Genomic DNA, 43,744 nt, shown 5'->3' with positions numbered 1-43,744 from the left:
AAACAACCTATTTTCAAACCGCACTTCCCGTTCAGCGATGATGATTCATAGTGCTGATCCGTGGATGACCGTTTGGGTCAGTCCGTGGAAGTGAGGCGCATTATACGCAATTGAATGACTTTGCCAACCCTCGGTTAGCACGTATACGACATTTCACTATTATGCAGTCGTTATCGGGGCCTCTTTAAAGCGACTGAGCGCCCAAGCACTGCCAGCGTTGTACCATTATGCAGTAACGCACTGACTGCCGGACTCAGCCAGCCCATGGCAGCGGCCAGCATGATGCCACTATTAATATACTCAGCCAGTTTGATATTACTTTGAATGGTCGACATCGCCAGCTGAGCCAGTTGCCGGGTTTCAGCAACGCCATAAAGTTTATCTTTCAACAGTACGACATCCGCAGCCTGTCTTGCCAGTTCAGTACCTTCACACATGGCTATACCAACATCAGCCATCGTCAACGCCGGTGCGTCATTGACACCATCCCCCACAAACATCACTTTTCGACCAGATGCTTTTAACTGCTCGACAATGGCTGATTTGCTGTCTGGCGTTACCTCTGCATATACCTGGTTCAACTGTAATTCATCACCCAGTATCTGAGCTTTGGCGACACGATCACCGGTAATCATAATCAGCTCATGAATACCGAGGTTACGCAGCTCACTTAGTGTCGCAACCGCATCTTCCCGAAGATGATCCTTTAACCCGATCATGCCAATGAGTTTCTTGTCATGGGAAATAAAGATCAGATGCCGCCCCATTTCCTCATATTTGATTATTTCATCTTCATAGGAGGTAAAATCTACGGACTCATGTTCTTCAAGAAAGTGGCGGCTACCCATCATAAGACAGTAGTCGTTCATAGTACTTTTGAGACCATGAGCTATAACATACTCAACTTCACCATGTTCAATATGCGGTAGATCGTGATGACAGGCAGCGTTAACAATAGCCTTGGATAATGGGTGATTGCTGTGCTCCTCAACGGAAGCTGCAATAGCCAATAGATCACGGCCTGTGTTGTTATTGCACAGAGGAACAACGTCCGTAACTTCCATATCGCTGTAAGTCAGTGTTCCTGTTTTATCAAATACACAGGTATCCACGGTCACCAGCTTTTCAATAGCACTTCCCCCCTTCAACAAAATGCCATTTTGAGCCGCACGGTACATGATGGATTTGAACGTTACCGGCGTGCTGAGCCTGAGAGCACAGGAATAATCCACCAGGAATACCGAGGCAACCCGATTAATATCCTGAGTGAGGGCAAACACGGCGGCTCCCATGGCCAGGGTAATGTTCACCCGGCGATCAGCCATATCCTGGGTAACCTGCTGGATTTCGCTTTTTTCACTGAGTGATTCATAAATCAGCTGGGCAATCCGGGCTGTGGTCGCCTCACTCCCTACCTTCTCAACCCGGACTGAAACCGTGCCATCGTGGACAGTGGTACCAGCATAAACCAGCGCACCTTCTTCGCGGCGGACAGGCACATTCTCTCCGGTCAACGTCGATTGATTAATAAACGCAGCACCGGATATCACAATGCCATCAGCTGGTATTGCTGAGCCCGGCTGCAGCTCAATCAGGTCGCCAACCTGCAATGCGCCTGACTGAATCAACTCCCGGTGACCAGCACCATTGATCCGCCATACCTCACTTTCCTGCGGACGCATCAGATCTGCCAGCAGCTGATCACTGTTACGACTGGTTTTCTGCTCCATATATTCGCCAAGGCTGATCAGGCTCTGGGTCATCATGGCGGTTTTATAATCGCCCCGCCAGAAAGAGAGCCCAATAGCAATGGCATCAAGCACCTCAACGGAAACCCTGCGCTCTGCAAGGTCAGACAAACCTTCGATCATGGCCGGTGCAATCAGCGCAGCAGTGGGCAGGCTTCCCCATTTATTTGGAAGTAATGCGGCCACCAGCGTTCCAAGGATATTCAGGGCGATATCACCACGGGTAAACTCATGCTCACTTTCTTCCTGCTCAGCTTCATCCAGATCAAGCTGAGATAAGCGGGCACTGATTATCTTTGCATCCAGCAGCTGTGTATCGTAGTGAACGACGATTGAACAGGCCGCTTCATTAATACGGATATTATGCAGTCCCTGAATACTCAACAACGCTTGCCTGATCCATGCACCGGTATCCGGGTATTCCTGCAATACGGCGATTTTGAAGCGAATGCGTCCTGGCAAGTGATGCTTAACCTGCAAAACAGTCATTTGTCGCCTTTGTGGAGATTGCGGTAATACTCAAGTTCAGCCTGAGTATCTTCCAGACGCTCTTTCAACTCTTCAACTTCTCCACAAACAGCAGACCAGGCTTTTTCTCCCGTGGTCGCCATACCCTCTCTGAATTTTTTATTCGAGAGCAGATAGGCAACAGCAGCCCCAGCCGCCAGCCCCATAACAAAGTGGGTTTTACTGTTCTGCTGACGGTAAGCTGGTTCCCGGCTTACGTCACCTGACTGAGAGTGGCCGTAGGCGTTATAGCCATAGTAAGGGTTATGACGGGTCATGCTTTTTACTGTCCAACAATTGATCCATTAAATAGAGGCCAGCGGTGCCTGCGGCAACCAGAGTCAGCATTGACAGGACTGGGCGGCCTGCCATCTTTTCCGCCGCATAAGTTGTCACGCCACTGACTGCGCCCGCCTGCAGGGCGGCTTTGACCGCCCCCCTGGCCAGCTCATGGGTATCCACGTCGCCCGCCTTATAGGTATTCCAGCGACTGATCACCGATGCTCCGCCACCCACCATGGCACCGGCAATCATTGCCCGGCTGGCGGTGCTGAGTTTCTTGTTTGCATTGCTCATCAGGATCACTCCGGTTGAGCGGGTTTCTCGTTGGCAGAGGCTTCTACCTCAACGATTTCAATCACCGGTTCAACATCTGGCTGCTCTTTTGGCGATTGATGTTTTTTTACCGACGCCTGAAAGCCCTGTTTACCCGCCGCATAGGTATCACGGAAAATTTCACCACCGGTGGTTACATTTTCCCGGACGGAATCAACCGTGTGACTGGCTTTTTCCTTAACAGCAGAACCGCTACTTTTGACCATATTGCCAGCGCCAGTCACCAAATCGACCAGCTTTCCACGCACCTTGTCATTGGTCAGCAAAAGTGTGGCAGCAGCACCAACCAGAGCCCCCTGCCAGAAGCGCTTATCATTCATTATCTGACTTCCTCTGAGTTATTGTGTTCAGCTGACTCCGGTGTTCCAGCGCCTGCCCCTTTCAGCATACTGCCGGCACCCGCCAGCATTTCCAGCAATTTACCACGCACATTTTCATTACCCAGAAGCAATGCCGCAGCTGCGCCGATCATAGCCCCTTTCCAGAATTCCCGGTCATTAACACCCAGAGTGCCCAGTAATTCTTTAAACATCCCGGCGTCTTCTCCCAGGGCATTTTCCACCACGGCCTGAGCCTGCTCAGTCAGTGGATGAGCGGGTGGAGGCGCACTTTGCGGTGACCTATCGGGCTGATAGCCTGGCCAGTATGGCGGTGGAGGCATCATGGCCGGGTGATGGTAATGGCTATGGGGGTAACCCGGGTGTCCATAATAAGGGTGAGGTGGCGGATAAGGCATTTGTCCCATTGGTGCGGCGGCATAAGGGTCATAGCCTGCGTATCCGTAGGCCCCGCTGGGCAGCATTCCGCTGGGCGGCATATTGTCATAGTGCCTGAAGGCTGACTCTTCCGCTGCCTTCTTTGCATCGTTACTCATGGCGACTTCCATCCAGTTCCAGACATCTGGCTATCTGATAACAGGCCTGTGCAGCATCGGCTTCAGATTCACAAAACAATTCATCAAGCCATTGTGGGTTAATGATCTCTGCATCGTAATCAATCACTATGCTGTCAGTGGCACAGTTTAGTATGTAATTCTTGAAGGCGGGAATATCAGAAAGCACCGTTTCGATATCCGCTGCTTTAAAACCTGCCAGTTTTGTCAAGATACCCAGCTTGTACTTAAGACGAATTCGCCCGGGAAAATGATAACCGATTGACACCCATCGCCGTAGCATCAGGGCTTGTTTGATGTGCTTTTGCATGGGCCGGAATATACCACCAATACAGAGGAAACAGCGGTGCGGTGATTGTACGACGAAAAATATTTACTCTTTTTTTGATTTAAATCAACAGTGATGATAGTGTCACGAATGATAATAATTATCAGTAACACTAAAGTACTTATGAATACTTACATTCATCAAACAAATCAAAGAGTTAGGATTCGATCTGACTATATTCGCCAGAATCCTGAAAATGTCAGCAGGCTTATTACCAAACTTGGCAAGATCAACGCCATACAGCGTGTGACCCATAAACGACATGCAGGCTCAGTGGCCATTCAATTTGATAACAACGAACTGGACAGTAAAAGCCTGCTGGATATTCTGGACAGTAATGGCTGGCTGCAATCGGATGGACGCCCCTCTTTTATTGAAAATGCCGTTGTTTCCGGCACAAAGACCTTTGCCAGAGGTATGGCTGGCCTGGCCTTAACCCGTCTGGTGGGCCCCTCAGTCAGCCGGGTTATTATGAGCTTGTAGTCCCAAATTTTTTAGCGGCACATTTACAGATGCCGTTGGCTTTTGCCGGACATTGCTTACAGGGTGGGCTTTTCAGGGGAAGGTGCAGTATGGACTGTTCACGCCGGGATTTTTCCACTGTCGGCTGTAGAGAATCAGAAGAGACGCCGAATGAAGCAAATGGTGCATCGTTGCCTTCCTGAAACCAGGATATCAATGGATTGCATGGCGCAGCCAGTTCTCTGGCAGCGCTGACGACAGCATCCTGAACAATGGACTTTACCTCAGGTGAGAACACCTGAACCTTTTCTGCAACACCAACACTTTGTCTTTCAGCCAGTGCCTGCAGTTGCATCCATGATCTGGTTTGCAGTTTGGCTGACTTTTTACCGAGTTTTTTTAGTTTTTTTAATGCACTACTCGAACTCATGTTTCAGTCTCCCGATACAGCAGACCGAACACTACCACAATGCAAATAAAAATGAATCTTATTTACAATACATGAAAATATAGCTACCGCTTTCTGCCAAAAGAAAACACCCGGGTCCTCAGCAGCAGCAGGATCGCCAGTAAAGCGCCATAAATGACAGGTTCCGTATAGTCACTTTTAACCAGCCAGAGAAAATGAATAACCGCAAGAACAGCAGCAACGTAGACCAGTCGATGCAATTGAATCCACTGCTTACCCAGCCGCTTCATCATTTTTTTTGTTGAAGTCACACCCAGCGCAACCAGAATCGATAGTGAAAAAGCACCGACAATAATATAAGAACGCTTATAAAGGTCTTCTAACAGTGTCTGCCATTCCCAGGACAGCATAAAAGCCAGGTAAGCCAATAGATGCAAAACCGCATAGAACAAGGCGAATAACCCCAGTATCCGCCGGAACCGGATCAGTTTTCCTATACCCGTCAGCCGTCGTGCTGGTGAGATAGCCAGCGATAAGAGCAAAAATATTAATGCCCACTCTCCCAGCCCGTGGGTGAGAGCGCTGGCAGGGTCTGGCCCCAGATTGTTTTCCAGAGCCTTCATGATCAGATCGGCTAATGGAAAAAGGCTGAGAGGAAATACAGCAAGCTTGATGTTGGCAACCCGATCCATAGCCCTATCCTTTTTACAACTCAGTAAAAGCGTGTTAAATCCATGCCCTTGTATAAGTCAGCAACTTCTTCGCCATAGCCATTAAAAGGCTGAGTCTCAATCCGGTTAGGTGCCAGCAGTGTACTTGGCAACCGTCGTTCATGTTTCTGGCTCCAGCGAGGGTGATCAACCGCAGGGTTTACATTGGCATAGAACCCGTACTCCTGAGGTGCGGAGGTTTCCCAGGTGGTTTTCGGCTGCTGTTCGGTCAGACGAATTTTCACTATGGATTTGATGCTTTTGAAACCATACTTCCAGGGTACCACCAGCCGGAACGGCGCACCATTCTGATTGGGTAAGATATCGCCGTATAGCCCGGTCGCCATCAGGGTTAGCGGGTTCATGGCTTCATCGATTCTCAGCCCTTCAACATAAGGCCAGTCCAGAGAGCCAAAGGATGCCTTCTGCCCTGGCATCTGCTCAGGGTCATGCAGTGTGGTGAACTCGACAAAACGGGCTTTGGACGTCGGCTCAAACTGCTTAAGAATATTAGCCAGCGGGATACCAATCCAGGGGATAACCATGGACCAGGCTTCAACACATCGCAGCCGGTAGATGCGCTCTTCCATCGCATGAGGCTTGAGAATATCTTCCAGATGGTAGCGACCAGGCCTGGCAACCTCACCTTCCACCACCACTGACCATGGATCGGTTTTCAGAGAATGAGCATTCCTGACCGGATCACCTTTCCCTGTGCCAAACTCGTAAAAGTTATTGTAGGAAGTAACCACTTGATGTGGTGTCAATGCTTCAGTTGTCGTGTAAACGTCAGAGTTAAATGCAAGAACCTGCTTTTTTAGCCATTCGGGACCCGGCTGAGAAGGAATAACACCGTCTTGTGGTTGTTTACTGATGGCTTTGGCTTCGCCCTCCTGGGAGCACCCTGCCAACATCAACCCCAGCCCGGCCAGGGCAAAACGCCCGGACTGCTGCATAAAACGTCGTCGGTCATGATAGATATGCTCGGGTGTAATTTCACTACTGCCGATATCTGAGCGTTTTTTTATTTTCAGTAGCATGATATCTCCTTACCAAACACTGCTTATATTACGGTCATTCTGGCGAGGCGATCACATGAAAGGCCGCATTTCCACATAATGCCAATGGATATTGCCGAGCTCAAGCATCCATCTCTCGCAGGTATAAAAAAAGCCAGCAATGCCGGCTTTATCAAGAAGCTAAGAGAAACTAAACCGTTTGATCACTCTTGTTGTCACCAAGCCGCCAGATCGCGGTAATCGGGCCAGAGCAGGCATACGCCAGAAAGATCATCAGCAGTGTACGGGGCGGGTCCATAAACACCACGGCAAAGGCCAGAACCATCGCCAGCAGGAACACAAAGTGTACCCGACCTCTCAGATCAATCTTCTTGAAGCTCTGATAACGAATATTGCTGACCATAAGGACACCAGCCCCACCGGTAATCAGCGCACCAAGTATGGCAATGAAGGTGGACTCACCATCCAGGCCAAAGTCACTTAGTGCCCATACCATACCAATCACTACCGCTGCCGCCGCCGGACTGGCCAGGCCGGTAAAGTAGCGACTGTCAGTGACTTCAATCTGGGCATTAAACCGCGCCAGCCGAAGGGCTGCACAAGCCGCATAGACAAACGCAATCATCCAGCCAAACTTGCCAAGATCCTGCAGCGCCCAGCTGAAGACCACCATGGCCGGGGCAACACCAAAGGTGACCATATCCGCCAGGCTGTCATACTGCTCACCAAACTTGCTCATGGTGTTGGTCATCCTGGCGACACGACCATCCAGACCATCCAGAATCATGGCGACAAATACGGCAATACAGGCCAGGGAAAAATGCCCCGCCTGTGCAGCGATAACGGCGTAAAAACCACAAAACAGGTTGCCGGTGGTGAAAAGATTGGGTAACAGGTAGATCCCTTTGCGACGAATCGCCTGTCCTTCTTCAATCACTTCTTCTTCGTGCTCGTCTACAGGAAAAAAACCGTCGACGGCATCTTTATTACTCTCCGGCTTTTCCATTTTCTCAGTCATTAGTGCATCTGCTCATCATTACAGAATCATCGTGAGACTGTATCACGAATACGCTTTTTGAGGGACACCGTCAGATCAAACATTAGGTCAGTAACCACCCTCGCTGACATCGTTTACCAAGTGCCGACCAGAACCGCTCAGCGCCAGCGTGCAGACGAACATCATTTCGGTAAAGCTTGATTTCAATAGAGCCCCAATACTTCTCCCGCTGATCCAGACCGGCAAAGTCCACCAGCTGGCCACTGGCCAGCTCATCAACAATGGCATAACCCGGCAGCCAGGCAATGCCCCCACCTTTGAGAGCCATCACTTTGAGCAGGTTGGTCAGGGACGATTCCATCACCGGCTGGAAACGGGGCAGGTTGTCGATCTTTCTCAGCAGGCCGTTCACCTGACGCCCCATAAAGGCCCCGGGACTGTAACCCAGCAGCGGAATCGACCCGAGCTGACCACTCAGGCGAAAGAGTGGTTGTACGCCGTCGTCCATCTGGCGCAACAGATTGCGCGCCGTGGTATGAAACAGCCGACCTTCGGGGGTCAGTGCCAGGGGTGTTGTGGTGCGGTCGATGAGTTCCACCCCCAGGGCGTGCTCAAGGCTGCGAATGCGACGGCTGAAAGCGGGCTGAGTGACATTACGATGCTGCGCCGCACGGGAAAAATTCCGCAGCTCGGCCAAAGCCAGAAAATCTTCCAGCCATTTAGTTTCCAGATTCATCCTGTTTCAACTTGCTGAATGGTCGGCGGCAAGTCTGACACAAAACAGTGAGCAAGAAATACAGACAGAAGACAGCGACTTAGGGCCTGTTGACGTTTCGTTGCGTGCTCAGCGTATCAGGGCGCTCCTATGACGAGGCGCGGCATTGCAGGAAGGCTGGTTGCCTTTCAAAATGCCGCAACGAAGTCATAGGGGTGCCCTGATACGCCCGAAGGGTGGCTCAGAAAGGCGCCATCTGCTTTGTCAGACTTGCTTGACGTAGAATAACTACGCGCTGCACAAGTCTTTCGCGCATCTGACGCCTTTCTGAGCCACTGAGCACGCAACGAAACGTCAACAGGCCCTAATAAACGCTGCCTTTTTGCTCTGCGGGTTACGCCGCCTGTTTTTCGCCCAGGTAATGATTGTCGTGACCGGAGTAATACCAATCGACACAGGCTCTGGCTAACAGCTCGGTGGCGTCAATGCACCGCTCAGGTTGCTGTTGTGCGATGTTGGCCAGCCCAATGGGAATTTCTGTGCAACCGAGGATAACGGCTTCGGCACCACCAGCAAGCAGGCCATCAAACACCATTTGCATACCCCGTGAGCCTTGTTCCGGGCGACCGGCTTTAATGTCGTAAATCGCAGTCATTAGCTGTTGCTGGGCGAGATCGTCCGGCACTTGGTACTCTCCACCCAAAGCACCGATACGCTGTTTATAAATCTCCGCTGCCACGGTGGCGTTGGTTGCCATCAGGCCCACATTGGTGATGCCGCGCCGGACAAGCTCCTGACACACAACATCGATAATGCTGATCATTTTTACCGTGCTGTGCGCTTGCAGGGCACCAAACCAGTAATGCGCAGTATTGCAGGGAATCACGATGCACGTTGCACCAGCGTTTTCCAGCCGCTTTAAGCCCTGCAACAAGGATGGCAGAGGGTCTTTGCCGCCCTGCAAAATGCAGGCACTGCGATCAGGTATTTGCGGTACGTTATGTACCAGCATCGGCAAATGCTCCTGATCGCTGTTCGCCAGACTCAGGGCAATCACTTTCTGCATAAAATCCACGGTAGCCAGCGGCCCCATTCCCCCAAGGATACCCAGCATTGCTATGCTCCCAACCATAACGGGTTATTGAGCACAGTGTTTGCCAAACCACCATGGGTTGTGAAATGCTGAAAATGGCCGGTTTATGCCGAAAAAGCATTGTGATACAAAATCGGGCCATAGTTATATTAGTGAACAGGTTGACAGGTTATGCGCTATTTTCTGGCCATTATTTTACCGCCGCTGGCTGTACTACTCTGCGGTAAGCCATTTCAAGTGATCTTGAATATTATCCTTACCTTATGTGCCTGGTTGCCGGGTGTTATCCATGCGTTGTTTGTGGTGAATAGCCATTTGGCCGACAAACGCAACAAAGAACTGATCGACGCCATTGAGAAGAATCACCGATGAAAATTGCAACACTGAAGACAGCCATCCTGTTCGTAGCGACGCTCCTGCTGGCCGGTTGCCAGAGCACTTATTACAGCGCCATGGAAAAAGTAGGCATCCATAAGCGCGATATTATGGTGGATCGCATTGAAGATACCCAAACTGCACAGGAGCAGGCACAGGTGCAATTCCAAAGTGCACTGGAGCAGTTCCAGAGTGTTATCAACTTTGAGGGTGGCGACCTGGAAGCCGCCTACAATGACCTGAACTCAGAATACCAGGACAGCCTGGCCGCTGCAGAGCGAGTAAGAGACCGCATTGCCAGCGTTCAGAGTGTGTCTGATGCACTGTTTGACGAATGGGAAGACGAACTCACTCTCTACAAGAGCGATAGTCTGCGCAGAGCCAGTGCCCAGAAGCTGAAAGACACCCGACGTCAGTATCAGCGTATGATGGTCAGTCTGGAAAAATCTGAACAACGGATGCAGCCGGTGCTGGATGCCTTTCAGGATCAGGTGCTTTATCTAAAGCATAACCTGAATGCCCGGGCCATCAGCGCATTGAAAGGGGAGTTCAACACCATCAAGGCGGATATTGATCGCCTGATCAGTGATATGCAGGTTTCCATTGACCAGTCACGGCAGTTTATTCAAGCGCTCAAGCAGCCCTGATTTTCGGCTCTTTATCTTCAACGAAAAACAGGATATTTCTTGCGAAATATCCTGTTTTTTCAAGCGACAACTCTAACTACCCATTCTTAGTTTTTCTCTTTATCAACCAGCTTGTTCGCGGTGATCCAGGGCATCATTTCCCGCAGCTGGGCACCCACCTTCTCAATCGGGTGGGCCGCATTGTTGCGACGATAGGCGGTCATGGATGGATAATTCAGAGCACCTTCAGAGATAAACTTCTTGGCATACTCACCGTTCTGAATATCTTTCAGCGCTTCACGCATTGCCTTGCGGGACTCGTCGTTGATCACCCGTGGGCCGGTCACATACTCACCGTACTCCGCATTGTTGGAGATGGAGTAGTTCATATTGGCGATACCGCCTTCGTACATCAGGTCAACAATCAGCTTGAGTTCGTGGAGACACTCAAAGTAAGCCATTTCCGGTGCGTAGCCCGCTTCCGTCAGGGTTTCAAAACCGGCCTTGACCAGCTCAACAGCACCACCACAAAGCACGGCCTGTTCACCAAAAAGGTCGGTTTCCGTTTCATCTTTAAACGTCGTTTCGATGATACCGGTACGACCACCGCCGACACCTGACGCGTAGGAGAGCGCAACGTCTTTGGCCTGGCCGGAAGCGTCCTGGAAAATAGCAATCAGGTCTGGGATGCCGCCGCCTTTAACGAACTCTGAGCGCACAGTATGGCCCGGTGCCTTGGGGGCAATCATGATGACATCAAGATCAGCACGAGGTACTACCTGGTTGTAGTGGATGGCGAAACCATGGGCAAAAGCCAGGGTCGCTCCCTGCTTCAGGTTCGGTTCAATCACCTCCCGGTAAAGCTGGGACTGGAACTCGTCCGGTGTCAGAATCATAACCACATCAGCCTGAGCGACAGCCTGAGGTACTTCTGCCACCAGGAGACCCGCTGCTTCCGCCTTGGCCCAGGAAGAAGAGCCCTTACGCAGGCCAACCGTTACTTCAACACCAGAGTCTTTCAGGTTATTAGCGTGGGCATGACCCTGGGAGCCATAGCCAATGATAGAGACTTTTTTGCCACGGATAATGGAGAGGTCACAGTCTTTATCGTAATAAACTTTCATCGAATAACTCCTGAAAGAAAACACCAGTCCGGTGGATTTAGGCTTGTTATTTACACAGCGGCTTCCCACAGTCACCGCTCTCCCAACGTGGGGTACACCATAACCGATAGGTGATTCTGCGTATAGTTGCATTTAGTGATATATTTGCAACTTAAAATTGCAAAATATGAAATAACCCTGATTTCCCTATGGCTATAGACCTTCGCCCTCTGAAACAGTTCCTCGCACTGGCAGAATCCCTGCATTTCAACAGGGCCAGCCTTATTTGCCATGTCAGCCCGTCAACCCTGAGTCGCAACATCAAGCAGCTGGAAGATCAGCTGGGGGTGACACTGTTTGAAAGGAACAATCGAAGTGTCTCGCTCACACCAAAAGGCAAACGATTTCAGGCTTATGCCCGTGAAGCGCTCTCGCAATGGGACATAATTCATCATGAACTGGTGGCTGGTGCCGGGGAACTTCACGGTTCATTGAGCGTGTATTGCTCAGTCACCGCCAGTTATAGCTTTCTCTATGAGATTCTCAGCCAGTTTCGACCAAGATACCCGGGCATTGAAATCAAACTGCACACCGGTGATCCTGAGCCAGCGATTCAACGGGTATTAACCGAACAGGAAGACCTGGCCATTGCCGCCAGGCCTGACAACCTTCCTGCCGGACTGGCATTTCAGCAAATAGCCGTTTCACCGCTACGGTTTATTGCCCCTGTTGAATCCCGGCTGGCAGAAACCCTTAACGCCAAATCCCTGCTGGTTGATGACTTTGAAGGCATTCCCATGATTTTGCAGGAACAGGGAATAGCAAGGCAAAGACTGGATGCCTGGTTTCAGGCTAATGGCAGACACCCACAAATCTATGCCCAGGTGGCTGGCAATGAGGCCATTGTCAGTATGGTCAGCCTTGGTTTTGGTGTTGGTGTGGTTCCTGAGATTGTCTTGAATAACAGCCCGCTGGCTGGAAAGGTTCAGGTATTAACAGTCAGTCCGGAACTTAGGCCTTATCAAGTGGGGCTGTGTGTACTGGAAAAAAAGTTAAAGAATCCACTGATTGCCGCATTCTGGCAGCAGCTATCCGAGTAAACGGGCTTGCACGTCACTGAATGAGTTGTTTTTTATAAAGGTAGAACGGCTGTATTTGGAAAATCCAAAAACAGGGGATGTTGCTGTGCAAGGGTGACTGGATTCTGGTTGTAGACGGAAGAGTTCTTCCATGCAGACCGTCTACGTTTGATGAACATTACGAACAGGCTGAGTCTTTGCGTAAGGCGCACTGATTCCCTTGATGCTGTTCGTTAGGTGACGTGTTACTTGCTGGCAAGGTGGTTAACGATTTGAATGAGCAACTCTTCGGTTTTGTCGAAACGGCGATCAACCGCGTCGAAACGGCGATCAACCGCGTCCAAACGGCGATCAACCGCGTCCAAACGGCGATCAACCTCTTTGAACTTCTCACGTTGTTCATTGAGGATCAGGGATACAACTCCATGAGTCGCTTCAAGGATTTTGTTGTTTTCCTGGAACGCATAGTCGAGAGCGTTTACCTTGGCTTCCAGTGACATAGGTACTACCTGTTTTTATTGAATGAGCCATGAACATAGCAGACTTTGAGAGATGGCACAGAGACACCTGACAATGTACTTATACGAACTCGTTTCGCATCAGCAACATATCCATTTGTGAAGCCATATTTGATTGCTACTTCTATCCTTAATGATGCCGTTCCGATGCACCAGAGCCGGGTGAGGGATCCTCCAGTTTAATCGTTATATGCAGGGAGTCATTTTGCACAATTTCAGGATTGCTCAGATCATTCAGCGCCAGGAATTTAGAAAAACCCCATCCGCTATTTACCCGCTTTTGCGGTTTTTGGAAGCCTGGCTTCTCCTCAGAGGCAAACATTCCCCCTGCACGTTTGGCAGGGTCATTTTGATCAATCAGAGACACCGAGATCATCTTATTCATTGGCCAGCGAATCTGCTCATCGTATTGACCTTTCCACACAGCAATATAGACCCCGAGATAACCTCTTGCACTGGCTTGTTCATAAGAAGAAAGTTGTCCGGACACACAGTAGCGGTCTGTTGTATAGACTGCAGGACAATAATGACTCTGATCTTTCCTTGTTGCGGCATCTGCCAGCCATGACTGGACCCCATCTATTCGCCATAAAAAAACGTCAACACATCTACCTGTATTATCAGACGACTCCATGGGAGACAAACTTCCAGCCGTTACGTAAGATCGCTGCAGGTTAGTCAGGTATCTTTGCTCGGCGGCTAAACTCTCGACAGCTGATTGCCGGGCACTTCGGAAAACAAAACTATTGAACTGTCGCTCCATGTTACCAGTGCGTTCCTCCAATCGATCAAGCCGCGTTCGCAATCTGTCGATGTTCCGATTCGCATTGCCTAAGCAGAGAACGGCTCTCGTCAATAATGGCAGCAGGTTCTCTGCATCTCGTTTCAATACCTGAAGCGTTCCTTGATCCAGTGCTTCATATTTCTGAGTCAGAGATTGTATCCTCGCACTTTGTTTTTTCTCTGAATTCATGAGTTGTGCTTGCAGCTCTTTTAGCTGCTTACCCTGCATCATTAATTTGGTGCTGTCGGGAATTCCATCACATTCATCCAGGTGAGATTTGACCTCCCGGTAAGGGCCTTTCCAGGTGCAGGCCGATTCATGGCAAGGTTCAAATGTGGTAGCAGAAGGGCATGGTATCTCTGTGTGCCCGAAACTGCGGGTTTCGGCAATGTCATCCACGACATCGGAGCCGTCAAGTGGACATTTGGGCATTTGAGTCAGGGTTCCAGGGCTGGAGGTCAACTGACAATCCCGGCACAAAAGATGCCCTTCTCCCAGACACTGCGCTATTGATGTTATCAAATGGTTTTCACCGCTGCATTGTATTTTTTTCGAAGGAAGACCCATTGAAAAACAAACGTTTCGATGAGAAAAAGTGGCCGTTTGGGATTTTTTCGGAACATCGGCAGGATCACTGGTATTAGCAGTGGCAATTGAAGCCTGGGCTGAAATCGGTGTCATTATGATTTCCTCTTTAACTGCCCTGGAATGTTTGACGACTGTTTTCAATATCACCCGATGACTTACAGCATGGGCAGTCTAGATCTTATCTGAGGTAGATCAAGTGTCTATTCAACATCCTGGCATAGCCCGATGATTGAGCTCACATATCTATTTTCAATCCTTGCAGTGGAATAATTCTTAACCTCCTATAGTATAAATTCTCGTGGTACCTATTGGGACATTCAGTTATGCAGTTATAACTATTTCAAGTTTCAAGATTTCAAGATCTTCTTAATGCTATTCCGTTAAATAATTATCAACACAAAAGCAGTGAAATACTCGTATTAACGCTTTTTCAGCCAGTAACGGAAATTGCGTTGGAGATACATTTATGATTAGTAATAATTCTACATTTCAACCTCAATTCACCAATGAACGGCTAAAACAAGAAGAAATAATTTAACGAGAAAAAGGTACCCGGAATATTGCTGATGGCCATGCCAGCCTGGAAACCCACAATATAAAAAAATCTTTCAGAATGATATTTGTGTAAGTAGCTAACCAGGTAAATAAACCTGAAAACACCCTGGAAAAATGATTATCCTTTTCTACAGAGAAACTGAACTAATAGCTTATAGACCAATCTAACCACTCAGGCAGTTTTAAATCTGATTAATTAATTTGTCAATCATCTGTAACGTATTGAGGCTTTAGTATTTTAGTAATGAATAATGTCTATCACTGTAACCCGATACCAACTACTGCTGCCCCGTTGGTCTCTCAACCAGAAGATGTGGAAACTGAAAAATGCGCTATCTGCCTTGAAAACCCGGGTAACAGTGGTATTGTTGCGACGTTTCCCTGTACCCATATCTATCACAGTTGGTGCATTGATCAGTGGCTTACAGACTCAAAACATGCCGATTTCGGCTGTCCACTCTGTAAACGGAAAATTGCCCATTGTTTGTACTCTGAGAAGACGCCACTCCACGTGGCAGCTGCCAGAGGCCGGTCTGATTTTGTCGAGGGCTTGCTTGAACAGGGTGCAAACGCCACTGCCATCACCAAAGGCGGGATAACTGCCCTGCACTGCGCGGCTAGCAAAGGTGATGTAGCGACGATCAAGTGTCTTGTTAACCACGGTGCCGACATCAATGCCCTCACTCCCCCCAGGCACGGTGATACTCCCCTCCACCTTGCGATGTTAAATAGTCATGAAGCGGCCATAATTGCCCTTATTGACAGTGGCGCTGGCATTAATCACCTCGTCCCGGATGAAAGATGCCCACTTCACTTTGCAGCTGCAAAAGGTTTCCTTAATGTCATTAAGATTTTGCTTGACAAAGGCGCTGATATCACTGCCGGTAGCAGGACCCCCCTCCATTTTGCGGTAGAACATGGGCAACATGATTCCATTCGGCTATTGCTTGACAGGGGCGCTAATATTGATGCCCAAGCCTCATGGTTGCCAAAAGTGTTTAGGGTTGAAACGACAATACACCATTTTTTTAACATAGGAAGAATGAGGGAGAGAACCGATAAATCCACAGTAAGATACGGTGAAAGGGAATTCCACCGGAAACAGTACAAAAAAACACCACTTCACATTGCTATTGAGACCGGTCAGGTTGAGACCGTTGATCTTCTGCTGACCGCTGGCGCAGCCACCAATGTACTTATTGGCCGTGGCGAGACGCTATGGAGCTGGATAAACAGAGTAAACAAACTGACTACACCCATCATCAGGTCGTTAGCCAGTGCCCTGTGCCGCTCTGAGGCACCTTGTGACGATATGCGTGCCGGGTTGCTCAGTGAACTGATTAAAATCAATGACTGGAATTTATTCGACCAATTGCTAGCCAGAACTCCGGGGGCTGACATTAACACGCTTCATTATCCAGGCTCTTGTAAATCAGCCTTTCACGAGGTGATTATGGAGGGACAAAAAGACAAAATCCAGGCCATGATAACCCGGAGTGCTGACGTTAATACCCTTTACCATTCTGGATGGACGCCCCTGCACTGTGCAGTCTTCAGTCACCACGCACATGACGCCATTGAGGTACTGATTGCCTGTAAAGTTGACGTCAATGCCAAAAACAGCCGGGGACAAACACCTCTGCATCTTGCGGCTAAATCTGGTAAGTCAAAGGTTATTGATCAACTGATTGGCCATGGTGCTTTCGTCAATGCTACCACCAGCAGAGTGGATGTCACACCAGATGCGCTGGCAAAGGATGTTGGCATGATGACCCCCCTCCATTATGCGGCCATTGAAGGTCATTCAAATGCAGTTCAGCGCCTGATTGACCAAGGTGCCTCCACCAAAGACAGAGCCCAGAACGGAAAGACCGCCCTTGAACTTTCAGAAACTGTTCTAACGATAGCTCGAGAGAGCTTAGCGGTAGGCCGCACCCTTCATGCTATGTTCCCCTTTGGCAATCCGGGACCAGTCTTGAATAACAAAATAGCAGAAATCAAAACCTACTCAGGCATCGTCAATCTTCTGAAGGTTCAGACATCAGTAAATCTATCTGAGGACCTTTGATGTTGTTATTCAATCGGGGGCAAAATAATACCAATTCCACCTTCTAAATATGATAACGAGCAAGTCATTTTGGACCGCTGGGCAAGGCGGAATGACGAGTAATAGCAGGGCTATTGCGAGGAATTCCAACGAAGATCCAGCGGTTCAAAATGGCTGCGCAGTTCATATTTAGAAGGTGGAGTTGGTATAAGCAGCAGCAAGAGGAATAAAAGGCATGGCATCCTGACAACAACATGATGCTGGAAGTATTAGAAAGCAATCTTCCAAATAACTGAAATCCGGCTAAGCCAAAACTCCCCCATCAAGGGGCTTTGAATAATTTACCCCGAAGTCGGACTCCGGGGTAAAAGATTAACAGTCAGCGCTTAAAGAGATAACACTTTTTCCCCACGGGAAATACCGGTCACCCCACTTCGCACAACTTCCAGCACCTGTGCCTGACCAATGGCTTCAATAAAGGCATCCAGCTTTTCACCGGTTCCGGTCAGCTGGATGGTGTAGACAGAGCTGGTCACATCGACGATCTGACCACGGAAAATATCCGCTGTCCGTTTTACCTCAGCACGCAGTGGCCCACCGGCACGCACCTTGATCAGCATCATCTCCCGCTCAATATGAGCACCTTCGGTCAGGTCCACCAGTTTTACCACATCCACCAGCTTGTTCAGCTGTTTGGTAATCTGCTCAACGACCTGGGGATTGCCCTCCGTGGTCAGCGTCAGGCGGGACAGTGTCTTGTCCTCCGTTGGTGCAACATTCAATGTTTCAATGTTGTAATTACGCTGGGAGAAAAGCCCGACAATACGCGACAGTGCACCGGGTTCGTTCTCAACCAGGACAGAGATAATCCGTTTCATCAGGTCCTCTCCGTTTTGCTGAGCCACATATCGGCCATATTGCCGTCCTTGATCTGCATGGGGTAAACATGCTCACTGGTATCCACCTGGATATCCATAAAGACCAGTCGGTCTTTCAGCGAGAACGCTTCCTCCATGGCCGACGTCAGCCTGGCCGGATCGGTAATTCTCATGCCCACATGCCCGTAGGACTCCGCCAGTTTGACAAAGTCTGGCAGTGAATCCATGTAAGAATGGGAATAACGACTGTCATACTGCATATCTTGCCACTGTCGTACCATGCCCAGTGCCTGATTGTTCAGGTTGATGATTTTCACATTCAAATCATATTGCAGACAGGTAGAGAGCTCCTGAATATTCATCTGAATACTGCCCTCACCGGTGACACAGGCCACATGGCTGTCCGGGAATGACAGTTTTATTCCCATCGCGGCAGGCAGACCAAAGCCCATGGTTCCCAGGCCTCCGGAGTTAATCCAGCGGTTGGGCTTATCAAATGGATAATACTGGGCAGCAAACATCTGGTGCTGACCAACATCGGACGTGATGTAGGTGTCTTCACCCCGGGTTACTTCATACAGTGTTTCTATAACCTGCTGAGGCTTGAGAATAGTGCCGTCACCCTTGTCGTAAGGGAACAGGCCACCACGACCTTCACGCCATTCATTGATCTGACGCCACCAGCTATCGAGCGCTTCCTGACCAATACGGGTATCGGTCTCTTTTATCTGACGGATCATGGTGTCCAGTACCGCATCCACTGGCCCGACAATCGGCACATCCGCCGGTATATTCTTGGAGATACTGGCCGGATCAATATCAATATGAATGATCCTGGCATCCGGGCAGAACTTTGATGTGTTATTGGTCACCCGGTCATCAAAACGGACGCCCACTGCCAGAATCAGGTCCGCATTGTGCATCGCCTGGTTCGCGCAGTAACTGCCATGCATACCGAGCATACCGACAAACTGATGGTCCGAACCAGGGTAGGCACCCAGGCCCATCAGAGTATTCGTCACCGGTACATTCAATGTTTTCGCCAGCGCTGTGAGTTGTTCAGACGCCTTGCCCAAAATAACACCGCCACCGGCATAGATAATGGTTTTTTTAGCCTCTGCCAGCAGTTCAACCGCTTTGCGAATCTGGCCATTGTGACCTTTAACCGGTGGGTTATAGGAACGCAGCCGTACCTTTTGCGGGTAACTGTATTGGTACTTTTTGCCCGGGTCAGTAATATCCTTGGGGATATCAACCACAACAGGCCCCGGGCGACCGGTCTGTGCCAGATGGAAGGCTTTCTTGATGACCTCTGGAATATCTTCAGCCCGCTTGACCAGGAAGCTGTGTTTTACGATGGGTCTGGAAATACCCACCATATCCACTTCCTGAAACATATCACTGCCAATAAAGGCAGACGGCACCTGACCGGAAAGCACCACCATGGGGATCGAGTCCATGTAGGCAGTGGCAATACCGGTAATGGTATTCGTTGCCCCCGGACCAGAGGTTACCAGGGCCACACCCGGCTTGCCGGTTGCTCTTGCGTAACCGTCTGCCATATGGGTGGCAGCCTGTTCATGACGTACCAGGATATGGGTAATCGCCTTCTGCCGGAAAATAGCGTCATAGACGTGCAGCAGAGCCCCCCCCGGGTACCCGTATATATACTCGACTCCCTCATCTGCCAGTGATCGGACCACCATGTCCGCGCCGGATAATAGCTCCACTTGCTAACCCTCGGCTTTATTTGGAATGAATTTTTATATCGCCCCGAATTGCTGGCGCTATTAACATCTTCTGCCGCTGAATATCCCGACTCAATGCCAACAGTCCCTGAAACAGAGCGTGTTAGAAATTGGCGAACACGAAAAGGCATCTCTTAACGATCAGCCTTCACCAACAAGTGCAGCTCCGGGCTGCATGAGACTCACAATTCTGGCTTGCAGAAATGCTACATTCCTGTGCGGGTAGGAGCAGTGCACCAACAAATGATCTCAGCACAAGATCGAGAAGTCGGTACACTAAGGAACACTCTTATCTGAGCCGCAGATAAGCGGCATCAAATTGTCGCATAATTCCCAACGCAGCTTCTTGGGCGGCTTCAGGAGGTGCCATTTTTGACTTTCAGCAGCCATCCGTCAATACAAATACGGATTTTGCCTCGATGAACACGAATTTTTTTGTCACAGAAAGACGATAAATGACTAATGCAATAATGGAGAGTACGAGGTTATCGACGATTCCCGTCGTCGGGAGGAGCTCCTGTATCCATAGTCGTGCAGGTTTTTACCTTGTTTCTGAGTCACCAGGGTTTGACCGGTAAGGCTTTAGAAAATCGCTTAATATTGATAATTTTTCATCGTTGTCACTGCTGCTGCATTCTACGATTTCAGATAGCCTGCTGAGGGTATCGCAGTGATGCCTGGCAATCCTGTCAGATATATATTTCTGAACATTGACACTTAAGTCAGCTGGCTCAAAAGGTGACCCGTGTTGTTTGGATATCAGAACATACCTGTCATCCACCAGAGTCTGTGGAACGGTGGCACCGAAGAAACCCGAAGGATGCCAGCGGTTGCCATCCGAATACTCGAATATCATGTCATCAACATCGCGATCAAGGTCAGAACTGGACATCAAGTGGTTAAGTATCCACTCATTCACTTTTGGATTTGCAACAAAATAGATCTGCCTCTGGAGCTCGCAATCGTCGTCGCGCTTGTGACAAGTATCTGAGGAATCAACCATACTGCACATCTTCACAGCACTGGACAACTCTTCTTCAGAAAACCCATCCTGACGCATAAGGTTTTGTGCATATTCAGTGAATTGAACGCTTTTTACCCCATCAGCAGCGCTTCTGCTGGCATGGTAAACAATACACTTTGCATCGTCTGATAACTGCCGTTTAACTTGCTGGCTTATGTCATCGCTCAGTTTTATGTGTGCAGGTAATGAAGCCTCCCTGGGCCATAAAGTACTGGTTGTCGGAACCGTATCTCTGATGTGATTTTGCTCACGTAATTGAGACTGCACTGCTGCAACTGGCACTTGATAGACAGCTCTTGGTCCAACGGTAGCCGGGGAAACAGGGTGAGAATTACCGTCATTAGCAGGGAAACTGACGTCCGGTGTAAAAGGCCCAGTCAGATCAGCGAGATTCATAGACGTTAAACTCTCGGGGTTGCACGGGAATTACTGACTCAGACAGCCATTTTTGATGAACGTTCCTGCCCCGGGGAAAGAGAACTGCCGATACCTGTAGTGTAAAGGTGCATCACAACGATTTGTCCATGTACGTCACAGGCTGGCCAATCAAAACAGGCCAATATATCTGCTCACCCACTGCCAAATCCTGCCGATTTTAAACAGTTAATGTGTTGGCTCACGAACATTGGTCATGGAAAAGGCTACAGGGAAATGATGGCTCATCTTCAACGGTCAGGATTGATTCGCCGTAAAACCAGGTACCTCAAAGCAATCATGGCTGGCTGGAGAGCAGCAAGAGCAGGTTGGCAGGCAGCCCGGGAAAAGTACTCGCAGCATTATCCTGAGCATGGCAGATCGACCACCGCTCGCAAGGCATCAGGAGGGACATTTTCCCGGTATCTGAAACGTCGTGATGGCCAGTCACTTATCAGGCCTCTGAACTCAACGACGATGCCACATGAGCAATTCGAAAAGTATGAGAGGGAGCTACTGGCTGCCCTCAATGTAGAAGAGCAGCCTGAAACCCGAAATATTGCCATTTCCGGAGCCATTGGTGTCGGCAAAAGCGCGTTTATTCATGCATTCACCGAGCGTAATCCACAATTCAAGTACACCCGGATTTTTTTGCCACCGCTATCCGAAATCAATCCCCCCATTACTGGGGATAGCAATGAAAATGAGAAAGAATTATTAGAGCAACTTCTGTGCAGCATCACAGGCAAATTACCCGATGACATTAAGGCGCTGCAGCATAAACCCAAAGGCTGGAAAAAAGTCATTGGCGCGCTTCTGGCCTTATCGACCAGCTATTCCATTGCAACACTGGGCTATCTCAGCGGTAGTCTGGGCATTGATCAAAGTACAACGGTCAAAGCACTCCATCTGTATTTACCTGACCCGATGCTGGCCTTTGCCAAAAAGTATGCCCCATTATTAGCTGAACTCTCCTTATTCCTGGTGGGAACACTGGTCGTACTGTATCTATTTACGGGGTTACTGAAAACAGGCCAGAGAAAGAGGCGAACCCGGCTGGAGAACCGTGCAGACCGATCAGATGTCAGTCATTATCTCCATCAAATCAATCATGCCTTTAACCACGGCAGGTATGATGTGGTCATTGTTGAGAACCTGACAAGCCCTTCCCAGCAGACAGCATTGGAAACACTGTATTGTGTCAATGGCTACCTGAATGGCTCAGGCCATATTAAACAACCCGTCTATTTTATCTATCTCCTGGCGGACGAAATACTGACGGCTAGCGAACGTACCCGGTTTTTTGACCTGGTGGTTCCCATTATTCCCGCTCCCAATGCTGAACATACCGGCCCGGAACTGTATAAGCGGCTGAAAACCATCAATAGCCGTGGGATGGATAAAGCATTAATTTACAATGTTGCAAGCGCCATTGGCGACATGAAACTGATGACCAATATCGTTAATGAGTTTCATATTTACCTGGATCAGTTATCCACGGATTTTAAAGCGCCGAATAACAACAAGCTGTTTGCCATGGTCGTTATTAAGAATCTTTATCCCAAAGAGCATGCAGAATTAACCGATGGTATGGGGCTCTTTTGGACGGTGTTCCATGACAATAAACTACCTGGTAAAACGGTGGCCGAAACGCTACGGCAAGGCTTTATGGCGGATTCAGTGTTAAGAGCGCTGACTGAAGAACGCTTTGGCCCTTTACTTTACTTACTTATGAATGGGTATTTTGCTGAAGATTACCGGGACTATCTGTTTTATTTCTATCCAGATACTCCTTTCAATGGATATCCCATAGCTTCATGGCAACCGGCCACGCCCCTCCCACAATCCCTTGAGCATCAGGCGAGTAATTTCAGCCAGAAAAGCACTAACCAGAACAGCGGAGAGTATCTCAACGGCTACCTGCCCAATGACTTTCAAGTGGCCACACAGTGGCAAGTAAGCGAAGCTCTGGAAGTCTGGCAACATCGGGAGCTTGAGGCGAAAGAATACAGTTTACCAGACAGCAACGAAATCCACGATGCAACGTTGAACCAGCTACTCTCTGCATTCACTGACTTTTACCTTGAGCAACTGAACCTCACACATTTATCCCCAAGCCGGATTGAGATCATTATTCAGCACCCCAAGTGTCGGTTCTCATTGAAAAGCCTTGAGTGGCTGGCAAAAAGTGACAACCAGTTTAAGACAGACACCACCTATTACTACCTGCTACGTTTCTGGAACGAATATAAAGCCAATGCCGTGAGTACCGCTCAATTAACGGTTAATACCATTGTAAAATTATTATCCGGCAGCGAAATCAATATTGATGATAAGTTATGGCTCTGCAACCTGTTAAACCATGAAAATGAAATTGATAGCCGTATATTGGCTGCAATGCTTGCACCCATCACCTCACAGCCTGCCGAAAGCTTTACCATGAAAATCAGATTTGGCCGACTTGAAATGCTTATGGCAACCGCCAGAACACTACCGGAAAAGATTCGTTTACTGTCACAGCAGGTAAAATACCTATCCAGACAAGAGGTGTTAACACTGCTTTCACAGTTGGATATTGATGGTACCGGTCAACTTATGAAAGAAAATAACCACTTCTCACTATCCGGTACACAGGAGAATATTGAATTAATAAACGCGTTTAAGTGAGATTATCCTGTAGAGGCAGTTTTGGATAAAAAGATAAAAAATCTCGGGCATATATAAGATAGGGTATAAATAACCTGAAATTTAGATGAATTACCTTATCTTCCTGAATTTACATCAACAAGGAGAAACTACCGGTGAAAATATTGGTCTAAATAATGCTTTAATGACCTTTTAGAGGTAGCTATGGATTCTTCTGTTACTGGTTCAGTCCCCATCTTATATACACAACAAAGTCAATCAGTTGGTATTTCTTCTGCCGCAAGCTCAGAGCCAGAAGTTTCAAGATCACGGGAAACATTACTACCACCTCCTGATGCATTTAATTCAGAGCAGGTGCCAGATGACAAAAAAGCAGCTGACCGCACGATTCATCCACAACCGGAAGGGGAAGCCAGACCTCAACTGGCCGGTGCTGATAGTATGTCCTCCGTATTAGATTCATTTTCTAATATTGCAACAACATTACCAGCGGCAATATCAGCTCATGACCCGAATATCAGTGATTCTCAGCCAGAGGACAAACCACAAGCCCTGCAAACCTCACAGGCAGAACCTTCAACGGAAGCGTCAGAAATGGTTCCACAAGAGCATCAACCAGTCAGAGGCCGTACAGCTGCTATAGCCGACTTTTTTCGCAGCTGTTGTGGTATTCGGGATCGACATGCCAGTCATCCGCCACCAAGATCCGGCACCTGAATAACCAGCGCTTGCCTGCAGATTCCATCAGCCATTGACCTGCGACAGGCAGGTCAACTCATTAATCGATCAAACTGCTCAATAATCAGCAGCAGCTTTTCACTTTCCAGCCGTTCAAGGGGCAACGCCTCCTCTGCATAGGACTTGATATTTGAATCCTTTGGCAGAGTGCCGCCCCCATCCATGATAGCCCTGACGCGGGGAACAAATATCCACTGCAACCACTGGCTGAATGCCATGGTATCCATGCAAAAAGGTGTGGTGCTGTTCATGGCTTCAACCGACGGAGGCATGGGAAGCCAGACATCCTGCCTGCGCAGCTCTGACTCCATAGCGTCCAGCAAAACAATAACTTCTTCAGACATATCAGCTATTCAACGCACTTAACAAATGAGTGATTTTTCGTTCCAGCATAAAGCCCGGTCCCAGACTTAATGCCCTCTCAGCCAGTTGCCGGGACTGGGCAACATGCCCCTGATCCTGACGCAGCAGGGCCAGCTGGTAATAAACGTCCGGAGCCGTTGGGCCAATGCGCATCGCCCGTCCAAGTGCACTCTCGGCCTCATCAAACCTGCCAGCTTCCCGGGCATTCCAGGCCTGGTGCAATAATGTGCCCAGTGCATCCTGACGCTGTTCATAGGGTGATGATGCCACTCCAGGCTGTTCTTTCTGTATCAATACTGGCGTAGAGCAACCCGTCAGAACTGCGGCCAACAACAGCGCAACGAAAAGCCAGGGTGGAAAAGATACCACTTTGCCACACCACTCACAGATGGTGTCATACTTCATTCAAACCACCCTTTGATTTTGTCAAACAGAGAATCCTTCACATCAGCCTTGCAACCGGCATAGGCCTTTGGCTCAGAACCCTTGATATAGGGCAATGGTTTAGCGCCCTGACAATAGCGATGACTGCGACCATTTGCCGATGGATTTACCCAGACGCTGGTCACATTGCTGGCTCCCAGGGATTTTACCGATTGCATCGGCACATTCGACATAAAGTTACCCCAGATTTTCAAAGCACCACTGCTGCCAGTGAGTTTTGTCGGGCTGTTGTCGTCGTGGCCAATCCAGGTCACTGCCACCAGATCACCGGAGTAACCGGCAAACCAGCTATCCCGGAGATCATTGGTGGTGCCTGTTTTACCGCCCAGGGCAATACCCGGCTCAACATACTGATATACGCCGCGTCCCGTACCGTCAGCCATTACCATACCCAAAGCGGTACGCAGCAGTTCCATTGGCCCCGGCTGAAAAGCCCGCTCGACAGAAATACTGTACCGGCTGAGTGGCTTGCCCTGGCTGTCTACCACCGCATCGATCGCCCGCAACGGCATACGAAAGCCACCACTGGCGATGGTTTGGTACATCTTGGCAACCTCAATCGGTGCCATGGATGGAGAGCCAAGCAAGACCGAAGGATAAGGTGGTAACTCCTGCCCGATACCCAGCCTCTTAAGCGTATCCAGGACCGATGACAAACCAACCGCCATCCCGGTATTGGCTGCCGCCTGATTATAGGATTTCGCCAGCGCCAGATAGAGTGGCACCTGACCATGGGATTCACGGCTGTAATTCTGAGGTTCCCAGTAACCGCCACGACCATCACTGATTTTCACTGGTGTATCATGGACAGGCGTCGTTAATGTGTACTGACCGGGCCGTTCAAGCGCGGTTAGATAGATTGCCGGCTTCAACAGGGAGCCAACCGGTCTGCGTGCCTCAAGGGCACGGTTAAATCCGGCATACCCGGGGTTTCGATCGCCCACAACGGCAAGAAGATCCCCGGTCTGGGCAGAGCTAACCACCATGGCACCCTGAAGCTGATTGTCCTTACCCAGAGTCGTTAACGTGCTGGTAACACTGTTCTGGGCCTCCCGCTGAATCACCGGGTCCAGGTTGGTGAAAATTCTCAGCCCCTCAGAGGTCAGGTCCTTCTCATCATAATCCTTGCGCAGCTGCTCTTTCACCATATCGATATAGGCAGGAAAATCGTTGGTACTGACCAGTTCCCGACTGACAACGCCCAATGGCAACTTTTTAGAGCGTTCAACTTCGGCAACAGGCACGATGGATCGCTCAGCCAGGACATCCAGCACAAGGTTTCGTCTCGCCAGAGCGCGTTCAGGGTATCGCCTTGGATCGTACCAGGAGGGCCCTTTGACCATAGCCACCAGCAAGGCCGTGCGGGCCAGATTCAATTCCTTGAGAGGCTGGGCAAAGTAAAACTGGCTGGCCAGGCCAAAACCATGAATGGCCCGACGCCCGTGCTGCCCCAGGTAAACCTCATTTAAATAGGTTTCAAGAATCTCTTCTTTGCCGTAATGCAGCTCAAGCAGCAGTGCCATAATGGCTTCTTTACCTTTACGAACCAGAGTGCGCTCATTGGTCAGAAAGAAGTTTTTCACCAACTGCTGGGTAATGGTACTCCCCCCCTGAACAACCCCTCCGGCTTTCAGGTTGGCCACCATGGCCCGGGCAATGGAGGTGGGTGAGATCCCGACATGGTCGTAATAGTCCCGGTCTTCAATGGCCAGCAGGGCAGGAATCAGATACCGGGGAGTCTGGGCGGTCCGAATCAGCAGGCGGTCTTCATAACTGGCCGGATAAATACCACCAATGGGCTGTGGATCAAGCCTTAACAGTGGCAGGTTTTGACCATCCCGGTCCGCGAGGCGAATCACCTCATTACCTTGAAAGTCAACCTGCACATAGCGCGGTGGTTCAGCACCATCGGGAAAGTGAAACCCCCGGCTATAAATAACGAACTGACTGCCATTGCGGGCAAACGTACCTGGTCGTGCCACATCACGCACCGCCTGATAGCCCTGACGCCTGAGCTGGGACTGGAGATCACCGGGGGTTATCAGCTTGCCTTTATACAATTCAACAGGACGGGCAAATACCTTGGCTGGTATCGCCCACTTTTTCCCTTCAAACTGTTTAGTGACTACGGCATCCAGATAGACAGCGTAAGCACAAACCAGAACCACCAGCGTCAAGCCCAGCTTGAGCAGGATAGATTTCCACGGTACCGGATTGCCCTGCCTTTGCTTAGTGGATGACCGGGTCTTTTTGGCGGGCCTGCCTTTTTTAGTCGTCGATTTTTTTACCATGATGGCGATTATACGCTGGAGCCTGTTGTTGATCTTGTTCGGAAAACGAAAGTGATCGGGAAATGTCTATATTGTTTCCCTTCAGGAGGTATTTTGGTATCGAAAATGACGATTGATTAGCAAAGGCGCGACCCATGTCGCTTACCGTGGCTAAAAAATGGCTTTATCAGCCATCTGGTTGCCAGTACATGGCTTCAATTTGATGGGTTCCTTCTTTCAATGACTCCCAAGCTCCGTTCGTCCTGAGCGGAGATTGTACACATCACACTCATCGAAATGATGCACTGGAAAGTCCCAACAAGGCGTCAAAACACCATTGCGTCAGTAATAACTGATAACTCTATGGGAGGACTTCAAAAGTCTGGTCTATTCTTAAGGGAAAATGACTTCTGAGTTTTTAATAATCATGCTGTCTCTGGTACGGACGCTAGAGTTGAGTTAGGGATCCAGTACATGGCAACTGATCTGATCGAATTAAAAAACCTTGGCAAAACATCCGTACAATGGTTAAACGCTGTAGGCATCAGAACGCTCGAACAACTCCATGACGTAGGCTCTGTTGCAGCCTACTGCAAGGTTCGTGACCGTGGCTTTAAAGTTTCCAAGGTATTGCTTTACGCACTTGAAGGAGCCCTTATTGGTGCGCACTGGAATGACCTGGACCCGGATTACAAGGCCCGTCTGTTAGAGGCAGTAGAAGACAGTCCTCCACCACCCTGACACCTCCCTCGCAAAAGTTTGACGCTATTTACACCCGGCTGCAGACAGGACACTCCGGATCTGCCTGCAGCCCCATGGTCTGCCAATCCATGGTCATCGCGTCAAAAATCATCAAACGACCGTTCAATGTTTTGCCAAATCCGGCAATCAGTTTGATGGCTTCCAATGCCTGCATTGTGCCGATCATTCCGACCACTGGCCCCAGAATTCCCGATTCAGAACAGCTGAGGTTTTCATTGCTCTGCTCATCGTATAGACACCGGTAACAGGGAGCACCTGGCTGACGACGATCATAAACTGTCAGCTGGCCGTTAAGCCTGATGGCGGCACCACTGACCAGGGGAACAGAGGACCTGACACAGGCAGCATTGATGGCAAACCGACTGGTAAAGTTATCGGTACAATCCAGAACCACAGTCGCTTTTCTCACCTGCTCTGACAAGCCTTCACCTGCCAGACATCCATGGATGGTCTCAATCTGAATACTGTCATTGACTGCCGACAGCCGGGCCTGTGCAGCGGAGACTTTTGCAGCCCCCAGATCATCGGCACAATAGAGGGACTGCCGCTGAAGGTTGCTGGTATCCACCGTATCCGGGTCAACCAGCACCATGTGTCCCACGCCTGCTGCTGCCAGATACTGAGCTGCCGGACAGCCCAACCCACCCAGGCCAAGAATTAAAACGCTTGATGACAGCAACCGTTCCTGCCCTTCGATATCAACCTGGGGCAGCATAATTTGTCGGCTATAGCGGAGTAACTGCTCATCATTCATGGATGGTTGCTGTCCTTATAAAAAATAGCTTGAAAGATAGGCTGCCTGTAACCATCAGGAAATCCGGCACTTAAGTGAAGTATAAGGAGAGCATCAATCCGATAACACACCCACTGCTGTCTCTTGGCAGCAGGTGGTTGGTAACAGGTAATGACTTCAGATGCGGGGATCAGCTTGCCCGGAAGCAATCAGGACTCTGACTCAATAAACTCACCATAGGCTTCTGCATCCATCAGATCACCGAGTTCACCATCATCATCAAGTTTCATCTTGAAGAACCAGCCATCATTATAAGGATCACTGTTGACAGTTTCCGGAGCGTCTTCAAGAATGCCATTAACGTCAATCACTTCACCCGTCAATGGCACATAGATCTCTGAGGCAGCTTTTACAGACTCTACAGCGCCGGCCTCATCACCTGCAGCGAGCAAAGCACCCTGCTCAGGCAGTTCAACAAAAACCACGTCCCCCAGGGCTTCCTGGGCATGATCTGTAATACCAATAGTGACGGTACCATCTTCCTCCAACCTGACCCATTCATGGGAACGCAGATACCGTAACTCAGAAGGTATATTGCTCATCTATTTTTCCTCGGTTGACTCTCAGTAAAGCTAACGCTGTTTATTGGCTCATGACTGTCAAAGAGCTCAGGGCTGTCTAAGAGCTCATCGCTGACTGGCACGAGCATTCTAACTAGTTTAGTGGGAAGTTTACATAGCACCATCCCGGTTAACGACCTGAATAGAACATACCTCTGAATTTTTTGAGCTGACTACCCTGTATACAAAACTCAACAGCCTGTGCAACACTGAAAAGTTATAAGACATGGCTAAGAAGCCCGAAGTGTGCCGTGGGCCTGATGTTGCGCCAACATGGCACGGATTAATAGTAAATCAAGTGATAAGGTTCAGAGTCCAATGTCACTATCCAATGCCTGCCGATGTAATGAACAGTTGCTGTCTGATTTGATTCAGGTTATTGAAAGACTTCCTGCAAATACTTGTCAGAAAGCTGTCGCTCCTGACAGTGCTCAAACCATAGGCGCTCATGTACGTCATATCATTGAGTTTTATCAGTGTTTTTTATCCGGTCTGGATAGTAGATACATTAACTACGACAACAGGGACAGAGACCCGGAATGTGAGAGGAATGTCGCTTCTGCAGTAGGCGCTTTGCTGAGTATCAAGAAGCGGCTGGTGAAGTTGACAAAGAATGCATCGGGTGAGATCCATCTCACACTCAATGCCTGCATTGATACCAATGGAACTGTCGTTAAGACGGAAACATCGGTCATTCGTGAGCTGTTATTTTTGCAATGTCACACCACGCACCATTTGGCCATCATCAACTTGCTGCTGCAACTGTCAGGCCACCCCCCCCAAAAAAATTTCGGCGTTGCCACCTCAACACTGATTTATCAAAAACAGCAGGAAACATCCTCTAAAAACTAAACTATCTTTCTACTATACTTCACACAATCGCGCCAACACTCAGTTCATTTCTGGCCAATTCTTATCCGCAGCTGTAATAAAGCCAAGAATATCCACCAGCCATTTTTCCTGCACACTGTTGTCGTAATTCAAATACAGTTTGTCAGCAAAGGCGTTGAGGCTCAATGCCATCAGCAGGACCGTAGCTATCCTTAATAATGTATTCATGAAGCATCATCCTCTTCAGTTGTTGATTTTATTTTGTTCAGGGGCTGACCAGGTTTCCACTATTTCCATGCCTTAATAAATTCTACAGTAAATGACCCAAAAAAAGTGCCAGAAAAGCCAGCTAAGATGGGATAAAACCATCAATACTGACCAGTGCTGCCGAAATAATGGCAGCGTTTTCCAGAAGACAAATCGACAGTAACATCAAACCTGCCAATACCATTAGGTGCTTTGTGACGTCCAATATCAGATCAGCCGTCAACTATCCAAAATACTTTGAAGCTTCTATTTCCATCCACCATACTTTTTTCTTAGGTGGATTCCAAATTCCTACAAGTAGTTAACCAAATAGAGTTAAAAATTTTATTTGGTTAATTATTTACCCCTGAGGCAAGCATCAATGAACTCACTGCTGACAAGGATTGTTTTAGCAGCAACACTGTTGACACCAACATTCATTTCACAGGCTGAAGTAGATAATTACCGACTTTTATTACAACGCACAGATAGAGTCATTGTTCACTTTAAAGAAAAGCCTACCGAAGCCAGAGCATTAGCTTTTATTAAACAGGGCGTAACCCATGGTGGTTATGGGGTTGCTGCCGGAAAAAGGCAGGAAGTACTGCCAATAGGAGCCACCGTTAATCTTGACGATGCAAAGACGCTGGCAGCCGGATTAGAAGACGATCCCCAGGTAAAGTTTGCTGAGCCAGACCTGGTAATGCAGGCCATGAGAGTCCCCAACGACCCCCTTTATAATCAGCAATGGCACTACTTTGAAACCGGAGCGGGTATTAATCTCCCTGCTGCCTGGGAAATATCCATTGGCAGTACTGACAATGTGATCGGTGTTATTGATACCGGGATTACTGACCACCAGGAGATTAATGGCAGACTGGTAGCAGGTTATGATTTTGTTTCTGATCCCTGGATGGCGAATGATGGTGATGGCTGGGATAGTAACCCCCGGGATCCGGGAGACGCTCTGCAGCCAGGAGCCTGCGGCTCCTCATTCGGTGACCCGGTTCCGGCTAATGCCCGAAAGAGCAGCTGGCACGGTACTCATGTTACGGGCACGATTGCGGCGAAAACCAATGACAGCGTCGGTGTTTCAGGGGTTACCTGGCTCTCCGGGGTGCAAACGCTCAGGGCGCTTGGGCGATGTGGTGGTTATACCTCCGATATCGTATCAGCCATGCGTTGGGGAGCAGGCCTGAAAGTCTATGGACTCCCGATAAACCCCAATCCGGTCAACGTACTGAATCTAAGCCTTGGTGGTGAAGCGCTCTGGTGTCCGCAAACCTATCAGGACGCCATTGATGAAGTGGTTGCTGCGGGTGTCACGGTGGTGGTTGCAGCAGGCAATGAGCAACAAAATGTGGCGATGAGCACGCCGGCAAACTGCAAAAATGTCATAGTTGTTGGTGCTATCAATCGCACAGGAAACCTCAGCTGGTACTCAAATTATGGTACCGATATCGACATTATGGCTCCCGGTGGTGAGACTCTTTTCCAGGGCAATGGCATCCTGTCATTGTACAATTCCGGGCTGAACGGTCCGACAAACGGCTCCTACGCTGAGCTGCAGGGCACCAGCATGGCAGCACCACATATCGCAGGTTTAATTGACCTTAGTTACGCTGTCAATCCAACGCTGTCACCTTCTGAGCGCGAGCGCCTGTTGAAAGAAGCAGCCAGACCCTTTGCCTCAGATAGCGATTGCTCAACCTTCAGGTGCGGTGCCGGGATTGCCGATGCCGCAGCCTTCCTGAGAGCCATCCAGAAGGCTAAGTGAGAAATAGTCAGACGAGCCCTGAAATCAGGGCTAAATTTTTAATAAGAGCTAATAAGATAAACAGGTATTGCAACGCTTCAAAGATCAAGCAATGGAGCAGTCATACCCGGGATGAACAGAGAATGATTCAGCAGCACTTCTCTCTTCAATAAATCCAATGGAGTGGAACCTTGAAACCATCAAATCATGCGCTGCTGCTGGCTGGAATTTTTTCTTCTCTCATCGCTCCCATGAGTCTTCAGGCTGATTCCGATCCGGAAATAACCGATGATGGGCTGTTGGATCTCAGCCTGGAAGAGCTGATCGCACTGGATGTCCCCGACGTCACATCGGTATCCAAAAGAAAACAGCGCCTGATGGACTCCCCTGCCGCTGTGTTTGTTATCACCAATGAGGATATTCAGCGTTCAGGTGTGACATCCATTCCAGAGGCACTGAGAATGGTCCCTGGCATGCAGGTAGCCCGGTTGAATAGCAATACCTGGTCCATCAGTACCCGGGGTTTTAATTACATTTTTGCCAATAAATTGCTGGTACTGATCGATGGTCGCACCGTTTACTCGCCTCTGTTCTCCGGTGTTAACTGGGATGTCCAGGATACCATGCTGGAAGATATTGCCCGTATTGAGGTGATTCGCGGCCCGGGGGCGGCGCTGTGGGGTGCCAATGCTGTAAATGGTGTGATCAATATTATTACCAAACATGCGGCAGATACCCAGGGTGGTCTGCTGTCTACCGGGTTTGGTTCGGAAGAGAAAGCCTTTGGGGCCTATCGCTACGGTGGGGAATTAGGGGATTCTGGCTACTACCGGGCGTTTTTCAAAACCTTCAACCGCGATGGATTAGCGAACAAAGACGGTACCGATGCCAATGACGACTGGACATTAAAACGAACAGGATTTAAAGCGAATTGGCGAACATCAAACGGGGCTGAAGCGTCACTTCAGAGTGAACTTTATGACGGCACAACCCGCCCCGACTTAAAAATCTTCAATGAAACCACACTGAGCCCGGATCGCATTAACAATCAAAGCAGAGATCAAAAGGGTGGGCATCTGATCGGCAGCTATAAACAGTACCAGGCTGACGGCAGCCACTTTGCCCTCAAAGGCTACTATGACCGCTATGAAAATTATGATTACCGGTTCACGGAAAAGCGAGATACTGCCGACCTTGAGTTTCAGCACCAGATACTGCCCGGCAACGATCATGACATCATCTGGGGCCTGGGTTATCGACTGACCCAATATAACCTCAACAGCGCCACGAACAACATCACCATGGCACCTGCCAGGCGAACGGACCGGCTATACAGCGCATTTGTTCAGGATCACATTACTCTTTCACCGCAATGGGCTCTGACGCTTAGCTCCCGCTTTGAGCATAACGACTTTACCGGTTATGAGATTCAGCCCAATGCCAGTCTGACCTGGAAGATATCGGACCAGCAAACCCTGTGGATGAAAGCGGCCAGTGCGTTAAAGACACCATCAATCAGTGAAACATCGGTAACCTCCCGTGGCATTGCATTCCTGCGAGAAGAGGACGCTCCTGTACCGGGAACCGCTACTCCAGACTTATTAGCTATCAGTGGCAATGATCAACTGGATTCGGAAAAATTGTTTGCTTTGGAGGTGGGCTATAGAGAGCAGTTTAATAACCGGCTACTGTTTGATATCACTGCCTTTTTCAATCAGTACAGAGATCTTTTGGCCTACGTTGATCAACCCGGTTGCCTGGATAGAACCACTTTTGACAGTTCAGTCATGCTTTGCTCCTATGGCGACAATGGAAGCAAACCCGCCGTAGAATATTCAACCACATTTGCCAACGGGCTAACGGCTAACACTTATGGTCTGGAGGTAACAACAGACTGGCAGGCAACCCCCTGGTGGAAACTGCAATTTAACTACAGTTTTCTGGGTGTTGATGCATTCAGCAAGGATTCCGGTTCAGCTATAACCAACAGCTACCTTAGGGGAAATGAACACTTACTGGAAACCCTCAGTGCCAACAATACCGCCAATATCCGTTCTTACATGAACTTACCCCACCAGTGGTATCTGGATTTCTGGGTACGCTATATGGATAACCTCAGAGATGCAGAAGTTAGTGCCAACACGGCCCTGGACTTCAGGGTAGCCAAAAAATTCGGCAAAGACCTTGAACTGTCCCTGACCGGCAAGAACCTGTTCGACAAACAACGGCTGGAATTCGATGAAATATTCAGCGGGCTCGGCGAAACTGAGGTACAGGAATCCTGGTACCTGCAGTTACGCTGGCAACATTAATCGGATGGGGGAGATCACTTCATGCCGATCATAATCAACAAAACCTGCGCAATCATTGCAATAGCTCTGCTCTGCTGCTTAAACGTAACTCAATCAGCAGCCAGTGAAGTTACCAAAGCTGATAAGGTTAAGGCCGCCATTGTCTATAAACTGTCCAAGTTTGTTGCCTGGCCCGGAAAAAAGCAGACCCTGGCACTGTGCATTATTGGTAGCGGAGCCATTAACAGTGAACTGCAAAAAATCAATCATAAATTCAGCAGGGGGCGGCGTATATCAGTCACTCATAAAATACACAGCGCCCCATTGGAAAAGCTGTGCGACATTGTCTACATCCATAACTCAACGCCACATGTCGTATCCGAAATCTTACAGAAATTAAAAAATGAATCGGTACTGACCATCAGTGATAGCGAGAACTTCGCTTATCAAGGTGGCGTGATAGGACTGATCCGTACCGGCAGCCGGATCCAGTTTGCCATCAGTCAGAGTGCGACCAGAAACGCGAGCCTGACAATTAATGCCCAATTAATGAGGTTAGCCAAGGTTGTTAAATAGTCATTATGATCACATTTAAGAACCTGCCCATTAAAAAGAAGTTACGATACGCCATGCTGATAACGGCGTATTCCGTTCTGCTGGTGACCCTGAGTGTGCAAACCGTGAGTGAATATATGCACTCACGGTCTTTGCTGGTCAGTAAACTGGAAACCCTGGTTGAAGTGATTGGTGCCAATGCCCAGGCAGCTTTAATGTTTGAGGATACCATAGCAGCTGAACAACTATTGAACGGTTTCTCCAGCACCAATGAAATAGAAGCAGCCTACTTATTAAATCCGTCCGGTGAGCGCGTCGCCGACTATCATCGGGAAAAGAAGCAACCCTGGGCCTTTACCCTGCAGGAACTCAACCAGCCCGTTACCTTATTCAGCAAAGCCAAGCTGCATTTATATCGTCCTATCAATTTGGATGGTCAGTTTATTGGTGCCATTTATATCCAGTCAAACCTGAGTGAGCTCTACCTGCACCTCACTCATATCTTGTTTTTGGTCATGATTGCGGCATTAATTTCTATCGTACTGGCGGCAATGCTGAGTGCCAGGCTGCAAAAACTGCTGGCACGGCCCATTACAGAACTGGCTGATACCATCAGCGAAATCACCAAATACCAGCAGTATGATCGCCAGGTGCAAAAATACGACAACGATGAGATTGGGCAACTGTATGACTGCTTCAATAACATGCTCATGCAGATCAAAGAACGAGATGACCGACTGCAACAACATCGTGAAAACCTGGAAGCCACCGTTACCAGTAGAACCAATGAACTGAAAATGGCCAATCGGGGGCTGAAAGAAAATCTGACGGAGCTTAATGAAGCCAAAGAAGCCGCATTGGATGCGGTCAAAGCCAAAAGTTCTTTCCTGGCCAATATGAGCCATGAAATCCGTACGCCGATGAATGGTGTTCTTGGCATGCTGGACCTGATGAAAGACACCCCACTCACAAAAACACAAAATGATTTTTTGAATACCGCTTATTCCTCTGCTGATTCGCTACTTTCCATCATTAACGACATTCTCGACTTTTCAAAAATTGAAGCTGGCAAGATGACCATTGAGGCAGTGGATATTTCAGTCCGGGATGTTGTTGAAGATGTCTGCACATTACTGGCAGGCACCGCCCGAGAGAAGGGCCTGGAGCTTAGCTGCTATACCGATGTTGACCTGCCAGCCACACTGAAAGGAGACTCGGTAAGACTTAGGCAGGTGCTAACCAACCTGATTGGCAATGCCATAAAGTTCACCATCAAGGGAGAGGTCAGCGTTAAAGTAAACCTGATCAAACGGTCACAGGCGTCGGCACAAATTGAATTTTCTGTGGAGGATACCGGCATTGGTATTGCTGAACATATCCTGCCAACCCTGTTCAATGAGTTTACCCAGGCCGACGGCAGTACTACCCGGAAGTTTGGAGGCACCGGTCTGGGTTTGACGATCTCCCGACAGTTGGTTGAGCTAATGGGAGGCAACATCCGTGTTATCAGTGCTGAAGGTCTCGGCTCCACATTCACCTTCACTCTGGAGATGGCCATATCCCAAAACCAATGCAGGCAAAAGTCTCAGACACTTCATGCACTGGACGGTATAAAAGCCCTGGTCGTTGATGATAATCACACCAACCGGGAGATTCTTCGCCACTATCTAACAGCCTGGGGCCTGGATCACAACGAGGCATCAACCGCAAAAGACGCTCTGCAGCTATTGAGAAAAGCTCATAACAATAACCAGCCCTATGAGCTTGTCTTTCTGGATATGAATATGCCCGACATGGATGGGCTGGAATTGTCTAAAGTGATCGAAGACGATCCCGACTTACAGTCCATTCGCAGAATCATGCTTAGCTCGACCGGTTTTATCCCTCAAGAACAACAGCAAGCGGCCGGGCTGTCCGCTTGCCTGAGCAAACCATTCCGACAGTCCAGATTGCTGGATACCGCCATGCAGGTGATGCATTACGCCAGCCAACAACCGGATGGTCTGACAGACCAACATGAACCAGAAACGGCAGTATTCTCCGAAAGCATCCAGATACTTCTGGTAGAAGACAATATGGTCAACCAGAAAGTCGCTACCAGCATGCTGAAAAAAATTGGCTTGAGTCATATTCATATAGCAGAAGATGGTCGTGAAGCGGTCAACATGAGCCGACACCAAACCTACGACCTGGTGCTGATGGACTGCCAAATGCCGGAGATGAGCGGATATGAAGCCACAGGTCTGATCAGACAAAGAGAGCGTGAGCAACAGTTACCCAGAATACCGATCATCGCGATGACCGCCAATGCAATGGCTGAAGACCGGGAAAAGTGCCTGGCTGCCGGCATGGATGACTATCTGAGCAAACCGGTCAAAATTGACCACCTCAGGGAGAGGCTGGCGCACTGGCTGATTCACGACACACCGCCACAAACAGGAACACCGAAAGCTGCAGAAAAAAACCGGACGATTGCCAGCAAACCGGATCTATCAAAACAGCATCCATTGATTGATCAGTCCGTCTTCAATGCACTTCAGGAGTTGATGGAAGAAGAGTTCCCGGTACTGATTAACAGCTATCTGGAAGACGCCCCTAAATTAATGGCCGACATCAAATTCTCTTCCAAAGATGCAGACCGGGAGGTGCTGGTAAGAGCAGCCCATACCCTGAAATCAAGCAGTAACAATCTTGGTGCCACACAGCTGGCAATGATTGCCGCCGACATCGAGAAGGAAGGTAAAGCCAGCCAGCTGGCAGAGGCATCAGCGTTAATCGCTTCACTGGAATCAACGCTTGATGAAACCCTTCAATCTCTAATAATAAAAACAAAACAATCAAAAAATTGACTGATCAAAATGACCGATGATTCATCTGAATACGAATCTGTCTTTTTAAATATGTTGACTGATTATACCCCACATCAAACAACTACAATTACTGAATAAGTTCATGAACCGCATGTAAGCCGGACAACACCTTAGCGGAAGAGGTAAACTAATGAATTCTGACAAAAATATCCCCGTCATAGGATATGTAACCGATGCCACTTCGGCCATTGAAGTCACTGATTCAAATGGAAACGTTGTCACCAAAAAGGTTGGTGACCCCATTTTTCTTGATGAAGTCATTAATAATGAGTCCGGTTCAGAAGTTGTCGTCAAATTATTAAATGGTCAATCTCTAACGGTTCCGGTGGCGCAACAAGTAGTGATGGGGGCAGAGATCGTTAATAGTCTTGATCCAACGGCTGCCGGCGAAGAAGGCGATCAAGATAAAGAAAGCGAAGAAAGTGATCAAAGCGATGAAGCTGATGAAAGTGATCAAGTTAAAGAAAGCGAACAGGTTAATGACTCACCAACAGAGCAATCAGATAATTCAGATTCAACACAAAGCACTTCAGATCAATCAGATACAGGCATTACCCAATCACGGTTACCTACTACGGTCGTCATTGAGCAGGAAAACAGTCAAAATACAGACCGCCAATCAACGGAAGATCAATCAAAAGGTAACGAACTCAGTCAACTGGAGTTCAACTCAATTAGTCAGCTGAGCGACAATCAACCTTCTGCCCCTGAAAGCATTGCTCCAGTCATCGAAAGTCAAAACTTTAACGTTAATGAAAACGTCCCTGAAGACGGCTCTGCGGTCGTAGGTCAGGTTATTGCCAGCCAATCTGACAATATGACGTTTGCCATTATCGGAGGTAATGAAGACAACGCCTTTGCCATCAGGCCCACAACCGGTGAACTGCTCGTTACCGGCCCCCTGAATCATGAAATAAGAGATAGCTACAACTTAACCGTCGAAGTAACTAGCCAGAATGGTATCAGCAGAAATGCCTCCGTCAGTGTTTCAATTAATGATCTCAATGAAGTGCCTGAAGCTTATGACGATGTTGATGACAGCCATGAAAATCATGTACTGATCATCGATGTACTGGCAAATGATGTTGATGAGGATCTGGCTGATGGACCAGACAACTTCAACCTCCTCAGCGCTGAGATTGTCGATAACCTGGGCAATGTCATGGCTGGTCAGGGCTCTGTCAGCATTGTCGATAACCGGCTGCAGTTTACCCCAGGGGCAGATTTTGATTATCTGGCAACCGGTGAGTCAGCTGTCATCACCATTCACTACATCATGAGTGACGATGGTGGTATGACCTCAAATGCCATCACCACCATTACCGTCACCGGAGCCAACGACGGGCCAGTAGCCACCGCCGATATTGACACAACCGGGGAAAACAACAGCGTTTTCGTCGATGTCATTGCCAACGACAGTGACCTGGATGGCAACAATATGCTTAGTGTCAGTGCTGCCAGCATTGCCACCATGACCAACAACAGCAACAGCCAGGCCATTGTGCCCGGCACCGCCAGTGTCAGCTTCAGTGGCAACAACGTAATCTTTTCCCCTGGCAACGACTTTGATTATCTGGCCACCGGTGAAACCGCCACCGTCGTGGTGAACTATACCGTTACTGATGATGATGGTACGCCACTGACGGACAGCAGCACCCTGACCATCACGGTTACCGGCACCAACGATGCACCGGTAGCCACCGCAGATATCGGTGATACCGGGGAAAACAGCAGCGTTACTGTGGATGTGATCGCCAATGACAGTGACCTGGACACCAGCAATGGGCTCAGTGTCAATGCCGCCGGTATTGCCAGCATGACCAATGATGGCGACAGCCAGACCATTCTCCACAATACCGCCAGTGTCAGCTTCAGTGGCAATAATGTTACCTTCAATCCCGGCACCGACTTTGATTACCTGGCCAGTAGCGAAACGGCCACGGTGAAGGTGAACTACACCGTCACCGATGATGATGGAACACCACTGACGGATAACAGCACCCTGACCATCACAGTAACCGGCACTAATGATGCCCCGGTAGCCACCGCCGATACTGACGCAACTCAGGAAAACAACAGTATCAGCGTGGATGTTATTGCCAATGACTCTGACCCGGATGCCAACAACGGGTTCAGTCTCAGCGCAGCCAGCATTGCCACCGTAACCAACAACAGCGACAGTCAGGCTATTGCGCTGAGCACCGCCAGTCTCAGCGTCAGTGGCAATAACATCACCTTCAATCCCGGCAGTGACTTTGATTATCTGGCCACCGGCGAAACCGCTACCGTTCTGGTGAACTACACCGTTACCGATGATAACGGCACACCACTGACTGATAGCAGCACCCTGACCATCACCGTTACCGGCACCAACGATGCACCGGTGGCCACCGCAGATACCGATAACACCTGGGAAAAAAACGCCATCACCGTCGATGTAATCGCCAATGATAGTGACCCGGACACCAGCAATACGCTCAGTGTCAGTGCCGCCAGCATTGCCACCATGACCAATGATGGTGATCAACAGCCCGTCACTCTCAGCACGGCCAGTGTCAGTTTCAGCGGTAACAATGTTATCTTCGATCCCGGTACCGATTTCGAATATCTGGCCAATGGCGAAACGGCCACGGTAATACTCAACTACACAGTCACCGATGATGATGGCACGCCACTGACTGATAGCAGCACCCTGACCATCACCGTCACCGGCACCAACAGCATTGCTCCCACCATCACGGCGGTGACAGATGTGACCGGAGCCATAACCGAAATTGCCGATGATGCCAATGGTGAGAGCATCAATACACTGTCTGACAACGGCAGCTTTACCATTGCTGATGTGGATCTGACTGATGTCCAAACCGTCAGCGTCACTTCGGACACCACCGGATATCTCGGATCTTTCACCCCCACTGTCAGCAATAACACCACCGGCGATGGCACCGGCCAGGTAGACTGGACCTTCAGCGTGCCCGATGCGGATATTGATTACCTGGCAGCAGGCCAGGTGCTGACCCAGTCTTACACCGTCACCGTGGACGATGGCCGGGGTGGCACCGTGGATCAGCAGGTGACCGTCACGATCACCGGCACCAACGATGCACCCGTGGCTGTCGTCGATACCGGCACCACTCAGGAAGACAACAGTGTTACCGTCGATGTCCTTGCCAACGACAGTAATACCGATAGCAGTGATGTGCTCAGTGTGAGCGCTGCCAGCATTGCCACCATGACCAACAACAGCAACAGCCAGGCCATTGTGCCCGGCACCGCCAGTGTCAGCTTCAGTGGCAACAACGTAATCTTTTCCCCTGGCAACGACTTTGATTATCTGGCCACCGGTGAAACCGCCACCGTCGTAGTGAACTACACCGTTACCGATGATGATGGCACGCCACTGACGGATAGCAGCACCCTCACCATCACTGTCACCGGCACCAACGATGCACCGGTAGCCACCGCAGATACCAGTGATACCGCGGAAAACAGCAGCGTTACTGTGGATGTGATCGCCAATGACAGTGACCTGGACACCAGCAATGGGCTCAGTGTCAATGCCGTCGGTATTGCCAGCATGACCAATGATGGCGACAGCCAGACCATTCTCCACAATACCGCCAGTGTCAGCTTCAGCGGCAATAATGTTATCTTCAATCCCGGTACCGACTTTGATTACCTGGCCAGTGGCGAAACCGCCACGGTGAAGGTGAACTACACCATCACCGATGATGATGGAACACCACTGACGGATAACAGCATCCTGACCATCACGGTAACCGGCACTAATGATGCCCCGGTAGCCACCGCCGATACTGACGCAACTCAGGAAAACAACAGTATCAGCGTGGATGTTATTGCCAATGACTCTGACCCGGATGCCAGCAACGAGCTCAGTCTCAGCGCAGCCAGCATTGCCACCATGACCAACAACAGTGACAGTCACGCTGTTCCGCTGAGCACCGCCAGTCTCAACGTTAGTGGCAATAACATCACCTTCAATCCCGGCAGTGACTTTGATTATCTGGCCACCGGCGAAACCGCTACCGTTCTGGTGAACTACACCGTTACCGATGATAACGGCACACCACAGACTGATAGCAGCACCCTGACCATCACCGTTACCGGCACCAACGATGCACCGGTGGCCACCGCAGATACCGATAACACCTGGGAAAACAGCGACGTCACCGTCGATGTAATCGCCAATGATAGTGACCCGGACACCAGCAATACGCTCAGTGTCAGTGCCGCCAGCATTGCCACCATGACCAATGATGGTGATCAACAGCCCGTCACTCTCAACACGGCCAGTGTCAGCTTCAACGGCAACGATGTTACCTTCAATCCCGGTACCGATTTCGACTATCTGAACAAGGACGAAACGGCTACGGTGGTGCTCAACTACACAATCACCGATGATGATGGTACGCCACTGACTGATAACAGCACACTGACCATCACCGTCACCGGCACCGACAACAAGCTTCCCACCGTTACGGCTGCCACAGATGTGACCGGAGCCATCACCGAAATTACCGATGGAGCCAATGGTGAGAGCATTAATACACTGTCTGACAGCGGCAGCTTCACCATTGCTGATGGGGATCTGACCGATATCCAGACCGTCAGCGTCACTTCGGACACCACCGGATATCTCGGATCCTTTACCCCCACGGTCAGCAATAACACCACCGGCGATGGCACCGGCCAGGTGGACTGGACCTTCAGCGTGCCCGATGCGGATATTGATTACCTGGCAGCAGGCCAGGTGCTGACCCAGTCTTACACCGTCACCGTGGACGATGGCCGGGGTGGCACCGTGGATCAGCAGGTGACCGTCACGATCACTGGCACCAACGATGCACCCGTGGCCGTCGTTGATACCGGCACCACTCAGGAAGACAACAGTGTTACCGTCGATGTCCTTGCCAACGACAGTGATACCGATAGCAGTGATGTGCTCAGTGTGAGCGCTGCCAGCATTGCTGCCATGACCAACGACAGTGACAGCCAGGCTATTGTGCCTGGCACCGCCAGCGTCAGCTTCAGTGGCAATGACATCACCTTCAATCCCGGTACAGACTTTGATTATCTGGCCACCGGTGAAACCGCCACCGTCGTGGTGAACTACACCGTTTCAGATGATGATGGCACGCCACTGACGGATAGCAGCACCCTGACCATCACTGTCACCGGCAACAACGACGGACCAGTGCTGAACGCAGCGCTGGCAGACCAGAGTGCCGATCAGGACGACGCCTTCAGCTACCAGCTGCCAGCAGACAGCTTCACTGACCTGGATGGTGACACCCTGAGCTACAGCGCCACCCTGGCCGATGGCAGTGCCCTGCCCGCCTGGCTCAGCTTTGATGCCGCCAGCAC

Annotated in this window: 39 protein-coding genes; 15 read left to right on the top strand and 24 right to left on the bottom strand. The window is 49.5% G+C overall.

Features of this window, described 5'->3' with window-relative positions:
• Positions 1 to 170 precede the first annotated feature (170 nt).
• From ACO6UY_RS17815 to ACO6UY_RS17790, 6 genes are read right to left on the bottom strand one after another with little or no spacing between them, the layout of a single operon-like run.
• Positions 171 to 2,237 (bottom strand): heavy metal translocating P-type ATPase, encoded by a 2,067-nt coding sequence (locus ACO6UY_RS17815; RefSeq protein WP_422490793.1) that lies wholly within the window; start codon positions 2,235 to 2,237, stop codon positions 171 to 173.
• Complete coding sequence (locus ACO6UY_RS17810; RefSeq protein ID WP_422490791.1) at positions 2,234 to 2,533, bottom strand: hypothetical protein; 300 nt, start codon at positions 2,531 to 2,533, stop codon at positions 2,234 to 2,236. Before ACO6UY_RS17810 ends, ACO6UY_RS17815 begins: the two co-directional genes overlap by 4 nt.
• Positions 2,520 to 2,831: a hypothetical protein gene (locus ACO6UY_RS17805; RefSeq protein ID WP_101749122.1), complete on the bottom strand. Its 312-nt coding sequence runs from the start codon at positions 2,829 to 2,831 to the stop codon at positions 2,520 to 2,522. Before ACO6UY_RS17805 ends, ACO6UY_RS17810 begins: the two co-directional genes overlap by 14 nt.
• Positions 2,832 to 2,836: 5 nt before the next feature.
• On the bottom strand, positions 2,837 to 3,190 hold the full coding sequence (locus tag ACO6UY_RS17800; RefSeq protein WP_101749123.1) for a YtxH domain-containing protein: 354 nt from the start codon (positions 3,188 to 3,190) through the stop codon (positions 2,837 to 2,839).
• On the bottom strand, positions 3,190 to 3,744 hold the full coding sequence (locus ACO6UY_RS17795) for a hypothetical protein (protein ID WP_422490789.1): 555 nt from the start codon (positions 3,742 to 3,744) through the stop codon (positions 3,190 to 3,192). The genes ACO6UY_RS17800 and ACO6UY_RS17795 overlap by 1 nt, the downstream gene beginning before the upstream one ends.
• Entirely contained in the window at positions 3,737 to 4,072 is a 336-nt protein-coding gene (locus tag ACO6UY_RS17790; RefSeq protein WP_422450599.1) for a hypothetical protein, read from the bottom strand. The genes ACO6UY_RS17795 and ACO6UY_RS17790 overlap by 8 nt, the downstream gene beginning before the upstream one ends.
• A gap of 141 nt (positions 4,073 to 4,213) precedes the next feature.
• On the opposite strand from ACO6UY_RS17790, the gene ACO6UY_RS17785 reads away from it, so the two are divergent.
• Entirely contained in the window at positions 4,214 to 4,573 is a 360-nt protein-coding gene (locus ACO6UY_RS17785; RefSeq protein WP_422450598.1) for an HMA2 domain-containing protein, read from the top strand.
• Here ACO6UY_RS17785 and ACO6UY_RS17780 read toward each other — a convergent pair.
• The 6 genes from ACO6UY_RS17780 to ACO6UY_RS17755 all read right to left on the bottom strand — a co-directional run bounded on the left by ACO6UY_RS17780 (position 4,560) and on the right by ACO6UY_RS17755 (position 9,516).
• Positions 4,560 to 4,982 (bottom strand): hypothetical protein, encoded by a 423-nt coding sequence (locus ACO6UY_RS17780; protein WP_422450597.1) that lies wholly within the window; start codon positions 4,980 to 4,982, stop codon positions 4,560 to 4,562. The two genes, ACO6UY_RS17785 and ACO6UY_RS17780, sit on opposite strands and share 14 nt — an antisense overlap.
• Before the next feature lie 83 nt (positions 4,983 to 5,065).
• The gene (locus ACO6UY_RS17775) at positions 5,066 to 5,653 is read right to left on the bottom strand and encodes a sulfite oxidase heme-binding subunit YedZ (RefSeq protein WP_422450596.1); all 588 of its coding nucleotides are present in this window, start codon (positions 5,651 to 5,653) and stop codon (positions 5,066 to 5,068) included.
• 20 nt (positions 5,654 to 5,673) lie between these two features.
• Positions 5,674 to 6,711, bottom strand: a complete 1,038-nt coding sequence (msrP, locus tag ACO6UY_RS17770; protein ID WP_422450595.1) for a protein-methionine-sulfoxide reductase catalytic subunit MsrP — start codon at positions 6,709 to 6,711, stop codon at positions 5,674 to 5,676.
• 169 nt (positions 6,712 to 6,880) lie between these two features.
• Positions 6,881 to 7,708, bottom strand: a complete 828-nt coding sequence (gene pssA, locus ACO6UY_RS17765; protein ID WP_269676741.1) for a CDP-diacylglycerol--serine O-phosphatidyltransferase — start codon at positions 7,706 to 7,708, stop codon at positions 6,881 to 6,883.
• 82 nt (positions 7,709 to 7,790) lie between these two features.
• Positions 7,791 to 8,423: a LysR family transcriptional regulator gene (locus tag ACO6UY_RS17760; RefSeq protein WP_422490787.1), complete on the bottom strand. Its 633-nt coding sequence runs from the start codon at positions 8,421 to 8,423 to the stop codon at positions 7,791 to 7,793.
• 373 nt (positions 8,424 to 8,796) lie between these two features.
• Entirely contained in the window at positions 8,797 to 9,516 is a 720-nt protein-coding gene (locus ACO6UY_RS17755) for an aspartate/glutamate racemase family protein (RefSeq protein ID WP_422450593.1), read from the bottom strand.
• 150 nt (positions 9,517 to 9,666) lie between these two features.
• On the opposite strand from ACO6UY_RS17755, the gene ACO6UY_RS17750 reads away from it, so the two are divergent.
• A complete protein-coding gene (locus tag ACO6UY_RS17750) occupies positions 9,667 to 9,867 on the top strand; it encodes a YqaE/Pmp3 family membrane protein (protein WP_101749129.1) in 201 nt (66 codons plus the stop codon).
• Positions 9,864 to 10,517 (top strand): DUF2959 domain-containing protein, encoded by a 654-nt coding sequence (locus ACO6UY_RS17745; RefSeq protein ID WP_422450592.1) that lies wholly within the window; start codon positions 9,864 to 9,866, stop codon positions 10,515 to 10,517. The genes ACO6UY_RS17750 and ACO6UY_RS17745 overlap by 4 nt, the downstream gene beginning before the upstream one ends.
• Before the next feature lie 86 nt (positions 10,518 to 10,603).
• Here the strand turns inward: ACO6UY_RS17745 and ilvC are convergent, their stop codons facing one another.
• Complete coding sequence (gene ilvC / locus ACO6UY_RS17740) at positions 10,604 to 11,620, bottom strand: ketol-acid reductoisomerase (protein ID WP_101749131.1); 1,017 nt, start codon at positions 11,618 to 11,620, stop codon at positions 10,604 to 10,606.
• 194 nt (positions 11,621 to 11,814) lie between these two features.
• Between ilvC and ilvY the strand changes: the two genes are divergently transcribed.
• Positions 11,815 to 12,699: an HTH-type transcriptional activator IlvY gene (ilvY, locus tag ACO6UY_RS17735; RefSeq protein ID WP_422450704.1), complete on the top strand. Its 885-nt coding sequence runs from the start codon at positions 11,815 to 11,817 to the stop codon at positions 12,697 to 12,699.
• Positions 12,700 to 12,923: 224 nt separating this feature from the next.
• Here ilvY and ACO6UY_RS17730 read toward each other — a convergent pair whose 3' ends face one another.
• On the bottom strand, positions 12,924 to 13,178 hold the full coding sequence (locus ACO6UY_RS17730; RefSeq protein ID WP_422490786.1) for a hypothetical protein: 255 nt from the start codon (positions 13,176 to 13,178) through the stop codon (positions 12,924 to 12,926).
• A 148-nt stretch (positions 13,179 to 13,326) separates the two neighbouring features.
• Entirely contained in the window at positions 13,327 to 14,211 is an 885-nt protein-coding gene (locus ACO6UY_RS17725) for a hypothetical protein (protein WP_422450590.1), read from the bottom strand.
• Between the two features lie 87 nt (positions 14,212 to 14,298).
• Here ACO6UY_RS17725 and ACO6UY_RS17720 point away from each other — a divergent pair, with 87 nt between their 5' ends.
• Positions 14,299 to 14,493, top strand: coding sequence for a hypothetical protein (locus ACO6UY_RS17720; protein ID WP_422450589.1), 195 nt, complete (start codon positions 14,299 to 14,301; stop codon positions 14,491 to 14,493).
• Positions 14,494 to 15,367: 874 nt separating this feature from the next.
• Positions 15,368 to 17,191 carry an ankyrin repeat domain-containing protein gene (locus ACO6UY_RS17715; RefSeq protein WP_422450588.1) on the top strand — a complete coding sequence of 608 codons (1,824 nt, stop codon included), beginning with the start codon at positions 15,368 to 15,370 and terminating at the stop codon, positions 17,189 to 17,191.
• 365 nt (positions 17,192 to 17,556) lie between these two features.
• On the opposite strand, the gene ilvN is transcribed toward ACO6UY_RS17715, so the two are convergent.
• From ilvN to ACO6UY_RS17700, 3 genes are all read right to left on the bottom strand, one after another.
• Positions 17,557 to 18,048 carry an acetolactate synthase small subunit gene (gene ilvN, locus ACO6UY_RS17710; protein ID WP_101748023.1) on the bottom strand — a complete coding sequence of 164 codons (492 nt, stop codon included), beginning with the start codon at positions 18,046 to 18,048 and terminating at the stop codon, positions 17,557 to 17,559.
• Positions 18,048 to 19,778 carry an acetolactate synthase 3 large subunit gene (locus tag ACO6UY_RS17705; protein ID WP_422450587.1) on the bottom strand — a complete coding sequence of 577 codons (1,731 nt, stop codon included), beginning with the start codon at positions 19,776 to 19,778 and terminating at the stop codon, positions 18,048 to 18,050. Before ACO6UY_RS17705 ends, ilvN begins: the two co-directional genes overlap by 1 nt.
• Before the next feature lie 559 nt (positions 19,779 to 20,337).
• Positions 20,338 to 21,087 carry a hypothetical protein gene (locus tag ACO6UY_RS17700; protein WP_422462669.1) on the bottom strand — a complete coding sequence of 250 codons (750 nt, stop codon included), beginning with the start codon at positions 21,085 to 21,087 and terminating at the stop codon, positions 20,338 to 20,340.
• Positions 21,088 to 21,471: 384 nt separating this feature from the next.
• On the opposite strand from ACO6UY_RS17700, the gene ACO6UY_RS17695 reads away from it, so the two are divergent.
• Positions 21,472 to 23,901, top strand: coding sequence for a hypothetical protein (locus ACO6UY_RS17695; protein ID WP_422490784.1), 2,430 nt, complete (start codon positions 21,472 to 21,474; stop codon positions 23,899 to 23,901).
• A 183-nt stretch (positions 23,902 to 24,084) separates the two neighbouring features.
• Positions 24,085 to 24,597 carry a hypothetical protein gene (locus ACO6UY_RS17690; protein WP_422450584.1) on the top strand — a complete coding sequence of 171 codons (513 nt, stop codon included), beginning with the start codon at positions 24,085 to 24,087 and terminating at the stop codon, positions 24,595 to 24,597.
• Between the two features lie 53 nt (positions 24,598 to 24,650).
• Here ACO6UY_RS17690 and ACO6UY_RS17685 read toward each other — a convergent pair whose 3' ends face one another.
• From ACO6UY_RS17685 to mrcB, 3 genes are read right to left on the bottom strand one after another with little or no spacing between them, the layout of a single operon-like run.
• The gene (locus ACO6UY_RS17685) at positions 24,651 to 24,962 is read right to left on the bottom strand and encodes a YqcC family protein (protein WP_422450583.1); all 312 of its coding nucleotides are present in this window, start codon (positions 24,960 to 24,962) and stop codon (positions 24,651 to 24,653) included.
• Position 24,963: 1 nt separating this feature from the next.
• Positions 24,964 to 25,386 (bottom strand): tetratricopeptide repeat protein, encoded by a 423-nt coding sequence (locus tag ACO6UY_RS17680; protein WP_422450582.1) that lies wholly within the window; start codon positions 25,384 to 25,386, stop codon positions 24,964 to 24,966.
• A complete protein-coding gene (gene mrcB, locus ACO6UY_RS17675; RefSeq protein ID WP_422450581.1) occupies positions 25,383 to 27,716 on the bottom strand; it encodes a penicillin-binding protein 1B in 2,334 nt (777 codons plus the stop codon). The genes ACO6UY_RS17680 and mrcB overlap by 4 nt, the downstream gene beginning before the upstream one ends.
• A gap of 453 nt (positions 27,717 to 28,169) precedes the next feature.
• Here mrcB and ACO6UY_RS17670 point away from each other — a divergent pair, with 453 nt between their 5' ends.
• Positions 28,170 to 28,436, top strand: a complete 267-nt coding sequence (locus ACO6UY_RS17670; RefSeq protein WP_066014644.1) for a TfoX/Sxy family protein — start codon at positions 28,170 to 28,172, stop codon at positions 28,434 to 28,436.
• 28 nt (positions 28,437 to 28,464) lie between these two features.
• Here the strand turns inward: ACO6UY_RS17670 and ACO6UY_RS17665 are convergent, their stop codons facing one another.
• Together ACO6UY_RS17665 and gcvH are read right to left on the bottom strand one after the other, a co-directional pair.
• On the bottom strand, positions 28,465 to 29,211 hold the full coding sequence (locus tag ACO6UY_RS17665; protein ID WP_422490782.1) for a HesA/MoeB/ThiF family protein: 747 nt from the start codon (positions 29,209 to 29,211) through the stop codon (positions 28,465 to 28,467).
• A 188-nt stretch (positions 29,212 to 29,399) separates the two neighbouring features.
• Positions 29,400 to 29,792 (bottom strand): glycine cleavage system protein GcvH, encoded by a 393-nt coding sequence (gcvH, locus tag ACO6UY_RS17660; RefSeq protein ID WP_101748033.1) that lies wholly within the window; start codon positions 29,790 to 29,792, stop codon positions 29,400 to 29,402.
• Positions 29,793 to 30,128: 336 nt separating this feature from the next.
• On the opposite strand from gcvH, the gene ACO6UY_RS17655 reads away from it, so the two are divergent.
• Positions 30,129 to 30,662 (top strand): hypothetical protein, encoded by a 534-nt coding sequence (locus tag ACO6UY_RS17655; RefSeq protein WP_422450579.1) that lies wholly within the window; start codon positions 30,129 to 30,131, stop codon positions 30,660 to 30,662.
• A 39-nt stretch (positions 30,663 to 30,701) separates the two neighbouring features.
• Here the strand turns inward: ACO6UY_RS17655 and ACO6UY_RS17650 are convergent, their stop codons facing one another.
• On the bottom strand, positions 30,702 to 30,869 hold the full coding sequence (locus tag ACO6UY_RS17650) for a hypothetical protein (protein ID WP_422450578.1): 168 nt from the start codon (positions 30,867 to 30,869) through the stop codon (positions 30,702 to 30,704).
• 400 nt (positions 30,870 to 31,269) lie between these two features.
• Between ACO6UY_RS17650 and ACO6UY_RS17645 the strand changes: the two genes are divergently transcribed.
• From ACO6UY_RS17645 to ACO6UY_RS17625, 5 genes are all read left to right on the top strand, one after another.
• The gene (locus ACO6UY_RS17645; protein WP_422490780.1) at positions 31,270 to 32,664 is read left to right on the top strand and encodes a S8 family peptidase; all 1,395 of its coding nucleotides are present in this window, start codon (positions 31,270 to 31,272) and stop codon (positions 32,662 to 32,664) included.
• A 170-nt stretch (positions 32,665 to 32,834) separates the two neighbouring features.
• The gene (locus ACO6UY_RS17640; protein WP_422462681.1) at positions 32,835 to 34,955 is read left to right on the top strand and encodes a TonB-dependent receptor plug domain-containing protein; all 2,121 of its coding nucleotides are present in this window, start codon (positions 32,835 to 32,837) and stop codon (positions 34,953 to 34,955) included.
• A gap of 21 nt (positions 34,956 to 34,976) precedes the next feature.
• Positions 34,977 to 35,510, top strand: a complete 534-nt coding sequence (locus ACO6UY_RS17635; protein WP_422462683.1) for a YfiR family protein — start codon at positions 34,977 to 34,979, stop codon at positions 35,508 to 35,510.
• A 5-nt stretch (positions 35,511 to 35,515) separates the two neighbouring features.
• A complete protein-coding gene (locus tag ACO6UY_RS17630; RefSeq protein ID WP_422462685.1) occupies positions 35,516 to 38,338 on the top strand; it encodes a response regulator in 2,823 nt (940 codons plus the stop codon).
• 151 nt (positions 38,339 to 38,489) lie between these two features.
• A partial coding sequence (locus tag ACO6UY_RS17625) for an Ig-like domain-containing protein (RefSeq protein ID WP_422490779.1) occupies positions 38,490 to 43,744 on the top strand: 5,255 nt, incomplete at its 3' end.

The organism is Endozoicomonas sp. ALE010 (assembly GCF_049310165.1).
GTDB lineage: Bacteria > Pseudomonadota > Gammaproteobacteria > Pseudomonadales > Endozoicomonadaceae > Endozoicomonas.
Note: the sequence above shows the minus strand (reverse complement) of the source record. Positions and strands in the feature narration are given on the sequence as shown.

Bases quoted from the DNA above. Each gene is read 5' to 3' on its own strand.
- gcvH (WP_101748033.1), bottom strand. From the start codon at position 29,792: ATGAGCAATATACCTTCTGAGTTACGGTATCTGCGTTCCCATGAATGG.
- ACO6UY_RS17635 (WP_422462683.1), top strand. From the start codon at position 34,977: ATGCCGATCATAATCAACAAAACCTGCGCAATCATTGCAATAGCTCTG.
- ACO6UY_RS17800 (WP_101749123.1), bottom strand. From the start codon at position 3,190: ATGAATGATAAGCGCTTCTGGCAGGGGGCTCTGGTTGGTGCTGCTGCC.
- ACO6UY_RS17760 (WP_422490787.1), bottom strand. From the start codon at position 8,423: ATGAATCTGGAAACTAAATGGCTGGAAGATTTTCTGGCTTTGGCCGAG.
- ACO6UY_RS17755 (WP_422450593.1), bottom strand. From the start codon at position 9,516: ATGCTGGGTATCCTTGGGGGAATGGGGCCGCTGGCTACCGTGGATTTT.
- ACO6UY_RS17630 (WP_422462685.1), top strand. From the start codon at position 35,516: ATGATCACATTTAAGAACCTGCCCATTAAAAAGAAGTTACGATACGCC.
- ACO6UY_RS17720 (WP_422450589.1), top strand. From the start codon at position 14,299: ATGGCAAGGTTCAAATGTGGTAGCAGAAGGGCATGGTATCTCTGTGTG.
- ACO6UY_RS17655 (WP_422450579.1), top strand. From the start codon at position 30,129: ATGTCACTATCCAATGCCTGCCGATGTAATGAACAGTTGCTGTCTGAT.
- ACO6UY_RS17650 (WP_422450578.1), bottom strand. From the start codon at position 30,869: ATGAATACATTATTAAGGATAGCTACGGTCCTGCTGATGGCATTGAGC.
- ACO6UY_RS17680 (WP_422450582.1), bottom strand. From the start codon at position 25,386: ATGAAGTATGACACCATCTGTGAGTGGTGTGGCAAAGTGGTATCTTTT.
- ACO6UY_RS17810 (WP_422490791.1), bottom strand. From the start codon at position 2,533: ATGACCCGTCATAACCCTTACTATGGCTATAACGCCTACGGCCACTCT.
- ACO6UY_RS17805 (WP_101749122.1), bottom strand. From the start codon at position 2,831: ATGAGCAATGCAAACAAGAAACTCAGCACCGCCAGCCGGGCAATGATT.
- ACO6UY_RS17670 (WP_066014644.1), top strand. From the start codon at position 28,170: ATGGCAACTGATCTGATCGAATTAAAAAACCTTGGCAAAACATCCGTA.
- ACO6UY_RS17695 (WP_422490784.1), top strand. From the start codon at position 21,472: ATGATGGCTCATCTTCAACGGTCAGGATTGATTCGCCGTAAAACCAGG.
- ACO6UY_RS17685 (WP_422450583.1), bottom strand. From the start codon at position 24,962: ATGTCTGAAGAAGTTATTGTTTTGCTGGACGCTATGGAGTCAGAGCTG.
- msrP (WP_422450595.1), bottom strand. From the start codon at position 6,711: ATGCTACTGAAAATAAAAAAACGCTCAGATATCGGCAGTAGTGAAATT.
- ACO6UY_RS17815 (WP_422490793.1), bottom strand. From the start codon at position 2,237: ATGACTGTTTTGCAGGTTAAGCATCACTTGCCAGGACGCATTCGCTTC.
- ACO6UY_RS17725 (WP_422450590.1), bottom strand. From the start codon at position 14,211: ATGATGCAGGGTAAGCAGCTAAAAGAGCTGCAAGCACAACTCATGAAT.
- ACO6UY_RS17795 (WP_422490789.1), bottom strand. From the start codon at position 3,744: ATGAGTAACGATGCAAAGAAGGCAGCGGAAGAGTCAGCCTTCAGGCAC.
- ilvC (WP_101749131.1), bottom strand. From the start codon at position 11,620: ATGAAAGTTTATTACGATAAAGACTGTGACCTCTCCATTATCCGTGGC.
- ACO6UY_RS17745 (WP_422450592.1), top strand. From the start codon at position 9,864: ATGAAAATTGCAACACTGAAGACAGCCATCCTGTTCGTAGCGACGCTC.
- ACO6UY_RS17665 (WP_422490782.1), bottom strand. From the start codon at position 29,211: ATGAATGATGAGCAGTTACTCCGCTATAGCCGACAAATTATGCTGCCC.
- ACO6UY_RS17750 (WP_101749129.1), top strand. From the start codon at position 9,667: ATGCGCTATTTTCTGGCCATTATTTTACCGCCGCTGGCTGTACTACTC.
- pssA (WP_269676741.1), bottom strand. From the start codon at position 7,708: ATGACTGAGAAAATGGAAAAGCCGGAGAGTAATAAAGATGCCGTCGAC.
- ACO6UY_RS17790 (WP_422450599.1), bottom strand. From the start codon at position 4,072: ATGCAAAAGCACATCAAACAAGCCCTGATGCTACGGCGATGGGTGTCA.
- ACO6UY_RS17780 (WP_422450597.1), bottom strand. From the start codon at position 4,982: ATGAGTTCGAGTAGTGCATTAAAAAAACTAAAAAAACTCGGTAAAAAG.
- ACO6UY_RS17690 (WP_422450584.1), top strand. From the start codon at position 24,085: ATGGATTCTTCTGTTACTGGTTCAGTCCCCATCTTATATACACAACAA.
- mrcB (WP_422450581.1), bottom strand. From the start codon at position 27,716: ATGGTAAAAAAATCGACGACTAAAAAAGGCAGGCCCGCCAAAAAGACC.
- ACO6UY_RS17715 (WP_422450588.1), top strand. From the start codon at position 15,368: ATGAATAATGTCTATCACTGTAACCCGATACCAACTACTGCTGCCCCG.
- ACO6UY_RS17785 (WP_422450598.1), top strand. From the start codon at position 4,214: ATGAATACTTACATTCATCAAACAAATCAAAGAGTTAGGATTCGATCT.
- ACO6UY_RS17775 (WP_422450596.1), bottom strand. From the start codon at position 5,653: ATGGATCGGGTTGCCAACATCAAGCTTGCTGTATTTCCTCTCAGCCTT.
- ACO6UY_RS17645 (WP_422490780.1), top strand. From the start codon at position 31,270: ATGAACTCACTGCTGACAAGGATTGTTTTAGCAGCAACACTGTTGACA.
- ACO6UY_RS17730 (WP_422490786.1), bottom strand. From the start codon at position 13,178: ATGTCACTGGAAGCCAAGGTAAACGCTCTCGACTATGCGTTCCAGGAA.
- ilvN (WP_101748023.1), bottom strand. From the start codon at position 18,048: ATGAAACGGATTATCTCTGTCCTGGTTGAGAACGAACCCGGTGCACTG.